Source organism: Marinobacter flavimaris (assembly GCF_002933295.1).
GTDB classification, from domain to species: Bacteria; Pseudomonadota; Gammaproteobacteria; order Pseudomonadales; family Oleiphilaceae; genus Marinobacter; species Marinobacter flavimaris.
In genome coordinates this window covers 225,331-282,530 of record NZ_PSSW01000001.1, presented here as the reverse complement: position 1 = coordinate 282,530, position 57,200 = coordinate 225,331, and the positions used below count along the sequence as shown (strand labels likewise).

Sequence of the window (57,200 nt, the reverse complement as noted above, 5' to 3'; positions counted from 1 at the left end):
AGTCTACGCCGCCATCAACGTTGACCACATCGGTGTGCTTTTTGACGAGCTCAATAGCGGGCAAGAACCGGGCGCGCTGGAGACCATCCTTGTAGAGACCATCCGGGACGATGTTGGAGGTACACACCAGGGTTACGCCGCGACTGAATAAACCGTCCATTAGTGTGGCGAGGATCATTGCATCGCCAATGTCGGACACGAAAAACTCGTCGAAGCAGATAACGCGAGTTTCATCGGCAAACTTCTTGGACACCAGCTCCAAAGGGTTTTTCTCGCCCTTGAGCGATTTGAGTTCGCTGTGGACACGCTGCATGAAACGGTGGAAGTGAACCCGCATCTTGCGATCAAAAGGCAGCGACTCGTAGAAGGTGTCCATCAGGTAGGTTTTACCGCGGCCTACCCCACCCCAGAAATACAGGCCCTTGACCGGCTCTTCCTTGCCTTTTTTGAGCTTGCGGAAAAGTTTGGCCTTGGGCTTGCTGCGATCCCTTTCGGCTTCCACCAGTTTGTCGTACAGTGACTGAAGGCGCTTGACCGCATCTTCCTGGGCCGAGTCCTTCTGGAAATCCGGGCGTTCAAGATCCTTCTGGTAACGTTGCCAAGGGGTCATGGTCGCACTGGTTTCGGAGGACATCGCAGCTGTCATCAAGGTATTCCCGGAAGTTGATCGTAAATTTGGGCGCCATATTGTCTCGCATTTGGCGATTTTTCGCCACGTTGGCCGCCTGGGCAGCAATACGACGATTGGCGCAGGCCACAATCATGGGATGATGGAGCCTGGGGCGTTATACTCGTCGAACAGGGGCTTGGCTCACTTCTAGGTAAAAGGACGACACAGCATATGACAAACCTGATTCTGGCAGCGATTGCCGCATTGGTTGTTGGCATTGTCATCGGGGTATTTGTTGGCCGTTCCGGGCAGGGAACGTCGCTTCGGCAGCGCCGGGCGGAACAGCAGATTGAGGAACTGAGAAGCGAATATACCCGCTACCAGGCCCAGGTGAACGAGCATTTCATGGAGTCGGCCCATTTGCTGCGCCGCTTCAACGATGCCTACCGCGATGTGAACCAGCATATGGCACGCGGAGCCAACCGTCTTTGCAATGACGAAGACTGGATGGAGGAGTTGGCGCAGGAGACTTCCAAGAAGCGCCTGGAAGAGGTTCGCGAGGACGCTTCCGAGCCGCCGCGGGATTATGCGCCCAAGACAGATCCTAAGGATTCCGGCACGCTTGCTGAGGACTTTGGGCTCAAGAAGGGTGATAAGGCTCAGCAGGCCTGATTCGTTCAAGGCCTGACCTTAATTCGGCGGTCGGGCCATTGTAAGACTTCTAATTTCAGTGAGTGGGCGGGTCGGACCCCCCTGTCCGGGAACCGCTACGAGCACCCGCACGCGGGTCCGGCCAGCAATCACAGATTGCTGGCGTTCGGCTGTCGCATGAAGCTTCGCTTCATAAACGCTCGGCCTCACCCATCTGCGCTTGACGTCGGCCATCCTTGGCCGCCGACATTCCCGGACAGGGGTGTCCGCCCCGCCCAGTCAGATTCTGTGCAATTCGCCTCGAGAATGAATCACCGCTCAGATGAAGACTTCAATCTCAGTCCGCACTAACCTTTAAACTGGGTTGTCACAGTCAATAAACTTGTGGGTTATCCCAAACTCCTTCACTAGTGCTTTCCCGAGAGCCTGAACGCCGTAACGTTCAGTCGCGTGGTGTCCGGCAGCGTAATAATGAATGCCGCACTCCCTTGCCGTGTGCGTCGTCGGCTCGGAGATTTCACCGCTGATGTAGGCATCCAGGCCAGCGTCCAGAGCAGTGTTAATAAACCCCTGTGCAGCACCGGTACACCACCCTACCCGCTTGATCGCAGCCGGACCTTCGCCAACCCAGAGCGGCTCGCGATGTAGCTGTCTGGCGATGTGAAGACCGAATTTCTCTGGAGACATCGCTTCTTCCAGCTCACCCTCCCAGACCAGACCGCCGAGCGGGCGTGGATTCTTGATATTGAGAACGTCCGCCAGCTGACGGTTGTTGCCGAATTCGGGATGGTCATCCAGCGGGAGATGGTAGGCGACCAGATTGATATCGTTGTCGAGAAGCTGCTTCAAGCGTTCACGTTTCATGCCCTGGATTCGCTGGTCCTCACCTTTCCAGAAGTAACCGTGGTGGACGAGGATCATATCTGCGTTTGCTTCAATAGCGGCTTCGATGAGAGCTTTTGAGGCAGTTACGCCAGAAATGACAGTATTAATTTCGGACGTGCCTTCAACCTGCAGGCCATTCGGACAGTAATCCTGGAAATTCTCTGGCTGCAGCCATTCGCCGATTTTCTTAAGGATGTCGTTTCGTTCAGCCATCAGTAATCGCTCCGGACTATTTCTGAGAAGTTCGACGAGCGAGGCAGGCACCCCTTTCCGGGAAAGTCGGCGGCCAAGGATGGCCGACGTCAAGCGCACATGGATGTGCTCGTAGCGTTTCCCGGAAAGGGGTGTCTGCCTTGCGCTGCCCGCTAGCCCAAAGGCTAGAGTGATTCGAGCCCAGCAATCAAAGCATCGTTCTGCTCAACAGTGCCGATGGTGATGCGCAGGAACTCGCTGATTCGGGGCTTGTTGAAGTGCCGAACGATGATGCCCTGCTCACGAAGGCCTTTCGCCAAAACCTCACCCGGCTGCTCTTTATGACGGGCAAAGATAAAGTTTGCCTTCGAGGGTAACACCTCAAAACCCAGCCCCTCGAGAGCAGACGTTACCCGCTCTCGCTCGGAGATCACGTCATCGCAGCACTTCCGGAACCAGGCCTCATCCTCGTAGGCTGCTTTCGCACCGGCGAGGGCCAGGCGGTCCAGCGGGTAGCTGTTGAAGCTGTTCTTGACCCGGTTCAGGGCTTCGATCAGGTCCGGATGGCCAACTGCGAAGCCTACGCGCAATCCCGCCAGTGAACGCGCCTTGGAGAGCGTTTGGGAGACCAGCAGGTTCGGGTATTTGTCGACCAGGGTGATTGCCGACTCGCCGCCGAAATCAATGTAGGCCTCATCCACCACCACGACGCGGTCGGGGTTGGCCACCAGGATCTCTTCAACATGCTGCAACTCGAGATACCGACCGGTTGGCGCATTCGGATTCGGGAAAATCACGCCGCCGTTGGGTTGCTTGAAGTCCTCCGGGTTGATTTCAAAGCTTTCTGTCAGCGGTACTTTTTTGCTCTCGATGTTATAGAGGCCACAGTAGACCGGATAGAAGCTGTAGGTGATGTCCGGGAACAGGATCGGTTCGCCGTGCTGGAACAAACCGAAGAAGATGTGGGCCAGGACTTCATCGGAGCCGTTGCCGAGGAAGATCTGTTCCGGCGTTATCTTGTGGTAAGCCGCAATGGTCTCGCGCAGGCTTTCGCCTTCCGGATCGGGATAGAGGCGCAAGCCGTCGTTCAGTTCGGCCTGGATGGCTTCGATGACTTTTGGTGAGGGGCCGAAGGGATTTTCGTTGGTGTTCAACTTCACCAGGTTGGCCATTTTTGGCTGTTCGCCTGGGACGTATGGAACCAGGTCGTTTACCAGGGGGCTCCAGAATTTGCTCATCGATTATGCACTCCATTTGGTGCAGACGGGCGACAGGCAGGTCACTCTCCGAGAACCGCTACGAGCACATCCATGTGCGCTTGGCGTCGGCCATCCATGGCCGCCGACATTCTCGGAGAGTGACCTGCCCGCCGCCCTGCATACATAGGGGGTGAAGTCTTTTAATCTTTAATACGATATTCCGCCGACCGGGCGTGTGCCGTTAAGCCCTCGCCACGGGCCAGAACCGACGCCACTCGACCCATGCGGTCTGCACCTGCAGCGCTGAAGCCAATGATGGAGGACCGTTTCTGGAAGTCGTAGACGCCCAGGGGTGAGGAGAACCGTGCGGTGCCGCTGGTGGGCAGCACATGGTTGGGGCCGGCACAGTAGTCACCCAGGGCTTCCGCGGTGTAACGACCCATGAAGATGGCGCCGGCGTGGCGAATGTCATCGAGCATGGCCTCGGGGTCTTCAACCGACAGCTCCAGGTGTTCCGGGGCAATGCGGTTGGACACTTCGGCGGCTTGTTTCAGGTCGGCAACTTGGATCAACGCGGCGCGGTCGGTCATGGAGGTGCGGATGATGTCGGCACGTTCCATGGTTGGAAGCAGTTTGTTGATACTGGCTTCAACAGCGTCGAGGAATTCAGCATCCGGGCTGACCAGGATGGACTGGGCCTGTTCGTCGTGTTCTGCCTGGGAGAAGAGGTCCATGGCGATCCAGTCGGGATCGGTCTTTCCGTCACTGATCACGAGAATTTCCGACGGGCCGGCAATCATGTCGATGCCGACGACGCCAAACACTTCACGCTTGGCGGTGGCAACAAAGATATTACCGGGGCCGACGATTTTATCGACTGCCGGAATGGTTTCTGTACCGTAGGCCAGCGCGCCAACAGCCTGGGCGCCCCCAACGGTGAACACGCGGTCAACGCCGGCAATCGCTGCCGAGGCCAACACCATGTCATTCACCACACCATCAGGCGTTGGAACGACCATCACCACTTCGCTGACACCGGCAACTTTCGCGGGAATCGCGTTCATGAGCACGGATGACGGGTAAGCAGCCTTGCCGCCAGGCACGTACAAGCCCGCGCGGTCCAGAGGCGTTACCTTCTGGCCAAGCACGGTTCCGTCTTCGTCCTCATACTGCCAGGACTTCTGGTTCTGGCGTTCGTGGTAGTCGCGAATTCGCTCAGCCGCTTTTTCAAGGGCAACCCGCTGGTCTTGGGGAATCGCCTCCAGGGCCTGCTGCAAACGGCTTTGGTCCATTTCCAACTCGGCGACGGACCCAACCTTCAGGCGATCGAATTTCTCGGTAAATTCCAGAACCGCCTGGTCACCCCGGGTTTTCACCTCATGCAGGATATGGCGCACCGACTCGTTCACCTGATGATCAACGCTGTCGTCCCAGGCCAAAAGTTTGGCCAACGCATCATTAAAGTCACTTTGGGAAGCGTTCAATCGGGTGATCTTGGCGGTCATAACTCAAATCCTGTATGGGATTAACGACTAACTGACTCTGGCCGGCCCTGACATCAGGTCCGGCGTTTATCCACAGCTGCGGACATCTTTTCGATTATGGGGTTAATACGCTCGTGTTTCATCTTCATGGAGGCACGATTGACAACCAGCCGGCTGCTGATGTGCTCAATCAGTTCCCGGGCCTCGAGGCCGTTCGCCTTCAGCGTGTTGCCGGTGTCGACAATGTCGACGATCTCGTCGGCCAGCCCGAGAATTGGAGCCAGCTCCATGGCGCCGTATAACTTGATGATGTCTGCCTGACGCCCCTGGGCCGAGTAATATCGGCGGGCCAGGTTTACAAATTTTGTTGCCACTTTGATACGACCGGATGGCGGAGTCTGATCTTTTGGGCCGGCGGTCATAAGGCGACACCGGGAAATGTTCAGATCCAGTGGCTCATACAGCCCTTCCCCACCATGCTCCATCAGCACGTCCTTGCCGGTCACACCAAGGTCCGCCCCGCCGTACTGAACATAAGTCGGCACGTCTGTGGCCCGGATAATCAGAACCCGAACATTGGGGTCCGTTGTCGGGAACACCAGTTTGCGCGACTTTTTGACGTCGTCGATCAGTTCGATTCCTGCTTCCGCCAGCAGCGGCAGGGTTTCTTCCAGGATTCGTCCCTTCGACAAGGCGATGGTTATGGAATCTGTCATGGATTCTTCCGGTTTCCCGTAGTGTCTGGATAGATGTCTTTCACGCTGGCAGGCGGCGGATGGTGGCACCCAGCAACTGCAGTTTCTCTTCAATACACTCGTACCCGCGGTCTATGTGATAGATGCGATCTACGATGGTATCGCCGTCGGCCATGAGGCCGGCGATGACAAGGCTTGCCGAGGCCCTGAGGTCCGTGGCCATAACCGGCGCGCCGGTGAGGTGGTCCACACCCTTGATGATCGCGGCATTGCCCTCTAGCGTGATATCCGCACCCATGCGGATCAGTTCCTGAAGGTGCATGAACCGGTTCTCGAACACGGTTTCCACAATGGTACCGGTGCCTTCGGCCACGGCGTTCATTGCAGCGAACTGCGCCTGCATGTCGGTCGGGAAGGCCGGATATGGCGCTGTACGCAGGCTAACCGCTTTCGGGCGGTTACCCTTCATGTCCAGTTCAATCCAGTCCGGGCCGGTTTTGATGTGGGCGCCGGCCTCTTGGAGCTTGAGGACAACAGCTTCCAGCAGGTCTTCCCGGGTATCCTTCAGTTTTACCCTACCGCCGGTTGCAGCCGCAGCGACGAGATAGGTACCGGTTTCAACACGGTCTGGCAGCACGTTGTAATGGCAACCGTGCAGGCGCTCAACACCGTTGATTTCGATGGTGGCGGTGCCGTGACCTTTGATGTCCGCTCCCATGGCGATCAGACACTCGGCGAGGTCAACAACCTCCGGCTCGCGGGCCGCGTTTTCCAGGATGGTTTTTCCGTCGGCCAGGGCAGCCGCCATCATAAGATTCTCGGTACCGGTTACGGTGACCGTATCCAGGAAAATGTGCGCGCCTTTCAGACGACCGTTGGTCTTGGCCTTGATGTAGCCATTCTCGACCTTGATGTCCGCGCCCATCATTTCCAGGCCATGGATGTGCAGGTTCACCGGGCGACTACCGATCGCACAACCGCCGGGCAGGGATACTTCTGCTTCGCCGAAGTGAGCGACCAGAGGACCCAGCACCAGAATGGAGGCCCGCATGGTTTTCACCAGCTCGTAAGGGGCATGGAAGTGTTTGATGGTGTTGGCGTGGATTTCCACGCTCATCTTCTCATCAATGATCACTTCAACACCCATGCGACCCAGAAGCTCGATCATGGTGGTTACGTCGTGCAGGTGCGGTAGATTGCCTACGGTTACCGGCTCATCCGCCAGCAGAGTTGCTGCGAGGATCGGCAGTGCGGCGTTCTTGGCACCGGAAATCCGGATTTCACCATCCAGAGGCTTGCGCCCTCTGATCAGAAGTTTATCCACAATAAATATCCTGTTTTGTCCGGACCGTTCAGCCCTGGCGCTCAGCCCATTCGGCCGGAGTAAATGCTTTTGGATGAAGGGCGTGAATCGAGCCATCCATGATCTGCTGGAACAGCGCCTTGTTGATCAACTGCTGGCGCTTGATAGTCGGCAGGCCTTCGAATACGTCACCCACCACGACGACCAGGTAATGGGTACCATCAACCTGTACCTGAACTTCACAGCCGGGCAACGCTTCTTTGACCAGCTCGGTGACTTGGGCGGCATCCATAGAAAATCCTCGGGTGTTTTGAAATCAGGGGCGAGATTGTAACCAATTCCGGCGCTCGGGTCAGCTTTAGCGTCCGGTCAACAAAGGGAGCTAAACCGGAATAATCAGTGGGCGGGATGGACGGCTTCCGGGCCAAACCCCTCAAGCTGATCATCAAGATTGCTCAGGGCTGCCAGCGAGGCCAGACGGCCGCTGACGCCACGAAACGAAAGGGCAACGCCCGCCTGATGCGCCAGGCGCTGCCAGCAGAGCAGCATTGAGAGAACAGCACTGTGGGCCGTCACCAGTCCATCGAGATCGACGACAAGATCGGCAGAAGCCAAACGGATCAGCTTCTCACCCTGCTTTCTCAAGCCGACCACGGTGTCTGTGTTCACTTCACCGGTAACGACGAGCACGCCGTCCAGGAGCTGAACCACAGGCGAGCCGCTGGTCATGATTGGTTGACTTCCTGATCGAGGTTCAGACTTTCAACAGCGTCGCTCCACCCATCAATCACCGCCTGGATCTGGCCGCGGTTTTCTTCCATCTCCTGGCCGAATCGATCCCGGAAAGCCAGGCCTATGTTGACGCCCTCAACAATGACATTTTCCATCAGCCACTTGCCTTCCGCCGTCTTGTACATTGAATAGGTCACCGGGTAGCGATTACCGGAGGCACTGATCACTTCCATCTGCACAGAGGCTCGATCGTCACTCTGGGGGTTGATGGTCGCCTCCTTGACCTGGATCTCGAAATTCTCGGCATTAACCAGCGCCTGGGCGTAGCTGTCAAACAGACTGCGCTTGAACTTGGCCACGAACTCGTCTCGTTGCTCAGGCGTCGTTTGGCGTGCGTAACGGCCCATCACCCTGGCAGCGATGCGGCGGAAGTCGACAAAATCGGTCAGAGCCTCATCCATGCTTTTATAAAAAGCCTCTGGATCCCGCTCGTAGAGTCCGCGCTCCTCGTTCAGCTTGTCCACGAGCCGCTGGGTGTTGGCATCCACATACTTGCGAAGCTCCTCCGCTTCACTCGCCTGGGTCGGCGCGACCAGAGCCAGGGCCATGAAGAGGCCGATCAGAATGTGGTGTCTCAGTGCAAACATCAGGATCTCCTGTTTGATCTTTCCGGCCCGAATCAACGGCCCGATGCAAAGTTGCTGATCAGCCGTTCCAGGTTCATGGCCGACTGTGTCGAATAGAAGGTATCGCCCTCTTTCAGCGAATCCATCTCGGCGCCAATCGATATATCAATGTACTGCTCGCCGAGCAGGCCGGATGTACGTATAACTGCGGAACTGTCCGACGGGATATTGTCCACATCCGAATGAATCGACATCTCGACCCGAGCCTGGAAGGTTTCCGTGTTCAGGCTGATGGATTCGATGGTGCCAACCGTTACCCCGGCCATCGAGACCCGACCGCGGGGCGTGAGCCCGCCCGTATCGTTGAAATTGGCGTAAATGGTATAGGTGCTCTCGGCCGATTTCGGCGACAGCCCGCTCACCTGAAGCGCCAGGACCAGCAAAGCTGCACAGCCTGCGATCATGAACAGGCCAACGATGATTTCAGTGGTTCTCTGCGCCATTTCCGGCTCCGGTATTATCTCGTTAATCGTTGATTCAGAAATCGCCAAACATGACAGCGGTCAGCACGAAATCCAGCCCCAGCACCGCCAGCGATGAGTACACCACGGTCTTGGTGGTCGCCGAGCTGATCCCTGCCGATGTCGGCACACAGTCATACCCCTGGTAGACCGCAATCCAGGCGCAGACAAAGCCGAAAACAACGCTCTTGATGACACCGTTCAGGACATCATCAACAAAATCCACCGACGACTGCATATTGCCCCAGAAGGAGCCTTCGAACACGCCCAGCCAGTCTACACCCACCAGCATACCGCCCCAGATGCCGACCACCGAGAAAATGACCGCAAGCACAGGCATGGCGATAAACCCGGCCCAGAGGCGGGGCGCAATGACGCGCCGAAGCGGGTCCACACCCATCATTTCCATGCTAGACAGCTGCTCGGTGGCTTTCATCAGGCCTATTTCCGCTGTCAGCGCCGAACCGGCCCGGCCCGCGAAGAGCAACGCGGTTACCACCGGCCCGAGTTCGCGCACCAGGGTCAGGGCAATCATCTGGCCGATAGCGGCCTCGGAACCGTAATCACTCAGAATTGTATACCCCTGCAGCCCCAGCACCATGCCAATAAACAGGCCAGAAACCACGATAATGGCCAGGGACAGAACGCCAACGGCGTACAGCTGCTTCACCAGAAGGGGGAAACCGGTCGCCGGCCTGGGCACACCGCCCAGAACGCCTGCAAGGAAACGGCCTGAACGGCCGAATGACGAGACGATATCAAGACCGAGCCGCCCGAATGCCGCAATTCTGCCAATCAAGACACACCCCCGGACAACCCAAAGTCCTGGGCGGCGCCCTCGGCCGGATAGTGAAACGGCACCGGGCCATCCGGCTGCCCCTGGAGAAACTGCTGGACCTTCCCGGAAGGATGCGCCCGGAGCTCTTCAGGCGTGCCCTCCCCGATCACCTTGCCGTCCGAGATGATGCAGGCGTAATGGCAAATGCTCAGGGATTCGGGCACATCGTGGGAAACCAGAACGCTGGTCAGCCCCATGGAGCTGTTCAGATCGCGGATCAGCTTTACCAGAACGCCCATGGCAATCGGGTCCTGGCCGGCGAACGGCTCGTCGTACATGATCAGCTCGGGATCCAGGGCAATACTTCGGGCAAGAGCAACCCGGCGGGTCATACCTCCGGACAGTTCCGACGGCATCAGTTGGCGTGCGCCTCGCAATCCGACGGCTTCAAGCTTCATTAGCACGACATCACGAATCATGTCTTCCGGCAGCTTTGTGTGCACCCGCAACGGGAAGGCCACGTTCTCGAACACGCTCAGATCGGTGAACAGCGCCCCACTCTGGAACAGCATGCCCATCTTTTCCCGAAGGCTGTAGAGGGCTTTGCGCTTGAGCTTCGGCACTTCATGGCCGTCCACCACAACACTGCCCGAATCCGGCCTGAGCTGGCCGCCAATAAGGCGAAGCAGCGTGGTTTTCCCGGTTCCGCTGGGCCCCATGATGGCGGTGATTTTTCCGCGGGGGATGTCCAGGCTGACACCGTCGAAGATACGGCGCCCTGAGCGGGAGAACACGACGTCCTTGAGCGATATGTAAGCCGGTGAATTCATAGTCCTTACCTTTCAAAGAGGGGCTACATTATGCCAAGGAGCGCGCAAGCTCAATCCAAAGTGCCCAAAATGTACTGATAGCAATGATCAGTTTGACTGAACTTTCGGTAACCGGGCATCGTTGCCGGGTGAAAATGGTATACTCTGCCCAACATTTACAACGTCCCGACAGCCAGGCCCAAAGCCCGATGACCGAACAGACTCCCAGCGATTTCCGATCTTCTGCCATCCGCGCCATCCGCATTGAGCGCGACGCCATTGATGCCCTTGAAGGCCGAATCGACGACCAGTTCACGCGGGCCTGCGAAGTTATCATGAACTGCAAGGGCCGCGTGGTTGTGACCGGCATGGGAAAATCCGGCCACATTGGCAACAAAATTGCCGCCACCCTGGCCAGCACTGGAACGCCATCGTTTTTCGTGCACCCGGGCGAGGCAAGCCACGGTGACATGGGTATGATCACCTCCCAGGATGTGGTCATCGCCATTTCCAACAGCGGCAACACCAGCGAGGTGGTCACCATTCTGCCGTTGATCAAACGCATGGGCGCTCCGCTGATCAGCATGACCGGCAATGCCAGCTCCACACTGGCCCGGGAAGCCGTCGCCAATCTGGACGTCAGCGTTATGGTGGAAGCCTGCCCACTGGGTTTGGCGCCCACCTCCTCCACAACGGCCACCCTGGTGATGGGCGATGCCCTCGCCGTTGCACTCCTTGAGGCCCGGGGCTTCAGTGCCGAGGATTTCGCTATCTCTCACCCCGGCGGCAGCCTCGGGCGTCGGCTGCTGCTCAGGGTCTCCGACATCATGCACAGCGGTGATCAGATTCCAGTCGTCAACGAGGATACCCCCTTGAGCGGTGCTCTTCTTGAGATGTCCCGAAAGGGTCTCGGTATGACCACCGTCGTCAATGATAAAGGCACTCTTACCGGAATATTTACGGACGGTGACCTTCGACGGACTCTGGATCGATCGGTGGACATTCACAATACGCCCATCAACGAGGTCATGACCCGGCATGGTAAAACGATCCAGGCCGATCATCTGGCGGCGGAAGCGCTGAACATAATGGAGGAGATGAAGATCAACGCCCTCCCCGTTACCGACGACCAGGGTGGTCTGATTGGCGCCATCAATATGCACGACCTGCTGCGTGCCGGCGTTATCTAGGGGCTATGAGGAGCTGTTTGATATGAAGCACCAATGGCCGGATTCGCTGTTGGCAAAGGCCGTAAAGATCCGCCTGATCGCACTGGATGTCGACGGCATCATGAGCGACGGTAAACTTTATTTCAGCGCCACTGGTGATGAGCTCAAGGCTTTTAACATTCTGGATGGCCTGGGTTTGAAACAACTGATGGCAGCCGGGATTACCGTGGCCGTGATCACCGGACGAAAGTCCCCCCTGACCGAGAAGCGCATGCGGGATCTTGGCATTCCCCACCTGATGCAGGGGCGAGAGGACAAGAAGGTAGCCCTTCAGGAACTGGTCAGCACCATGGATATCAGCCCCGAGGCCATCGCATACATGGGGGACGATCTGCCAGATCTCCCGGCACTGAGGTTCGCCGGACTGGGCATCACCGTGCCCAACGGTTACTGGCTGGTGCAGCAGCATGCCGACTACTGCACCATTGCCCGGGGCGGCGAAGGGGCGGTCCGCGAAGCCTGCGACTTGCTGCTGACGGCCCATGGCAGGCTTGACGCAGCACTTGCCCCCTATCTGGAGCCCGAGGCATGAACTGGCTGCTGGACAGACCCTGGCTGCGAGCACTGGCACTGGCTGCTACCGTGGTGGCAGCCGTATTCCTGCTCTGGCGCAGCGATGAACCCCCTGTGATTGATGACGAGGCAGCGGCCCTACGGGGAGACGCCGAACCAGACGGTTTCGTGGTGAATGGTCAGTACACCTCCTTCGATGAAGCGGGCAATCTCAAGATCCGGTTTTCCAGCCCCCGAATTGAGCAGTTCGAGGAAGGCAACCTGGCCACCATGGAATCTCCCCGGGCCGAGCTGTACGGGGACCAGGAGGCCCTGCCGTGGATTGTCGAGGCCGACAATGGCAGCTTGCTGCAAAACCAGAATCTGGTGTACCTGACGGACAATGTCCGGGTTCAGCGCACGATTGGCGAACGGGACGCCGTCCTGACAACATCAAGCCTGACCCTGGATAACGACCGGGGCATGGTATATACAGACGCGCCCGTAGAAATACGTGATGTTACCGGCATAACCCGGGCCACGGGCATGAAAGCGTGGATAGACGAACGAATTCTGGAACTGAACTCCCAGGTGGAAGGACTCTATGAAACCGGAAACTAACCGATACCGGCGCCTGATGGCTGCCCTGCTAACGGTCGTGATGATCGGCCCGGCGGCTGCATTTGACCTTGATTCTGACACTCCTATCAAGGTCACCGCAGATACCGCCCGCCTGGATGACGGCCAGGGCATTGCCACCTACACCGGCGCTGTGGAACTTGAGCAGGGCAATACCCGCCTGACTGCCGAGCGGGTCGTCCTGTACCGGACCGAGGACGGCCTGAGCCGGATCGAAGCCTCTGGTACGCCCGCTATATACCGTCAACCGGCGCGCGAGGGGGAAGGCGAAACCGATGCCCGTGCCCTGAACATTACCTGGTCTGCCACCGACAGCCAGCTGACCTTTGAACGGGAAGCAGTCATCGAGCAGAATGGCAACCTGTTCCGGGGTGATGTCATTCATTATGATACCGTCGGCCGGGTTGTCACCGCTGAGGGCGGCGCAGACACCGGCGAGGGCAGCGGCCGGGTAGAGATGGTGATTCAGCCACGCAGTACAGACAGACAGGGATCCGATGGCAGTTCTGAGAGCCAGTAACCTGGCAAAGAGTTACAAACAGAAAAAAGTGGTGATCGACGTTTCCCTGGAAATCCGCAGTGGGGAAATTGTCGGGCTGCTTGGTCCCAACGGTGCCGGGAAAACCACCTGCTTCTATATGATCGTTGGGCTCGTCCCCGCTGATCGCGGGCGGATCACGATCGACAGCCGGGATATCACCCCCCTGCCCATGCATGGTCGGGCCCGCCAGGGCATCGGTTACCTGCCCCAGGAAGCCTCGGTCTTCCGCAAACTGTCCGTACGCGACAACATCATGGCCATCCTCGAAACCCGGCCGGGGCTGGGCAAGGCAGAGCGGGAGAAGAAGCTCGAGGGGTTATTGGAAGAATTCCACATCACCCATATCCGGGACAGTGTTGGCATGGCATTGTCCGGCGGTGAACGCCGACGGGTGGAGATTGCCCGGGCACTGGCCATGGAGCCGGCTTTTATCCTGCTGGATGAACCCTTCGCCGGTGTGGACCCCATATCCGTCAGTGACATCAAACACATCATCCGGCACCTTCGGGACAAAGGCATTGGCGTTTTGATCACCGACCACAACGTGCGTGAGACCCTGGACATCTGCGAGAATGCCTACATTGTTTCCGGCGGCCACATCATCGCCTCCGGCAATGCCGACGCCATCCTGGCCAACCAGCAGGTCAAGGAAGTCTATCTCGGCGACGAATTCAGACTCTGACACCCAATGGCTGATTGTTTTGATGATCTGTAGCAAGTAAACTCGGCAAAGAACTTGCTAGGGTAAATTAAAATCACGGCAAGTAACCGGCATATAAAGATTTTTTCACGACTTATGACACAACGCGCTGATGAGTGACGGATCCTGAACCATGGTTATGAAAGCCTCCTTACAGTTAAAGCTGGGTCAAAGCCTGACCATGACGCCCCAGCTGCAACAGGCGATCCGGCTTCTCCAGCTCTCCACTCTCGACCTCCAGCAGGAAATCCAGCAGGCACTGGAATCCAACCCCATGCTGGAGACCTCCGAGGACGATGACCAGACCGACGCAGCCAGCGAAAACGACGAGCGCGAGGCCAACGCCACCGAGTCCGCCGCTGAAGCTGCCCCGGAACCGGCCAGCGACTGGGATGAATCCGAGAACGGCCCGGACTGGTCCTCGGAGAACGAGATTCCTGACAACATTCCGGACGATCTGCCGGTTGATACCGCCTGGGACGACATCTACCAGTCCGCACCAGCGCCGGCAGCCCGCAACGACGACGAAAACGATCACGATTTCGAAACCCGTAATTCCCCGACCGAAACGCTTCAGGATCACCTGGAATGGCAGCTCAATCTGACGCCCCTCAGTGAACGGGACCAGGCCATTGCCCATGCCCTGATGGATGCAGTGGACGAACGGGGCTATATCACCAGCCCGCTGGAGGAAATCCACGCCGGACTGCTGGATGAGAACGATGAAGACCCCCTTGAACTGGATGAAGTGGAAGCCGTGCTTCACCGCCTGCAACACTTTGATCCGCCCGGCGTGTTTGCCCGGGACCTACAGGAATGCCTGCTGATCCAGCTCAACCAGCTGCCGCCGGAAACACCCTGGCTGGCCCAGGCACGCCTTGTAATTACCCATTACATCAACCTGCTGGGCAACCGCGATTACGCCCAGTTGCTGCGCCGCAGCCGCCTGAAAGAAGACCAGTTGCGGGATGTCCTGGCGCTGATCACCGGCCTGAATCCGCGGCCGGGCGATGTCATTGACCGGGCCGAACCCGATTATGTGATTCCGGACGTGATCGTTCGCAAACACAATGGCCGCTGGCGTGTTGAGCTGAATCCTGAAATTGCACCGCGCATCCGGGTCAATGCCAGCTATGCTTCACTTATAAGGCGTGCGGACAGCAGCGCAGACAACACCTACCTGCGCGACCAGTTGCAGGAGGCCAAGTGGTTCATCAAGAGCCTGCAGAGCCGCAATGAGACCTTGCTGAAAGTCGCGACCCGTATTGTCGAGCACCAGCAGGGATTCCTGGATCACGGTGAAGAAGCCATGAAACCGTTGATTCTTTCAGACATCGCCCAGGCGGTAGAGATGCATGAATCGACCATTTCACGGGTAACCACCCAGAAATACATGCATACCCCCCGTGGCATTTTCGAGCTGAAGTACTTCTTCTCCAGCCATGTCAGCACTGACGAGGGTGGAGAATGCTCCTCCACGGCCATACGCGCGATGATCAAGAAGCTGATTGCGGCGGAAACGCCCAAAAAGCCGTTGAGCGACAGCAAAATTGCAGCCATGCTAGGGGAACAGGGTATCAAGGTTGCGCGACGCACCGTTGCCAAGTACCGGGAGGCCATGCACATTCCGCCGTCCAACGAGCGCAAGCGGCTGGTCTGAATACCCGGGGGCCGGGACGCAACACCGTATTCGCCGGCGCATAATGCGCCAGCACCCAGACCGGCTCCCGGGAGCCGGCACGATGACAACAGGAGACGCCTATGCAACTCAATATTTCAGGCCATCACGTAGAACTGACTCCCGCACTGAAGGATTATGTTTCAGAGAAGTTCGAGAAGCTCGAGCGTCACTTTGACCACATCAGTAACTGCCAGGTGACCCTGGAAGTGGAAAAGGTGCGCCAGATTGCGGAAGCCACGTTGCATGTGGTTGGTGGTGAGATTCACGCAAAGGCAGAAAATGAGGATATGTACGCAGCCATCGATGCCCTGATCGACAAGCTTGACCGTCAGATCCTCAAGCACAAGGAAAAGAATGTAGACCGGATGCACGGAAACGGCTCTCGCTAACTGACTGTTTTCATGCACTTCATCTAATCGAGCTGCGACATGAGTAACGTGTCGCAGCCTTTTTTTTAACGGAAATGCAGTCGATCCATGAGCGACACATCCCTGACCATAGACAACATTCTTGCGCCGGAGCTCACCCTCTGCAGGGTAGCTGCGTCCAGCAAGAAACGGGCCCTGGAGTTTATTGCCGAGCAAATAAACCATCAGGACAACACGCTCAGCGAGACCCAGCTCTTCAACAACCTGATTTCCCGTGAGCGCCTGGGCAGCACCGGCATTGGCCAGGGAATTGCCATTCCCCACTGCCGCCTGGAAGGACTGGACCACGTGGTGGGTGTGCTGATGACGCTTGAAGAAAGCGTGGAGTTCGATGCTATCGACAATCAGCCAGTCGATCTGATCTTTGCCCTGATTGTGCCAAAAGAGGCGACGAGCGAGCACCTTGAGCTGCTGAGCCAACTGGCGGAGAAGTTCAACGAGCGGTCATTCTGTGATCGCCTCCGGCAATGCGAGGACGCCAGCACGCTGTACCAGCGCATGACCGCCTCAGGCGGCTGATATTCACTGCAGTGGAGGTAAGGTGGTCATGAAGCTGATTATCGTCAGTGGCAGGTCCGGTTCGGGCAAGAGTACCGCACTTCATGTGCTGGAGGACCTCGGGTTTTATTGCATCGACAATCTTCCTATTGGCCTGCTCTTCCCCCTCACACGGGAAGCCGCCAGCCAGACCAGGCCTGGTCGACTGGGCAAGATGGCCGTCAGTATCGATGCGCGGAACCTTTCCGGCGAGCTGGCCAATTTCGAGGAGATCTACCGGCGCCTCCAGGAAACCGGGGTTACCGTTGAAATCATCTTTCTGGACGCCGACGAGCAGTCGCTTCTGCAGCGTTTTCACGCCACCCGCAGAAAGCATCCGTTGAGTGACGACAGGACCTCTCTCCGGGAAGCCATTACCAGCGAGAAGAAACTGCTGGAGCCCCTTTCCAAGCTTTCCGATCTTTACGTAAATACCACCGGGATGTCCATGTACGAGCTGCGGGACATGGTCAAGCAGCGCGTGGTCGGTCGAAAAGATCAGGAACTGGCTCTCCTGTTTCAGTCATTCGGCTTCAAACACGGCGTGCCGCTGGATTCCGACTACGTTTTCGATGTCCGCTGTCTGCCCAACCCCTACTGGGATACCAGTCTCCGCAAGTATGTCGGTACGGATCAGCCGGTTATCGAGTTTCTGGAAAAAGAACCGGCAAGCCGGAAGATGATCGAGGACCTGAAATCATTTCTGGATACCTGGCTGCCCTCTTTTGCAGACAGCAACCGCAGCTACATGACCATTTCCATTGGTTGTACCGGCGGCCAGCACCGGTCGGTGTATGTGTGCGAGCAGTTGGGTGAGTACTTCCGGCAACGGTACAGCAATGTGCAAGTGCGGCACACCGAGCTGCCACACCTGCAGACCCGGGAAGAGATCTGATCAAGCCATGATTCGCCGCCCCATTACCATCATCAACAAACTGGGCCTGCATGCGCGCGCCACTGCGAAGCTGGTCAACACGGCATCGGAATACGACAGCAGCGTGCGTATCAGCGGCAAAGGCCGGGATGTGGACGCGAAGAACATCATGCAGGTGATGATGCTGGCCGCCAGCAAAGGAACCGATGTGGAGCTCATTGCCGACGGACCGGATGAGGAACAGGCCATCGAAGCATTGGTGGAACTGATTAACGACTATTTCGGTGAGGGTGAGTAAAATAAACACATGACCGATATTCTGGAAAAAAGCCAGGCCCGCCAGCGTCTTCGCTCCCTGAGCGAAGCGCTGGACAGTGGCGCACTGAAGCAGGTTGCCCGCATCCTGAACGGTGGCCTGAGCCCCAGTGATATTGCCCATTTGCTGGAATCTTCACCGCCCCGGCAGCGGGCCCTGCTGTGGAACCTGGTGGACAAAGACCTCGAAGGCGAGGTTCTCCAGTATCTCAGTGATGATATCCGAGGCTACTTCCTGAGCCAGCTTAATGCTCAGGAACTGGCGGACATCATCGAGGATTTCGAGTCAGACGACCTGGCCGACCTGCTGCAGCAGCTGCCGGATACGGTCATCCAGGAAGTCCTGGAGACCATGGACGAGCAGGACCGGCAACGGGTGGAGGAAGTTCTCTCCTATCCGGAGGACACCGCCGGCGGTCTGATGAACACCGACACCATCACGGTGCGCCCGGACATCAGTATCGATGTTGTGCTCCGCTACCTGCGCAGGCACCGCACCCTGCCACCCATGACCGACAGCCTGATCGTGGTCAGCCGGCGGGACGATTTCATTGGCATGCTGCCCATCACGAAAATGCTGGTCTCCAACCCCGCCTCCACCGTGCGGGAAGTCATGGATACCGACATCGAGCCCATTCCCGTGAGCCTCTCCGACACCAAGGTAGCGACATTGTTTGAACGCTACGACCTGATCTCGGCGCCGGTGGTAAACGAGGAGGGCCGCCTGCTGGGTCGGATCACCATCGATGATGTGGTTGACGTTATCCGGGAGGATGCGGACCACTCACTGATGAGTATGGCGGGTCTGGACGAAGACGAGGACACCTTTGCGCCGGTGTGGAAAACCACCCGTCGCCGTGCCGTCTGGCTGGGCATCAACCTGATTACGGCACTGACCGCCTCCGCCGTCATCGGGCTATTTGAAGACACGATCGCCAAAGTGGTGGCGCTCGCAGTGCTGATGCCAATTGTTGCCAGTATGGGCGGCATTGCTGGTAGTCAGACGCTTACACTGGTGATTCGCGGTATGGCCGTGGGGCAGATCAGCGGCGCCAACGTAGGCTGGCTGCTGAACCGGGAATTTCTGTCAGGGATACTGAACGGCCTGCTCTGGGCCGCCGTGGTGGCGGGTGCCGCCATGCTCTGGTTCCAGGATGTGATGATCGGAGCGATCATTGCTGCCGCGCTGGTGATCAATCTTGTCGCCGCAGCGCTGGTTGGCACGGTTCTGCCACTGTTTCTCAAATCTCGCAATATTGACCCGGCCCTGGCAGGCAGCGTGATTCTCACGACTGTGACCGATGTAGTCGGGTTCATGGCCTTTCTTGGCCTCGCGACGATTTTCTACGCTTAAGCGGATCTCGGATTTATGAAAGACCATCAAGACAACGACGCGCCGGAATACGACGGCCCTAGCAAATCTCAGCTGAAACGGGAAATGCACGCCCTGCAGGACCTGGGCAAGCGGATGCTGGACCTGAGCAACGATCAGTTGGAGACCCTGCCAATCAGCGACACCCTCCGCGCCGCGATTGAGGAATCCCGCCGTATCCGCCAGAACGAGGCCAAACGACGGCACCTGCAATACATCGGCAAGGTCATCCGACAGGAAGATGATCCCGAAGCCCTCGCGAAAGCCATCGACGCCTTCGATGCCGGTAGCGAAGAACACACCCGCAGACATCACCTGGCGGAACGCTGGCGGGACCGGATGATTGCCGAGGGCGATTCCGTTGTTGGCGAATTCTTCAGCTACTGCCCCAGTGCCGATATGCAGCACCTGCGAAACCTTGCTCGAAACGCCCGAAAAGACGTCGAAAAACAGAAGAACACCGGCCAGGCCCGGAAACTGTTCCGTTATCTCAGGGAGTGCATCGACGACGCCGAGGCCATGTGAGCCGTTGGCTCAACCTTTGAGCCGGCGGTGCTCCCACACCGGCATCCGGGCGCGCAGATTGGCTACCTGATCGGCGTCCAGTTCGGCGGTGACCAGGCCCGGGCCTTCTCCCATTTCCGTCACGATCCGCCCCCAGGGATCACAGATCAGGCTGTGGCCATAGGTGCGACGGCGCTCGCTGTTCTGGCCACCCTGGCCAGGCGCCACTAACCATACCTGGTTCTCGATCGCGCGCGCCCGGATCAGGGGGTACCAGTGGGCATCACCGGTCTGCCAGGTGAAAGCGCTCGGAAGGCAAATCCAGTCCACCTCCTGCTCACGCAGCAGCCTGAACAGCTCCGGAAAGCGAAGATCGTAACAGATCGCCAACCCCAGCTTGCCCGCGGGCGTATCCACGGTCACTATCTGTTCGCCGGGCTCGAAGGTGTCCGATTCACGGTATTGACCATGGGCGTCTTCCACCATGGCATCGAACAGGTGAATCTTGTCGTAACGGGCAACTTCCTTACCCTGGTCATCAAAGACAATGCAGGTTGCACTGACCCGATCCTCCAGATCTGAGCCGTCCGGTCGTTTGGCCACGGGCATCGACCCGCCAACGATCCAGAGCCCCAGTTTCCGGGCCTGTTCGGCCAGGAAAGTCCTTATGACAGGCTCGGACCCCGCCTCCTGGCGACCACGATCAATCATCTGACTGGTGGCCAGAACCGCAAAATTCTCGGGCAGTACGGCGACCGAGGCGCCCTGCTCGGCAGCCCGGGCCAGCAGCTGTTCCGCTTCGCGCAGATTGGCGTCGATGTCATGACCGCTGACCATCTGGATGGCTGCGACCCGATTGGAAACACGCTTGTTCATGACTGCCTCCGATATTGCCAAACAGAAAGGTTATTCGCCGGTGTCAAAAACCCGTTGCAGATTCACTTCCGGCTCGTCCCATGAGCCGGTCACGCTGTAGGTTGCGCTTGTCAGCCTGCTCAAAGGATCGCCCAGAATCTTGTCCAGCACAAACAAGGCGCCGCCGATCGGCGCACCGGCACCCATGAGCAGCGCCGCCAATGGCAGATTCTGAGTCAGGGGCAACACAACTACAAGCCGCATATCCAGCTCCTCGCTGGCCATATTGGTCGTACCACTGAGTTTGAAGGCGCCGGATGGGCCCACTATCTGCAGCTCCGGATCCATGGTCAGCAAGCCATTGATGATCTGCGCCTTGCCCGAGATCGCGTCGAATGCCACCCCACGCTCATACAGATCGGAAAAGTCGAGCTTCAACCGGCGCCATAGAGTGTCAGAGTTCAGCAGATTGAACACCCGGAACAGTTGCGCCGTGTTGTTTCGCTCCAGGATCACACCCTCATCCAGCCTGAGACTGACCGAGCCACTGAGCTCCGATATGGAAAGCTCATCCGGACGGCCGGGCCAGTCCAGATCCAGCTCTATGTTGGTCCCCTCGTTGGTGACCGGCATTTCAGTGTCGAGGAGCTCGTTCAGATCCGCGAGCGCACCCCCGCTGATGGACCCTGTAAACCGGCTGGTTTCCCGGTCTCCGACGATGCTCCAGCTCATATCGCCCAGCAGTGTCAGGGAATTCAGGCGCCCCTCGATGTCATTTACCTGCAATCGGAAGGGTTCGGGGCGGAGCCGAAAGGCCCACTGTCCCAACGATTCGTCGTTCAGTTGCAGTTCCGCAATCGAGACGTCAATATCCGGCCAGTTTCCCATATCCAGCGCGCGGAAAGCCTCAAGCTGCTCTTCGAGGGTCAGTAATTCCGGCGAATCCTCAGGGGGTGTTTCACTGCGCACGAGCCGTAACACCTGAAAATCGGCCTTCACCGTGTCGCCATTTTGCGGAATTGTCAGTCGGCCTTCGGCGCGTTGCGAGCTGGTGGTCGCCACCCACCGGCCACCAAGATCGAGGGCATTGATATCAATATCGTTCAACACCTGCGGGCCAAGGTGCAGGCGGCCAAGACGCAAATCAAACCCGGTCTCTTTCCATAACAGATCGAACGTTGCGCGGTTTTCCCAGTCGCCCGTAATTCCAAGCCCGCCGGCGGCCGAGGGATTGATGGTTGCCCGCAGCGGTGCGGCCTCATCCGCGGTTTTTGACAGTGGCTCCGGCCAGTCAACCGCCAGCCCCTCAAGAGTGGACCGCACGCGGATGCCCGACGTTGAATCCGATCCCACGTCCAGGTCCGCGGTATAGGTAACATTGCCCTGCAAACCAAAACCCGAACTGGTCTCAAGTCCCGCCTGCTCAAACACCCCGGGCACCGGTAGCGTTCCCGACTGCCGGATGGTAAGGGCATTGCCCGCCCGGGACTTGCTGAAGGCAATGGTTACCGGTTCATCGAAAAATTCGGCAGTCAAAGGACCACCGGAGAAGCCGTTTTCGCTGTGATAGGTCAGTTCACCCTGAACCGACCGCCAGGCCAACCCTGCCGAGGGGTAGGAGACGGTGCCTTCCTGTGCGGCAATCTTTGCCTCAACCACGGGGGGCTGCTCCGCCCCCAATGGCAAGTCGATACCAAGATCCAGCTGATACTCACCACCATATTCAAGCTTCTGGGCCTCTGTGCCTGCCATATCACCCAGGGGGCTATTTTCCATCCAGAACCCGACCGATTCGCCGGGCACCCGTGCCGAGGTATCCACCCTTATCCGTGTGCCTTGATCGGAGGGCACCACGCGAACCGTCCCTGGATCGAGATCCAGGCCACCGGTCTGACCTGCTTCGAGTCGGACCAGCGTGTCGCCATTGTGAACCCTGACACTTCCCCGGGCACCCGTGACCTCCGGCCAGGCGTCATCGTAGCGGACAGATGCCTGTTCGAATTCATAGATCATTGAGGTGACGAAGGAGCCCCGGGGTGCACCAGAACCTACCTGACCATGGCCGAAAAACGTCCCGGAGGTAATATCGGCCTCGAGAATGGCGGTCGTGAGCCAATCGTACAAACCGGGGTTTACCGCCTTAACAGGAACGAAATCCGCCAGCATGTCGGCGTTGCCGTTTTTCACCGACACTTTCAGCCCCAGATTGTCCTCACCCTCTCGATCCATCCTGAGGTCAAAAGCCCCGTCCAGTTCGGTGGCCTCGCCGTAACGCATCCGTACGCCATCCGAAAACACACGGGTAATAGCGCCATCCAGCAGCCAGGCCACTTCGCCCTCAAGTACGGGGAATGACCAGGCGCCCCCGAAAAGCTGGGGAAAATCCAGAGAAACGGGCGACTCGCCGGCGGCAATCCGGACATAGCCTCGTTGCCGGTCCAGAGCGATGTCTCCGTTGACAGAGGTAACGCCGGGCGCGCCGCCGTGGGCCCGAACACTAACGTCACGCAACCGGCCGGAAAGCTGAAAGTCTTCCGGGGCGCCCTCGGGAAAGAAGATTCTCAACTGGTCCAGAAAGCCACCGGGCCGATAGTCCTGAAGGGCCCGGAGTGCACGCTCCGGCAATAACGGAAGCCGCGCAGCGAGGCGACGTGTGGGCGCAAGCGGAAGGGCGTCGGCAATGACGGACATGCCTCCCTCCGACGGCGCCAGCCTCAGACTGAAAGGTGAAACAACATCGCCGTCCCAGGTCCACTGGAGCTGCTTCAGATGCCACTCGCCAAGGGCGAAGGCCCCGGATTCGACCACAGTCTCGTCGGTCATCACCGTATCGTGGCGACGCCAGCCAAATCTCGCGCGGATGTCTTCCAGTGGCGCCAGGGATTGAGAGCCAACACCCAACTGCAGATAGGGGGTCCGTACCGTACCGGTCACCTGTTGCAGCAAACCATTGCGGAACGTAAGCCAGGCTTCCCCGCCAAGATCGAAGCCTTCCACCCGGAGGGATCGCCACTGGTACTCGTCAACCAATCCGTCGAATAGCCGGCCGGAATCGACGCCAAGGTACAACTGGCCGGTAAAGTCGCCCCGGAAAAAATGCTGGCCCACGAGGGCAAAACTGGCCAGCTGCTGGGTGGTACCAGACTGCATGGCACGGCCGGATGCGTGGAACAATCCACGGCGGTAGTCGAGATCCAGCTGGGGAATATCCAGGTGGCGCAGGTTGCCCTGGTTATCCCGGATACCAAGATTGACGCGGGTAATCTTGACGTAAGGATCAGAGAGCCAGTCACCGGCAAGCTCCAGCCACTCCTGCAACTGATTGCTGACCGGTTCCGGTATTTCTGCGCCTCTCACCGCGACATCACCGCCGCGCTCCTGATTCACGGTCAGTTCCAGACCGTCTGCCTGGAAGTCCTCAAAGACAATCCTCAGACGCATCAGCGAGGCCAGCGCAGCAAAGCGGATATTCAGATGCTGGAGGTTGGCAACGACAATTCCGGTTTCAGGGTGAGTGACCTGAATGTCGCTGGCCGTAAAGGCGGGGTCGAGCCAGTACCACTGGGATGAAAGGCCACCGATGCTGACATCATGGCCCAATCGGTCTGACAGCTCACGAGCCAGATCATCGCGAAAGCTGTCCACATTCTGGGTCAGTTGGCGGCCAAGACCGGCGTATAGGGCCAGCAGCACCAGAAGTGCCAGCAGCATCCACCAGATCAGGCTGGCGAGCCGCGCCAAAAGCCGAACCGGAGGGCTCTCGGGCAGGTTCTCCGGAAGCGGCGGTTCGTGGTCAGCGGAGGACATTCAGCCCCCTTAACCCGGTAACCGGCGCAGTTTCCCGGCATCAGAGCAGAACAACATCGTACTGCTCCTGGCTGTAGAAGGGCTCCACCTGGAAGCGAATGGTCTTGCTGATGAAGGTTTCAAGATCGGCCACGTTATCGGATTCCTCATCCAGCAGGCGATCCACCACGCTCTGGGAGGCCATCACCAGATAGCTCTCGGCATCATAGGCGCGATTTACCCGGAGAATTTCCCGGAAAACCTCATAGCAAACGGTCTCGGTGGTTTTCAGAAAACCCCGTCCATCGCAGATGGGGCAAGGTTCGCAGAGCACCTGACCAAGACTCTCGGTGGTTCGTTTGCGGGTCATTTCCACCAGACCCAACTCGGAGACGCCGGTGATCTTGGTCTTGGCGTGATCCCGCTCCAGCATCTTCTCCAGCATCCGGTGGACCTGCCGCTGGTGCTCGGGATCTTCCATGTCGATAAAATCGATGATGATAATGCCGCCCAAGTTTCGCAGGCGCAGCTGCCGACTGATGGCCCGCGCCGCTTCCAGGTTGGTCTTGAAGATGGTTTCTTCCAGATTCCGGTGCCCGACGAACGCCCCGGTGTTGATATCAATCGTGGTCATGGCTTCGGTCTGGTCGATAATCACATAACCACCGGACTTGAGCTGGACCTTTCGGCTCAGGGCCTTCTGGATTTCGTCCTCGACCGAGTAGAGGTCAAATATAGGGCGCTCGCCCGGGTAGTACTCGACCTTGTCGGCAAATTCCGTGACAAACTCCTCGACAAACTCCATCACCCGCTGATGGCTCTCGCGGCTGTCGATACGCACCTTTTCGGTCTGGGGCCGGATCAGGTCACGGATGGTGCGAATGAACAACGGCAGATCCTGATACACAACCGCCGGCGCCTGAACCCGGGCAATGCGTTCGTGTATGGACTGGCTTAACCGGTGCAGGTAAGCCATGTCGCCAATCAGATCCTCAGGTGACGCCGCTTCCGCGGCCGTCCGGATGATATAGCCGCCCTGAACATCCTGATCCTCGGCGGCGGCCTCCTCAACGAGGGTTTTCAGCCGGGCCCGCTCGGTGTCGTCCTCAATTCGCTGCGAAATACCTACGTGGCTGACGCCTGGCATAAACACCAGATACCGCGACGGAATTGAAAGCTGGGTGGTCAGGCGGGCCCCCTTGGTACCGATCGGATCCTTGGTCACCTGGACGACCAGTGACTGCCCTTCCCGAAGCAGGCTTCGAATATCGGGAACGGTTTTCGGAGTATCGGCGGGCTCATCGCCATTGGACTGACTCGGAACCACATCGGACGCATGGATGAATGCGGCCCGTTCCAGACCAATATCGACGAACGCCGCTTCCATGCCCGGCAGAACGCGCACCACCTTGCCTTTGTAGATGTTGCCAACAATGCCTTTCCTGCTGGTGCGCTCTATGTAGGCTTCCTGCAGCATGCCGTTTTCAACCAGGGCCACCCTCGTTTCCACCGGGGTGACGTTGATCAGAATCTCTTCGCTCATAATGTTTGGCTCTCCAGACTGCGCGGCCAGTTTTTCCAGACCGGGTAACCGGCACCAGCCAGCAATGCGGCGGTTTCCTGCAGCGGCAGACCAACCACGGCACTGTAGCTACCCCGGAGCTCATTAACAAAAATACCACCAAGGCCCTGAATTCCATAACTCCCGGCCTTGTCCATGGGTTCGCCGCTGGCCACATAGGCGTCGATCTCTGCGGTGGAAAGCTGCCTGAAACAAACTTCGGTGATGACCAGAACAGACTGGCATTGCCCTTCTGAGGCCAACGCCACGGCAGTCATGACTTGATGAGTGGCGCCGGAGAGGCGGGCCAATGTTTCCCGGGCTTCGGTGAAGTCTGACGGCTTACCGAGTATCTCGCCATCGAGCACCACCGATGTATCCGACCCAAGTACCAGGCATTCCGGTGAGGACCCAGCCACAACCAGCGCCTTCTCCCGGGCCAAACGTTCCACATAGCGTTCCGGGGATTCATCGGGCTCCGGTGTTTCGTCGATGTCCGCCGGACGAACCGAAAAATTCAGGCCGATTTGCTGCAACAGCTCCGCCCGGCGCGGCGAAGCCGAGGCGAGAATGATTGATGGCATGGCTAACCCAGTTTGCGGTTAATGTTGTCCAGCAGGATACAGAATACCGGCCATACCAGGGCGCTGGTCAGGGCCGGCCAGAGGTAGCTGAAGCCAGCATCATCAGCCCCCAGCAATTGCTTTACAAAATGCACCAGCATCTGATTGATGCCCAACAACAGGAACACCATCAGGCACTGCTGGGGCATTGGATACATGCGCAAACGCTGATGAATGGTGAGTACCAGAAAGGCGATCAGTGCCATGGCCATGGCATTAACGCCAAGGGGGGTAGCTTCCAGCACATCTAGCAGCAGGCCCAGACACCAGGCCAGCACGATGCCGAACTGGGCGGGAGCGCGGAACGTCCAGTAGAAAACCACCAGCCCCAGCCACTCGGGGCGGAACTCGAACCACCCCACCGGGAACAGGGAAATACTGAACACCAGGGCAACGACCACAGAGAGTATAAAGACCGGATAACTGATTACCGATAACATCAGTCCTGCCCTCCCACGGTGTTTTCTTCGCCAGCGTTGGCAGCAGACTGACCCTCTTCGGTCTCGGCCTCTGCCAGAGAGGCGTTCTCAGGCGGGAAAACCACCAGCACCAGGCGGCTCTGGTTCAGTTGCGCCTTGGGCGTGGCTTCGATGGACACAAAGGGTTCGCCCGGCTCCTTGGAAATGCGGCTGACTTCGGCGACCGGATAGCCCCTTGGAAACCGGCCACCAAGGCCGGAACTGACCAGCAGATCGCCTTCACGGATATCGGCCGTGTCCGGTACATGAACGAGGTCGAGAGTATCGGTATCGCCGGTGCCCAGCAGAATTGCCCGCAATCCGTTGCGCACAACCTCCACCGGCACTGCGTGGCTGCTATCGGAGACCAGCAATACGCGCGACGTGATCTGGCTGCTCTGCACCACCTGCCCCATCAGACCGTGGGCATCGAGAATGGCCTGGCCTGGCGACAAGCCGTCGCTGCGACCCTTGTTGATGATAATTTCATGGGAAAACGGATCCGGGGAGACACCGACCACCTCGCCAACGATGACGCGGTCATCCAATACTTCTGATGAGTTCATCAGGCGGCGCAGCTCGTTGTTCTCGGAAGCAAGCGCGGCGTATTTCAGGGCGCGACGCTCGAGGATCAGCAAACGGGCCCGGAGATCTTCATTTTCTTCCTGAAGATCCTGTTTATTTTCAAACAGCCCGGCGAACCAGTCGGAAAATTCGTAGGGCGCATTCCCCAGCCAGTACACGGGTGCCAGACCGGTTGCAATGGTACTTCGCACCGTTGAGAGCTTGTCGAAACGCGCATCGGCAACCACCAGGGCTGCCGATACGAGAAGAACGATGAGGAGTCTGAAGCCGGGAGCAGGCCCCTGGACAAAGATGGTTTTAATGGCGAGCCCTCCCCACAGGATTATCCCTCCTGGGAGAACATTCCGATGCCACCCCGGTCAATCACTTCCAACGCCTTGCCGCCACCACGGGCCACACAGGTCAGCGGGTCTTCAGCGATAATCACCGGCAGGCCGGTTTCCTCGCTGATCAGTTTGTCCAGCCCGCGAAGCAGTGCGCCGCCGCCGGTCAGAACAATACCGCGCTCGGCGATGTCGGACGCTAGCTCGGGCGGAGACTGTTCGAGAGCACTCTTGACGGTCTGAACGATCTGCGCCAGGGATTCCTGCAGCGCGTCGAGAATTTCTTCGCTGTTGAGGGTAAATGCCCGGGGCACACCCTCGGCGAGGTTGCGACCGCGCACATCGATCTCGCGGATTTCGAGGCCTTCGTATGCGCAACCGATTTCGTGCTTGATACGCTCGGCGGTGGAGTCACCGATCAGGCTGCCGTAGTTGCGGCGCACGTAGGTAACGATGGCTTCATCGAATTTGTCACCGCCAACCCGCACAGACTCGGCGTAGACGATGCCGTTCAGGGAGATAATGGCGATTTCGGTGGTACCACCACCAATGTCCACGATCATGGAGCCGCTGGCTTCTTCAACCGGCAGACCGGCGCCGATAGCGGCTGCCATGGGTTCTTCAATAAGGAAGACTTCCCGGGCACCAGCACCGAGGGCGGATTCGCGAATGGCTTTGCGCTCTACCTGGGTGGACTTGCTGGGAACACACACCAGCACTCTCGGGCTCGGGGTAATGAAGCTGTTCTCATGCACCTTATGAATAAAGTGCTGGAGCATTTTTTCGGTTACCACAAAATCTGCAATCACGCCGTCTTTCATGGGGCGGATAGCGGTGATGTTGCCCGGTGTACGGCCGAGCATGCGCTTGGCTTCAGCGCCGACAGCGGCAACCATTTTCTGAGAGTTGTTGGTGCGAATGGCCACTACCGAGGGCTCGTTCAGCACGATTCCGCGCTCACGCACGTAGATCAGGGTGTTGGCGGTGCCCAGGTCGATGGACAGATCGCTGGAGAAGATGCCTCGGAGTCTTTTTATCAACATTCGTGTAGTTTCAACCTGAGAGTTGCAGTCGCAAAGAAAAGATGCGGCAACTTTAGCAGTGAGCACCCCTGCAGGCAAGGCGCGAACGGGCCTCACGCCTTACGGTTCACACATTTACCTTATGGGCTGGGGCCTCCCGCCATTGTTCGAATCTGTTACCATGGTCCACCTGATTTTCCGGCTTCGGTGTAGGGCCGCTCGGAGATCCCTTTTCAAAACACGCTACGAGCACGTCCATGTGCGCTTGTTTCGGGCCATCCTTGGCCCTCTACAGTTTTGAAAAGGGATCTCCGAACGTCCCCGCAGTTCAGAGCGGCCCTCTTTTTTCAAAACATTTATTAATGACATTTCATTTATCTGGGAGGCAATGCGTGACCATTTCCCGTGAGGACATTGAGAAAGTCGCTGTGCTCGCCCGCATTCGTGTGGATGACGAGCAGGTTTCGGCTCTGGAGAAGGATCTGGGCAACATCCTGGATCTGGTGGATCAGTTGGGTGCTGCCGACACCGATTCGGTTGAGCCCATGGCCCATCCGCTGAATGCAGTGCAGCGCCTGCGCGCTGACGAGGTAACCGAGACCAATCAGCGTGAGGCGTTCCAGGCGATTGCGCCGGCAACCGAGAACGGGCTTTATCTGGTTCCCCGAGTGATCGAGTGAAAGGACACGTCATGCATAACAAATCCGTAGCAGAGCTTTCCCGGGACCTGGATAGCGGCCAGGTCTCTAGCGTGGAGCTGACCCAGGAGTTCCTCGACCGCATCAAGCGGGAAGATTCGAAGTACAACAGTTTTATTACCGTGACCGAGGAGCAGGCGCTGGCTGATGCCCGCGTCGCGGACGAGCAGCGTGCGGCGGGGAATGCGACGCCCTGGACGGGGGTCCCGTTCGCGCACAAGGACATTTTCTGCACCAACGGCGTTCGGACCACTTGCGGTTCGAAGATGCTGGAGAACTTTGTTCCGCCCTACGACGCGACCGTTACGGCGAATTTCCGTGAGGCAGGGGCCGTGTGTCTGGGCAAGACCAACATGGATGAGTTCGCCATGGGGTCGTCCAACGAGAACAGTTATTTTGGCGCAGTGACCAACCCTTGGGGCCTGAGTCAAGGTAATAAGCGGGTGCCGGGCGGTTCATCGGGCGGGTCGGCTGCGGCGGTTGCCGCTCGACTGATTCCGGCAGCTACCGCCACGGATACTGGCGGCTCGATCCGTCAGCCGGCGGCACTGTGTGGTGTTACTGGCCTGAAGCCCACTTATGGCCGGGTGTCCCGGTACGGGATGATTGCCTTTGCCTCCAGTCTCGACCAGGGCGGCACCATGGCTCGCACAGCGGAAGACAATGCGCTGATGCTGAATGTGATGGCAGGTTTTGATCCGAAGGACTCGACGTCTATTGATCGCGAGGTGCCGGATTACACCGCCACGCTGAACGAGCCCCTTAAAGGTTTAAGAATCGGCCTGCCCAGGGAGTATTTCAGCGATCAGCTAAGCCCGGCGATGGAGCAGCAGGTTCGCAACGCAGTAAAGGAATACGAGAAGCTGGGCGCCACAGTTAAAGAGGTATCGCTGCCAAACGCGAAGCTCGCGATTGCTGCCTACTATGTAATTGCTCCAGCAGAGGCGTCCGCCAACCTGTCCCGTTTTGACGGGGTACGCTATGGCTACCGCTGCGAGGATCCCAAGGATCTGATGGATCTTTACACCCGCTCCCGCGCGGAGGGTTTTGGCGAAGAGGTGAAACGTCGGATTCTCGTGGGCACCTACGCTCTCTCCGCCGGCTATTTCGATGCCTATTATCTCAAGGCCCAGAAGGTTCGGCGGCTGATTCAGCAGGATTTCATCAATGCCTTCAAGGAAGTGGATGTGCTGATGAGCCCCACCACGCCCTCACCCGCGTTTATTCAGGGTGAAAAAACCAGCGATCCTGTGACCATGTACCTGGAAGACGTATTCACTATCGCTATCAATCTGGCGGGTGTTCCGGCCATGTCGGTACCGGCCGGTTTCGTGGACGGTCTCCCGGTGGGTCTTCAGATCATCGGGGATTATTTCTCCGAGGCCCGTTTGCTGAATGCCGCCCATCAGTTCCAGCAGGTGACCGACTGGCACCAGCGTGAACCGCAATAAGCCCGGGACAGGCCCCCTTACAGGAGATAGCAACTATGCAGTGGGACATTGTGATCGGGCTGGAAATTCACGTTCAGCTCGCCACCAAGACCAAGATTTTTTCAGGCTCCAGCACCGCTTACGGCGCCGAGCCTAACACGCAGGCCAACGCCGTTGACCTGGCCATGCCCGGCACGCTGCCGGTCCCCAACGAGCAGGCTTTCCGCTACGCGGTCATGTTTGGCCTGGCAGTGAATGCGGAGATTGAGCGCCGCTCCATGTTCGAGCGGAAAAACTACTTCTACCCGGATCTGCCCAAAGGCTATCAGACCACTCAGCTGGAGCGCCCGATTGTCGGCCCCGGCTTCGTGGATATTGATCTGCCAAACGGTGAAACCAAGCGCGTTCGCATCCATCACGCCCACCTGGAAGAAGATGCCGGCAAGTCCCTGCACGAGGATTTCCACGGCATGACCGGCGTCGATCTTAACCGTGCAGGCACTCCACTGATCGAAGTGGTCACCGAACCGGATATGAACAACGCGGAAGAAGCCGTTGCCTTTGCCAAGAAGCTGCACAGCATCGTGACGTCGCTGGGCATCTGCGACGGCGATATGTCCCAGGGCTCTATGCGTTTTGACGTCAACATTTCGTTGAAGCCGAGGGGCTCCGACACGCTGGGCACACGGACCGAGACCAAGAACCTGAACTCGTTCCGGTTCATGGAGCAGGCCATCGCCCACGAAGTCGAGCGGCAGATGGACATTCTGGAAGACGGCGGCACCATTGTGCAGGAAACACGCCTGTACAACGGCGACCGCGACGAGTCGCGGTCGATGCGCACCAAGGAAGAAGCCAACGACTACCGCTACTTCCCCTGCCCGGACCTGCTGCCAGTGGAAATCGATGATTCCTTTATTGAGGAAGCTCGCAACAGCCTGCCGGAACTGCCGGACGCTCGCAAAGCCCGCTTTATGGAGCAGTACGGTCTGAATGACTACGACGCCGGCCTGCTAAGCGGCGACTCGAAACTGGCCACTTTCTTTGAAGAAGCTGCCAGCCAGGGCAAAGACGCAAAACTGGTCGCCAACTGGATCCAGGGCGAATTCTCTGCGCGCCTGAATGCGGAGGAGAAATCGGTTGCCGATTCGCCCATCAGCGGCGCTCAGCTGGGGGACCTGGTGGTACGGATTGCCGACAATACGATTTCATCCGCCGGCGCGAAGAAGGTGTTCGAGGCGCTGTGGTCCGGTGAGAACGACAGCGTTGACGCCATCATCGATGCCAAGGGGCTGAAGCAGGTGTCTGACACCGGCGCCCTGGAAGCCATGGTAGACGAGGTTCTAGCGGGCATGCCGGATCAGGTGGCGCAGTATCAGAACGAGGAAGACCCCAAGAAGCGAAAGAAGATGCTTGGTGGCTTTATGGGGCCGCTGATGAAGGCCTCCAAAGGTCAGGGGAATCCCAAGCTGTTTAATGAGATTCTTGTTCGCAAGCTTGGGGGGTGACCCCTTTGGCTTGGGTCGTGGTTTCTGACTGCGGCCCTAGCCTGCTAGCTTGGGGGGACTGCCATGGTGGGTAGAGCCTCCCAAAAAACGCCCGTGAATACATCCCTGTAGGGCTTCGTCGCGCCATCCCTGGCGCTCCAGATTTTTGGGAGGCTCTACCCACCACGGCACTCGAGCTGGCGGCGTGCCCTCGCGAAGACAGGCCATCAAAACAAAATGATAGGTCGGATTACGGCTTCACCTGATCCGACCTACTGACCTTGTTTATCCGGCCCGATTGCTCCCTATCCCTGAAGATTCTGAGGCCTTGGCGGGGTGTGACTCCCAAAAATGTCGGCGGCCATGGATGGCCGACGCCAAGCGCACATGGATGTGCTCGTAGCGGTTTTTGGGAGGCACACCCCGCCGAGGCCTACCCCCAAATTCGGCAGGCTAGGTGCCCAAGCCGGAAGCCATCAAAGAAGCCGAGCCCAAAGATCATGCTCATCGGCATGCTCAACAACCGCCTGAACAATCTCACCCGGAACAAGGTCGGTCTCGTCGTTAAGGTAAACCATACCGTCAATCTCCGGCGCATCGGCCTTTGAGCGCCCAATGGCGCCTTCCTCGTCGACCTCATCAATCAACACATCGATCGTCTGGCCAATTTTGGCCTGTAGGCGGGCAGCGGAGATCTTTGCCTGTTTTTCCATGAAACGGGCCAGGCGCTCTTCTTTGACTTCCTCGGGAACCGCACCTTCCAGTTCGTTGGCTTTGGCACCCTCCACCGGGCTGTATTTGAACGCGCCAACACGATCCAGTTGAGCCTCGTCGAGCCAGTCCAGCAGGTACTGGAAGTCTTCCTCGGTTTCACCGGGGAAGCCGACGATGAAGGTGGAGCGGATGGTGAGCTCGGGGCAGATTTCCCGCCATTTGCGGATGCGCTCCAGGGTTTTGCTGTCGTGGGCCGGGCGCTTCATGGCCTTGAGTACTTTCGGGCTGGCGTGCTGGAACGGGATGTCCAGGTACGGCAGGATTTTCCCCTCGGCCATAAGCGGAATGATGTCGTCGACATGGGGATAGGGATAAACGTAGTGCAGGCGTACCCACACGCCCATTTCGCCGAGCGCTTCGCACAGTGACTGCATCTTGGTCTTGAGCGGCCGCCCTTGCCAGAAGCCGGTGCGGTATTTGGTGTCGACGCCGTAGGCGGAGGTATCCTGGGAGATGACCAGCAGCTCTTTTACACCGGCATCCACCAGGCGCTGGGCTTCGTCCATCACATCGCCAATGGGCCGACTGACCAGATCACCGCGCATGGAGGGGATGATGCAGAAGGTGCAGCGATGGTTACAACCTTCGGAGATCTTGAGGTAGGCGTAGTGCCGCGGGGTCAGTTTGATTCCCTGCGGCGGAACCAGGTCGGTGAACGGATCGTGCTGCTTTTTCTGCGGAACGAACTGGTGAACCGCGCCGACCACTTCTTCATAGGCGTGGGGGCCGGAAACCGCCAGCACACCCGGGTGAGTATCGCGAATCTTGTCGGCCTCTACACCCATACAACCGGTGACAATCACCTTGCCGTTTTCGCTGATGGCCTCACCGATCGCGTCCAGCGACTCCTGTTTGGCGGCATCGATAAATCCGCAGGTGTTGACCACAACAATGTCGGCGTCGTCATAGGTCGGGACAACATCGTAGCCGTCCAGCCTGAGCTGCGTAAGAATGCGCTCGGAGTCGACGAGAGCCTTGGGACAACCGAGGCTGATGAAACCGACTTTGCCGTTGCCGGACGAGGCGGGGGTCTGGGTGTTATCTGTCATAGAAGGCTTGGAATTCCCGGAGCTCAGCGCGAGCCCACAAATGAATGAAGGGCGATATTTTACACCAGCTCAGGGACCGCCTGCAGCAAAAGTCCGACGAGTATTGGAACGGATGGAAACTGACGGACGTCAAAATTTGTGACGTCTTGTTCAGAAAGATTTAACAAATCTGCCACTATAGGCGGCAGGCTTCTTGCTGATCACAAAGTAAACAACTACACTTTCATTCGCTTATCATGCGTTTAAGTGTTTTTCTGGAAGGGATTTATGGGAAAGGCAGCATCATTCGCAACCAGACACGCCAGAAGAGTCAACATGAAACCTGTCGCCGCCAAATTGAATTTGCGCAACCAACAGCGAGTGGACGTAGCCACCGACATTACTATTGAGAAATCGGACGGCTGCTGCCTGACCTGTTCGGTATCCAATCTCTCCCGCACGGGCGTTATGATTTCCTGTAATCAGGAAACGGTGAAACAACTCATTCCCGAGCAAAAGGCCCCGGCTCCAGGACACTGGATTGCCGTGAAGACCCGATTCTCCGTGCCGGTGGTTGCAACGCAACCGGTTTCCATTATTGCCGACGGCAACATCGTTCACATGCGACGCATCGCAAGGGACGAATTTCAGCTGGGCATCCAGTTCGCTGAGTTTGAAGGTAACGGCTTCGATTACGTCGATCGATACGTTGCCAAACTGTTGGCTGACTCCCGCAATCCGGCCTGACCTCGACCTGCCTGCTGACGAACGACCAGGTCCCACCACTGCTATATTGTTATAACGCCAATGTCTAGTTGGCCGTCTTCTTATGCCCTTATCCCCTCTGGTATAGTTGCCGTATTCATTCGCACAGCCAACACGGCCCGCACGGCGGCAACGGATTATCATGACCACATACAACCTCACGCACCTGAAACAGCTGGAAGCGGAAAGCATCCACATCATCCGGGAAGTGGCAGCCGAGTTCGACAATCCGGTAATGCTGTATTCCATCGGCAAGGACTCCGCGGTAATGCTTCACCTGGCCCTGAAGGCCTTTTACCCGGGTAAGCCGCCCTTTCCGTTGATGCACATTGATACGACCTGGAAATTCCGGGACATGATCAAGTTCAGGGACAACGTCGCTGAGAAGTTCGGCCTCGACCTGATTGTGCACACCAACCAGGAAGGCGTGGATCAGGGAATCGGGCCGTTTACTCACGGCAGCGCGAAACATACCGATGTCATGAAGACCCAGGCCCTGAAACAGGCGCTCGACAAGTACAAGTTTGATGCAGCCTTCGGCGGTGCCCGCCGAGACGAGGAAAAATCCCGGGCCAAGGAACGCGTGTATTCGTTTCGGGATGAGTACCATCGCTGGGATCCCAAGAACCAGCGTCCCGAGTTGTGGAATATCTACAACGGCAAGATCAACAAGGGCGAGAGTATCCGGGTGTTTCCGCTGTCCAACTGGACGGAACTGGATATCTGGCAATACATCTACCTTGAGAACATCGACATCGTTCCGCTCTACTATGCTGCCGAACGCCCGGTCGTTGAGCGCGATGGCACCCTGATCATGGTGGACGACGACCGTATGCCATTGAAGGAAGGCGAGAAACCAATGATGAAATCGGTCCGCTTCCGGACCCTGGGCTGCTACCCGCTGACAGGCGCCATCGAATCCGAAGCCAACACGCTTCCTGACATTATCCAGGAAATGTTGCTGGCCAAGAGCTCCGAGCGCCAGGGTCGGGTAATCGACCACGATTCAGCCGGCTCCATGGAACAGAAAAAGCGGGAAGGGTATTTCTAAGATGTCACACCAGTCTGATCTGATTGCAGAAGATATTCAGGCCTACCTGAAACAGCACGAAAACAAGGAGCTCCTGCGCCTGCTCACCTGCGGCAGCGTGGATGACGGCAAGAGCACCCTGATCGGCCGCCTGCTTCATGACACCAAGATGATCTACGAAGATCACATGGCCAGCCTGAAAACCGACAGCGCCAAGATGGGAACGACGGGCGAGAAACTCGACCTTGCCCTCTTGGTCGACGGCCTGCAGGCCGAGCGCGAACAGGGCATCACAATCGATGTGGCCTACCGGTACTTCTCCACCGACAAGCGCAAGTTCATCATCGCTGACACCCCGGGCCATGAACAGTACACCCGTAACATGGCCACCGGCGCGTCTACCGCCCAGGTCGCGATCCTGATGATCGACGCCCGCCACGGTGTTCTCACCCAAACCCGGCGCCATTCCTACATCGCGTCTCTTTTGGGTATTCGGCACATCGTAGTGGCCGTGAACAAGATGGATCTGGTGGATTTCAGCGAAGAGCGCTTCAACGAAATCAAAGACGATTACCTGGCGTTTGCCGCCAAGCTGGGCCTGAAAGATATCCGTTTTGTGCCGCTGTCCGCCCTGGAAGGCGACAACGTGGTAAACAAAAGCGAGAACACACCCTGGTTCACCGGCCAGCCCCTGATGGAGATTCTGGAAACCGTGGAAGTGGGCCGGGACAAGAATCTGGAGCATTTCCGCTTCCCGGTTCAGTACGTTACCCGACCGAACCTCAATTTCCGGGGCTTCTGCGGCACCATCGCCTCCGGCGTGATCCGCCCCGGCGAACAAGTGATGGCCCTGCCCTCGCGGCGCACCAGCACGGTCAAGGAAGTTGTCACCTTCGATGGCAATCTTGAAGAGGCCTATATCGACCAGGCGGTTACCCTCACCCTGACCGATGAAATCGACATCAGTCGCGGCGATATGCTGGTAAAGGTCGAAGACGAGCCGGAAGTGGGCAACCGCTTCAACGCCAACATCGTGTGGATGACCGACGCACCCCTGGAAACCGGCCGCCTTTACGACATCAAGCTGGGACCGACCTTTACCTCCGGCACGGTGAAAAAGATCCACCACCAGACCGACGTAAACACCCTGGAACAGCAGGCCAACCCAAGCCAGCTCCAGCTGAACGAAATCGGCCTGTGCGAGCTGACCCTGAACCAGCCGATCGCCTTCGATGCGTACCAGCGCAACCACGCCACCGGCAGCTTCATCGTGATCGACCGGCTCTCCAACGTCACCATCGGTGCAGGCATGGTGGCCGGCCTGGCAGATTCCGGCGAATCGCTCGATCCAGTTTCGGTAGAAGAACGCGAGCGCCGACTGGCGCAGAAACCGGCCATCATTGCCTGTAATGGTCGCCAGGCGCCGGCACTGGCCCTCGCCGTTGAGCGCGCGCTGTTCGACCAGGGCAAAACCGCCGTGGTGGTCACCGAAGAAAACGCAGGCGATGCCGACGAACGCCGCCGCGTTGCCCAGCTTCTGACTTCCCATGGATTGGTTGCCATTGCCGTTAACCTCGGCACTGACGTAGCCAACGCGGGGGCAACCGCAGACAGCGAACAGGAGATTCCTGAGGCTGTGAACAAACTTGTTCAGGAGTTGATTCGCAGCAAGCGGGTCTGAAATTTGAATTGAGGGGAGATACCCCTGCTTCTGTGACTGGCTACTTTGGTGGCTGGCGCCGGGGTGGGGGTATCTTTTTCTTTGGAAAAACAACTCGCTTCGCTCAGACATCTTTTTCCGGCAGGAAAAGATACCCCCACCGCGTCGCCGGCATACTCTGGAGTTAATTCCCAAAGCAAAAGTACGGAAAACACTCATTCTTCTTTTGGCGGACCGCTGAAAGGCCCGTGGACGTGGGGTGGGTGCGTATTTTTCTCTAGAAAAAAGATGTCTGAGCGAAGCGAGTTGTTTTTTCGTAAGAAAAATACGCACCTGCCCTGCGGCCCACCCCCAGAACCAGCAGACTACCAATGAATCCAACGCCAATACGTGGCAGAATCCCGCCTCTCTGAGTTAACCGAAACAACGAACAGGAGCCAAAAAATGGCCATCAAACACCTCCGCACTGCCTTCGCCAGCCAGTACCAGCCGGGCCAGCCTGCCCGCCTTGTGACCGGTGAGGCCCTGCAGGAGCCCGGTGGCGATTACGAGGGCCTGCACAAGCAGATGAAGCGCCTGTTCAACAGCAAGCCCGGTAAGAAATACGGCCGGTTTTCCGAAGATCTGGGCGAGTGCCCGTTCAGCGCCTGGCTGAACGACTACCTGGAAGACAAGCAAACCTTCAGCGCCATGACCGACCGCCTGTTCGGACAATGGCAGGAGCTCCTGACCGGCAGTCAGGAGGAGTTCGATGGCCATCTGATGATCGTCCACGATGCCCTAGCGGACGCCGAGGTGGTTTACCTGTTTATCCTGGAAACCGACAGCGCCATGCGGTTCGATGGCAACCAGTCACTGGATGCGACCGACGTCCTGAGCCTCTCCCGTCTGAACCTGGCCGTTCGCATCGAGCTGGACGACTGGCGCGGCAACAACCCGGCGGAAAACTACCTGACACTGGTCCACGGCCGCGGCACCGGCGAGCCAGGAGAGCTGTTTATCCGTTTGTGCGGGTTTACCAATCAGGTGGATGTGGAAAAGGAAACCATGACCTTCCTGGATGCGGTGGAAGCTTTTGCCAAGTCCTCCGAGCCTGAGAAAGCCGGGGAGGTTCGCAACAAGGCCTATGAGTTCTGTAAGGAGCAGCATGCCCTGGGCGAGCCGGTCGAAATCGAGGCATTGTCCGGCTACCTGGACGAGAGTGAGCCGCAACGCTTCAAGGAGTTTGCCTCAAAAACCGCCGAACTGCCGGAAAGCGGCGTGCTGCACCCGGACCACCGGAAAGTGAAAAAACTGGTACGGATTGCAGGCTCCGGAGGCGGAATGAGCGTGTCCTTCTCCTCCGACCTGGTGAATCAGGCGGTTTACTATGACCGTGACAAAGATGCCCTGACGATTACCCGGCTTCCCAAGGCTTTGCGGGAGCAGCTTCAGCGGTATCTTGAGGCTCGCGAGGAGTGATGGGCTCTAGCTTTTGCTAAGTAGCCTGCTCGATTTGGGGGCTGGTCCAGAGGTGGGAGGCCTTTTCTTCTGGGAAAAGCAACTCGCTTCGCTCAGACATCTTTTCCCGACAGAAAAGACCTCCCACCCCCGGACCGATCTCACAGAAGAGTAATTTTCTTTTTATTGCTCATCTGCGGTGACTTTGGGTTCGTCATCCCACCGTGGGCGATTCGCCCTTAACTTTCTTACTTCCTGCATCCAGCCCACACCGTCGACCAACTCACCCGTTTCCGGGTCTATCGGCGGGTACGGCAAATTACGGTCGTCGCAGTAGCGTTTGACGGTGGGCTGACACCAACAGAATAAAAGGCGGTTGTACTCGTCATCCGGCATCCGGCGCTGATCGAACATGCCGGCCAGCTTCCGCTGCCTCTGGGCTTCGGACAGGACAATCGCACAGGCAGACGATACGTTCAGCGACTCCACCATCCCCATCATTGGGATAACGATGTGCTCGTCAGCCTGAGCTGCGGCATCAACGCTGACGCCATCCACTTCGTTACCCAGGATTATCGTGCACGGCAGGGTGTAATCCACATCCCGGAAATCAATGGCCCGGTCGGATAGCTGTGCGGCGTATAGCTTGTGGCCCTGCCCTTTCAGACTCTGGATCGCTTCGTCCATGCTCCGGTGGGTGTGGGTTGTTACCCAGTTGTAGCTGCCACCGGCGGTTTTGCGAAATGCCCGGAAGCCTTCTTTTGGCCAGACCACGTGCATGTTCGCCAAGCCAAACGCATCGCAGGAGCGGATGATGGCGGACAGATTCCGGGGCTTGTGGACCTGGTCGGTTAGGACGCTCAGGTCCGGCTGCCGGGTGTTCAGGGTTTGTTTGATTCGGGCGAGGCGTTCGGGGGTCATGATCGTGTTCGGGCTTGATTGTCGATTTAAAGAACCAAAAATAATACCACAAGCGGACTAGCAACTAGCCGAGACAAAGGTGGTTGAAGTTTAAGCACCCCGTTATAATACGCAGTTCCTTTTTGCTGGCGCCCCGTTTCAAAAACCAGTTCCCGGCGCAACATCCATCAGATTACGTGAGACCCATGGCCAAGAAGCTTTACATCAAAACCCACGGCTGTCAGATGAACGAGTATGACTCTGCCCGCATGGCAGACCTGCTCAAAACCGGTGAAACCGTCGAAATGACAGATTCACCCGATGACGCCGACATCCTGCTGCTGAACACCTGCTCCATTCGGGAAAAAGCCCAGGAGAAGGTGTTCCACCAGCTTGGCCGCTGGAAAAAGCTGAAAAGCAAAAAGCCGGAAATGATCATCGGCGTGGGTGGCTGTGTGGCTTCCCAGGAAGGCCAGGCGATCATTGACCGCGCACCTTACGTGGACATGGTCTTCGGCCCCCAGACCCTGCATCGCCTGCCGGACATGATTACGGAAGTGCGCGCCAAGGGTAACGGTGTTGGCGTGGTGGACGTCAGCTTCCCGGAAATCGAAAAATTCGACAACCTCCCCGAGCCCGGCGCAGACGGCCCTTCCGCGTTTGTTTCAATCATGGAAGGCTGCAGCAAGTACTGCACGTTCTGCGTGGTGCCCTATACCCGCGGGGAAGAAGTCAGCCGCCCGGCTGATGACGTCATCGCTGAAGTGGCCCACCTCGCCAGCCAGGGTGTTCGCGAGGTTAACCTGCTGGGCCAGAACGTGAATGCCTACCGTGGCGAAACCCACGACGGCGACAACATGGACCTGGCGGAGCTGATCGAGCTGATCGCAACCATTGATGGCATCGACCGGATCCGGTACACCACATCGCACCCGGTGGAGTTCTCTGATGCTCTCATTGAGGTCTATGAGCGCGTTCCGGAGCTGGTCAGCCATCTGCACCTGCCAGTTCAGAGCGGTTCCGACCGTATTCTGGCGGCCATGAAGCGCGGCCATACAGCCCTGGAGTACAAATCCAAACTCCGCCGCCTTCGCAAGATCCGCCCGGACATCAGCTTTTCGTCCGACTTCATCATCGGCTTCCCGGGCGAAACCGAGAAGGACTTTGAAGACACCATGAAGCTGATCAACGACATCGGCTTCGACATGTCCTTCAGCTTCGTTTACAGCGCACGGCCCGGCACGCCGGCATCCGATCTGCCGGACGATACGCCGATGGACATCAAGAAACAGCGGCTGAGCATCCTGCAGGATCGCCTGAACCAGAACGTGATGGACATCAGCCGCAAGATGGTGGGTTCTACTCAGCGGATTCTGGTGACTGGCTTGTCCAAGAAAGACCCTGGTGAGTATGCGGGGCGTACCGAGAACAACCGGATTGTGAATTTCCGGCATGAGAATCCGGAGGTTGTCGGGCACTTTATTGATGTCGATATTGTGGAGGCCTATCCCAACTCACTTCGCGGTGTGCCCGTGAACTCGGAGTTTTACTAAAGCTCGGATCCTATTCGTCTTGGGTTTGGAGTTTGGCGAGTGGTGGGGCTCCCCTCCCAAAAACCGCTACGAGCACATCCATGTGCGCTTGGCGCCGGCCATCCTTGGCCGCCGACATTTTTGGGAGGGGAGCCCCACCACTCTCCGTAGGCCCCAGAGCCGTCTGCCCAGTTTATGCTCCGCATTCGTAGGTTGGATTGGACGAATTCGTAATCGAGCAACATGCCTGTAACGAAGAAACCAGTCGGATTACGCCTCCAGCTACTCCGACCTACTTGTTTTTTAGCATTCGGGCCTGCACATAGAATGATCAGGGCGAGGGCCGGAAGGTGTTTCCAAAAACGTGGAGCGCCAGGGATGGCGCGACCGAGCCCTACAGGGACGTATTTACGGGCGCTTTTTGGAAACACCTTCCGGCCCTTGCCCGTTTCACCAACATCAGATACTCGTTCTCCCAAACCAAAACGGAGCACTTTTGAACGCCAACGATCACAGACAATTTGACCTGCACCCGGTGGACCAGCGTCGGCTGGCGACGCTTTGTGGCCAGTTTGATGAAAACCTGAAAATGATTGAAAAACGCCTGCACGTGAAAGTCGGCAGGCGCGGCCATCATTTCCGAGTTGAGGGTGAGACCGAGCATGTGGCGGCGGCCGTTGAGGTTATCCGGCATCTTTATCGGGAAACCGAGGCTACCGATGACCTTCCTCCGGATACCGTGCATCTGTTTATCCGGGAAACCGGTTTTGAACGCCTGCCCGAAGACGTGCCCTACGATGGCGCTGTGACGGTCATCAAGACCCCCAAGCTTCAGGCCAAGCCGAGGGGCGCGAATCAGCAGAAGTATGTGCACAATATCCGCACCCACGATATCAACTTCGGGATTGGGCCGGCGGGTACCGGCAAGACCTGGTTGGCAGTGGCCTGTGCCGTTGAGGCCCTGAAAGACGAGCAGGTGAAGCGGATTTTGCTGGTTCGGCCCGCGGTCGAGGCCGGCGAGAAGCTTGGTTTTCTTCCCGGCGATCTCGCACAAAAGGTCGACCCATACCTGCGTCCGCTGTATGACGCTCTCTATGAAATGCTTGGGTTTGACCAGGTTACCCGGCTGATTGAGAAAAGCGTGATCGAGATTGCGCCGCTGGCGTTCATGCGCGGCCGGACGCTGAACAACTCATTCATCATTCTGGACGAAAGCCAGAACACCACCCGGGAGCAGATGAAGATGTTTCTGACCCGGATCGGCTTTGGCTCCACGGCTGTGATTACCGGCGACACCACTCAGGTAGACCTGCCACGGGGTCAGAATTCGGGGCTTATTCACGCTGCCGGGGTTCTGAGCAAGGTATCAGGTATTGGGTTCACACGGTTCGAAGCAAAGGACGTTGTTCGGCACCCGCTGGTACAGCGGATTGTTGAAGCCTACGATTCCTTTGACGACGGGAGTGCGACGGGCCAGTGAATAAGCTGACTGTGGATTTTCAGCAGGTTTTTGAGGCGCCAGGAATACCTTCGGAGACGCAGGTTCAAAAATGGGCGCAACTTGCCTGGCAGGGCGAGGATCCGTCCGAGGTGACGGTCCGTATTGTCGGAACCGAAGAAAGCCAGGCCCTGAATCATCAGTACCGTGGGCGGGACTACGCGACCAACGTGTTGTCCTTCCCATTTGAGGCGCCAGCCGGTATAACGGTGCCATTGGCCGGAGATCTGGTGATTTGTGCACCGGTTGTCGAGAAAGAGGCCATGGAACAGGAAAAAACCCTGGTCGCCCACTGGGCGCACATGGTGGTGCACGGCATGTTGCATCTCCAGGGTTTTGATCATATTGAAGACGAAGATGCCGAGGTCATGGAAGCCCTCGAAGTCCGACTGCTTGCGCAGCTCGGATTCGGCAATCCCTACGAAGCAGAGGAAACGGAACAAGACTCATGAGCGACGATCAGTCGAGTCGCAGTCAGGGCGGCAAGTCCTGGCTGGAACGTATATCCCAGGCCTTCTCCAGCGGGCCTGAGTCCGTTGAGGACGTGCTGGAAATCCTTCGGGACGCCGAGTCCCAGAACATCATCGATGTTGATGCCATGAGCATCATCGAAGGTGCCATGCAGGTGATCGACATGCGGGTGGATGAGATCATGATTCCCCGCTCCCAGATGGTCACCGTAAAGGCATCCCAGGAGCCCAAGGAGTTCCTGGGCGAAATCATGGATTCTGCACACAGCCGGTTCCCGGTCATCGGGGACAGCCAGGACGACGTGATTGGCGTTCTTCTGGCCAAGGATCTGCTTCCCCTGGCTCTGAACAACGACCTCAACTGGAATCGTATCCGGGAAATTCTGCGCCCGCCCACTTTCGTACCCGAGAGCAAGCGTCTGAACCAGTTGCTCAAGGAATTCAAGGAAAACCGTAACCACATGGCGATTGTGGTCGATGAATACGGTGGTACGGCCGGCCTGATCACCATTGAAGACGTGCTGGAACAAATTGTGGGCGAAATCGAAGATGAGCATGATTTTGATGAAGAGACCCACATCAAGGCCCGGGGCGATGGCAGCTATGCCGTAAAAGCGGTAACACCCATTGATGATTTTAATGAGTTCTTCGAGACCGAACTGGACGAAGAGGAATTCGACACCATCGGTGGAGTGGTTCTCAAGGAATTCGGACACCTGCCCAGACGGGGCGAATCGGTTGAATTCGGCGGTTTGCGCTTTACCATTGCCAACGCCGATAACCGTGTAATCCGTCTGCTGCAGGTAACCCGAAGTGAACAGTGACGCGAAAAATACCAGAGCGCTGAAGACCCCGCTTTCCTCAAACGCATTACTTGGCGCAGCAGCCCTTCTGGTTGCCGGCGCCATGCAAACCCTGACCTTTTCACCGTTCAACCTCTGGTGGCTGGGACCGGTTTCAGTCCTTCTTATTCTCCTCGTGACGGTTCCGCTGGCTCCAGAGAAGCTCTTCCGGGCCGGTTGGCTTACTGGCCTGGGGCTGTTCGGCAGCGGCGCCAGCTGGGTCTACGTCAGTATCAGCGAACACGGTAATACCGCCATTCCGATTGCCGTTTTGTTGACGGTTCTCTTTGTTGCAGGGCTGGCGCTGTTCCACGGTCTGGCGTTCTGGTTCTGGGGCAAGCTTGCCAAGGAGAGTGCCGCCCGGCGTCTGATCCTGTTTCCCGCTATCTGGATACTTGGCGACTGGCTTCGGGGCTGGCTGCTTACCGGTTTTCCCTGGCTGTATCTGGGCACAGCACACACGGACGGCCCGCTCGCCGGGCTGGCACCTCTGACCGGCGTGCATGGCATCACTTTCTGGATAACGGCCACAGGGGCCGCACTCTACGGGAGTTGGTGGCTCCTGAAACACGCCAAGCCGGTTGCTGCGGGCGCCACTCTTGCGGTGGCGCTGATTCCCTGGCTGATTGCCCCGGCCATGAACCGTGTCGAGTGGACGGAGCTAAACGAGGAGCCTACCTCGTTTGCCGCCATGCAGGGCAATATTCCCCAGCAGATCAAATGGGATCCTGAGTTCCTGAAGGATCAGATCGTTACCTACCTCGGCATGACCGAGGATCACTGGGACACGGATCTGATCCTGTGGCCCGAGACCGCCATTCCGATCCCTCAGGACCAGGTTGGCAAGATCATTGATCACATCAGTGAACAGCTGGGCGACAACAGTACGCTGATTACCGGGATACCCTGGTACGGCTTCAGCGACCGTATTGAAGATTTCACGTTTCACAACAGCATCATGGCCATCGGCAATGGCGAAGGGATCTACCACAAGCAGAAACTCGTGCCTTTCGGCGAGTACGTGCCACTGCAAAGCGTGCTGCGAGGCCTGATCGGTTTCTTCGATTTGCCAATGAGCGATTTCAGCCGAGGACCGGCGTGGCAGGATCCACTCAAGGCCAATGGCGTCAATGTGATGCCGTTCATTTGCTACGAGGTCGCCTACCCGGATTTTGTCGCCTTCAATGCCCGGGGCGCGGGCCTGCTACTGACCATCAGCAACGATGGCTGGTTCGGCGACTCCATTGGCCCGTTGCAGCACCTGCAGATTGCCAGAATGCGGGCTCTGGAGACGGGTCGTTACATGCTCCGCGGCACCAACAATGGCGTCACCGCGATCATTAACAACCGCGGTCAGCTGACCGAAACCATCCCCCATTTCGAGCGCGCCACCCTGACTGGCGAGGTATTCACCGCCACCGGCAGCACGCCTTACATGCAGACCGGCTCCTGGCCCGTCCTGACCCTGGCGGTCATTCTGATTGTCTTTGTCCGGGAGCGGGTCATTCCTCCTGTTTCGGCCAGCGGCTCGTAACCCGCTCGTAGTAGTGGGAGCCGCAGGCTTCACAGGGTTCAAGGTGGCTGGTGGCTGTCAGGCAGCGCATATGCCCGCAGTTCAGGCACTGGAACATGCCAGCAGTGGCCACCTCGCCTGAAATGTACTGGCCCACTTCCTTGTTTTCCAGTTTCTGTCTGAGTTCCAGGAAGTCGACGACGGTTTTATCAGCAACCGAGAACAAACTGTCCGCCAACTGGTGTTCCAGCAGCGCGATATCAAGCTGCAACCATTCGCTCAGGCCTTCACCAGTCTCCTCGACAAAATGCAGCAGGTGTTCAAGATCCCGCTGCAGATAAGCCCCCAGGAGGTTTGCCTCATCCCGGGTCATTTCCTCGAGTTCGTACTCGAACTCCACCGCTTTCTGGACCTCTTCTTCGAGGTTCTGGAGCGATGTTTCTTCCAGGTCATGGAGACGCGTTTTTACCCGCTCCAGCATACGGTCGTAAACTTCCAGTGCCTTGCCTGAGAGATGACTTCTTTCTGGTTGTGTCATGTTGACTCCTTGATACCGCAAATCTGGGTGCAAGAGCCGGACTGCGCCCTCTCTTTCCGGGACACGCTGTGAATACATCCCTGTACGCTTGACTGCAGCATCCATGCTGCAGACAGTCCCGGAAAGAGAGGTCGAAGCCCGTCTCCCAAACCTTGGGAAAACACCTGCCGACTCCACTGCTTATGCCTGGGGCGCTGGCGGCGATGACTCCCCGGGACTGTGAGCAGCATGGATGCTGCGATCAAGCCTACACGGACGTATTCACGGCGTGTCCCGGGGAGTCATCGCCGCCAGCGCTACCCCCATATCAGCAAGTCTGGCACAAGAACAGAAAATTGGCAGACTACCTGTAAAGGCTAGTGTGCGTTAGAATGTCCGGCTCGCTCCAGACGTGATTTTTGATACAGGCTTTTATTTTTCCACACAAGGTAATTTCGGTAATGGCAGGAATGGACGAGCAATACAATCCCCGTGACGTAGAACAGAATGCCCGTAATTTCTGGGAAGAGAACAAGACCTTCACGGTGAAGGAAGAACCGGGCAAACCAAAGTACTACTGCCTGTCCATGTTCCCCTACCCCAGCGGCAAGCTACACATGGGGCATGTCCGTAACTACACCATCGGCGATGTGATTTCCCGCTACCAGCGCATGCAGGGCAAGAACGTAATGCAGCCCATGGGCTGGGATGCTTTCGGCCTGCCCGCTGAGAACGCCGCCATTGCCAACAAGACCGCGCCGGCCAAGTGGACCTACGCCAACATCGAATATATGAAGAACCAGCTCAAGCAGTTGGGCTTTGGTTACGACTGGGACCGGGAGCTGGCTACCTGCAAGCCGGATTATTACCGTTGGGAGCAGTGGTTCTTCGCCCGCCTGTACGAAAAGGGCCTGGTGTACAAGAAAATGTCCACGGTGAACTGGGATCCGGTGGATCAGACGGTTCTGGCCAACGAGCAGGTAGTCGACGGCCGGGGCTGGCGTTCCGGGGCCCTGGTGGAACAGAAGAAGATTCCCCAGTGGTTTATCCGCATTACCGATTACGCCGAAGAGCTGCTGAACGATCTGGACCAGCTGGAAGACTGGCCTGAGCAGGTCAAGACCATGCAGCGCAACTGGATCGGCAAGTCTGAAGGTACCGAGCTGACCTTCCCGCTGAAAGACCGGGACAGTGGCCTGACCGTTTACACCACGCGCCCCGACACCCTGATGGGGGTGAGCTACATGGCCGTGGCCGCAGAGCATCCGCTGGCGAAAGAGGCGGCGGAGCGCCATCGGGACGTGGCTGAGTTTGTCGAGGAGTGCCGAAACAGCAAGACCGCGGAGGCCGAGCTGGCCACCATGGAAAAGCGCGGCATCGACACCGGTTTCAAGGCGATTCACCCGCTGACTCAGGAAGAGATCCCGATCTGGGTCGCCAACTTCGTGCTGACTGACTACGGCACCGGTGCCCTGATGGCGGTTCCTGGCCACGACGAGCGGGACCATGAGTTTGCCCGCAAATACAAGCTGCCCATCAAGCAGGTTATTGCTGCCCGCGATGGCCGCGAGATTGATGTGCAGGAAGAAGCGTTTACCGAAAAAGGCACGCTGGTGTCTTCTGGCAAATACAGCGGCCTGACCAGCGAGGAAGCCTTCGACGAGATTGCCAGCTACCTGGAAGAACAGAATATCGGCAAGCGCACCGTCAACTACCGCCTGCGCGACTGGGGCGTATCCCGCCAGCGTTACTGGGGTGCACCGATCCCGATGATGACCCTGGAAGATGGCACAGAGATGCCGGTGCCCGATGACAAGCTGCCGGTACGTCTGCCGGAAGATGTGGAAATGGACGGTGTCCAGTCTCCCATCAAGGCCGACCCTGAGTGGTGCAAGACGGAGTTCAACGGCCAGCCGGCGACGCTGGAAACCGACACCTTTGATACGTTCATGGAGTCCTCCTGGTACTACGCACGGTTCTGCAGCCCCAATTACGACCAGGGCATGCTGGACCCGTCCGCGGCCAACTATTGGTTGCCAGTGGATCAGTACATCGGTGGCATTGAACACGCGATCCTGCACCTGCTCTACGCCCGCTTCTTCCACAAGCTCTTGCGGGATGTCGGGCTGGTAACCAGTTCAGAGCCATTCAACCGGCTGCTTTGCCAGGGCATGGTTCTGGCGGAGACCTATTACCGCGACGATGGCAAAGGCGGCAAGGTATGGATTTCGCCCGCCGACGTGACCGTCGAGCGTGACGAAAAGGGGCAGCCCGTTCGAGCAGTACACAGGGAAGATGGTGAGCCGGTGGTTTCCGGCGGTGTCACCAAGATGTCCAAGTCCAAGAACAACGGTATCGATCCCCAGGCTATTATTGATGAGCACGGCGCCGATACGGTTCGCCTGTTCATGATGTTTGCGGCCCCGCCAGAACAGTCCCTGGAGTGGTCGGACAGCGGTGTTGAAGGCGCACACAGGTTCCTCAAGCGGGTCTGGCGTCTGGTGAACGAACACGCCGCCGCTGGCCCGGCACCCGCTCTGGACGCGGCAAGCCTGAACGATGACCAGAAAAACCTGCGACGCAAGACTCACGAAACCATTGCCAAAGTCAGTGACGACATCAGCCGTCGGCTGACCTTCAACACGGCCATTGCCTCGGTGATGGAGCTGCTTAACGAGGTCGGCAAACTGCAAGGTGACGAACCCCAGACCCGGGCGGTACGCCAGGAAGCGCTGGACACCGCAGTGCTTGTGCTGTCGCCGATCGTCCCGCACATCTGCCACACCCTCTGGCAGGCGCTCGGCCACCAGGAGCCCGTGGTTGATGCACCCTGGCCAAAAGCCGATGAAGCCGCCATGGTTCGCAGCCAGATCCAGGTGGTACTGCAGGTGAATGGCAAGGTGCGGGCCAAAGAAGACGTGCCTGCAGACATCAGTAAGGCGGACCTCGAAAAGCTGGCCCTGGAAAACGAGAATGTCATGCGCTTTACCGAGGGAGCGACGGTGCGCAAGGTTATCGTGGTCCCCGGCAAACTGGTGAACGTGGTGGCCAACTGATATGTCCCGGCACTCCGCTCTGAAATCGTCAGCACGCCTGATGCTGACCGCTGTAATAGCGGCGCTGCTTGGTGGTTGCGGGTTCCAGTTACGGGGTGCCCCACCGGTTTCTTCGGCCCTCGAGCCTCTTGCCGTGGATTGCTCCTCACAGGTGCCCGACACGCTGTGCCGTTCCTTGCGTGAACAGCTGAACCTGGGCAAGGTCCGTGTGGCGCCAGCGGCGGAGGCCGACTACATTCTGCGGCTGAAGAACTTCGAGCGTGACCGTCGCGCAAGTGCCATCACCGCCCAGGCCGCAGCCGCGGAATACACGCTGCGTCACTCTGTTGATCTAGAAGTAATCAGCGCGGATCGGATTCCCATGGTGGGCACGACACGCCTGACCACCAGCGAGAGTTACCGCTACGACGAAACCAACGTGCTGGCAAGACAGCGGGAAGAAGAGACCCTCCGCCAGCAAATGGACGATCGTCTTGCGCAGCAGGTGATATTCCGGCTGGCACCATTGACCCCGCAACGCATCGACGCCATCCGGGCGGATTACCAGCGTGAACAGGAAGCCGACGCCCCAGCCACAGGCCAGCCATGAAGACCAATCCAGGCCAGTTATCCCAGCTGCTAAAAAAGGGCCTCTCTCCCGTCTATCTTATATCCGGGGACGAACCCCTGCTGGTTCAGGAATGTTGTGACCAGGTTCGTAAGGCCGCAAAAGACGCCGGTTTTCATGACCGCCTGACCTTTCACGCTGACCACCAACTGGACTGGAACGCCGTTGGCGAGGAATTCAGTGCCATGTCCCTGTTCGCGGAAAAACGGCGCATCGAGATTCACTTGCCAACCGGCAAGCTGGGCGACGGCCGCGCGGTACTGGAACGAGTCCTGGCCGACCCTCCCGACGATATCATCCTCGTGCTCATCAGTGCCCGTCTGGACGCGGCGGAAACCCGCCGCAAATGGTACAAGGAGCTTCAGGGAAAGGGCGTGCACGTACCGGTGTGGCCCGTCGACGCCGACAAGTTCCAGGGTTGGCTGCAGCAGAGGGCCAGCAACCGCGGCCTCAGCCTGACCCGGGGTGCCCTGGCCATCATGAGCGAACGCCTCGAGGGCAATCTGCTCGCCGCGAGCCAGGAGCTCGACAGACTGTCACTGCTCGCAAACGGCAATACCATTGATGAGGAAACCGTTGAACAGGCGGTCCAGGACAGTTCCCGATTCAATGGCTTTGAACTCGTGACCGAGCTGATCAGTGGCCGCGCGCCCCACGCCGGCAAGATGATCACTGTGCTTCAGCAAGAGGGAGAAAACCCGCTCGGTTTGCTATCCGTTCTCAGCCGGGATCTGAACCTGCTGCTTGAGTTGAAATCTGCGGCCGGCCAGTCGGAAAATCCCGCCGCATTCCTGAAAAAACGGGGCGTATTCCAGCCGCAACGTGCCCGCGCAATGGAACAGGCCGCTCGCCGGCTGAACCGGAACCAACTGAATGAGGCCATCACCCTGTGCAGCCAGATCGACCGCGCGGCGAAAGGCTTCGATTCCCTCTCCCCCTGGCACTATTTGCGGGATATGTCTGCCCTGCTCGCCGGCCGTTCCTGATCTGAATCAAACTCAGCCTTCGTTGTGCCCTGTTGGCCCTGCCGGCCCCTTGACAGTTTTTTACGATCGGGCGCATTGTAAGCACACCAACAATCCAAGGAGGTGCTTGATATGAGTCTTCAAGAAGAACTCAAGAAGCTGTCGGAAAAAGTGAAACAATACCGGGATGAGGCGCGCGTCCAGATGCATCTGGCCCGTGAAGACGTTAAGGACGAATGGGAGGATCTCGAACAGGATTGGGATCGTTTCAGAAGCAAGATCGATGAAGTTCTGCACGATGCCGAGAACGCGTCCCAGGAAGCTCGTCAGACCGCATCAAAACTTGGCGAAGACCTGAAAACCGGTTACCAGAACATCCGCAACAAACTGAAGTAATACTGTTAACCCGTTAACATTACGCCACAAATTTCTAGCCTGGAGGCTCCGTGGTTTGGAGCCTCTGTGCCATACTTCACAGTATCCGTGAACAAAGCGTCATAGTTTTGACCCGCTTGATCAGATCCTGACCAGTGAGGCCCGAATTGACAGGGTGCTTGAACACACTGCGAGGTATAAAAGGCGTATGAAACGATTCTTACTGATACCCACAGCACTTGGCCTATTGCTCACCACTACCCTCGTGATTGGCCAGAATACCCGGTTCAGTGATCCAAAAACCGTTGTTACCGATCACTTCTGGGGTGACCTTTACGCCAGTGGCGGCAATTCCTTCTTCTGCAACACCGCCTTTACAAGCAAAGGATTCGTTCTGACGGACGGTTATGTCTATCCATTGGCCGATGTCCGCAGCGCACTCGACTGTGGCACCTCGCGTCAATGTGAACAGGATAACCGCTACCGTCAGATCGCGTCTGACATGCACAACATGGTACCGGTGCGCAGCCGGACCGAGATGGGCCGGCGAAACGCTCGTTACGAGGACCTGGGCTCGTCAGTAAGCGAAGACGAATGCGGCATTCGCCAGAGCGCCCAGTTCTTTGAGCCCCCGGGGCGGGTAAAGGGAGATGTGGCGCGCACGGTGGCCTACATGGTGGACACCTATGATTTGCCCTGGCTTGGCTCCTCGGCGGTGTTCAAGGGCTGGAACAGGCTGGACCCGCCGGATGATAGCGAGCTGACCCGTCACGGGCGCATTGTCGAAATCCAGGGTAGTGCCAATCCCTTTATTACCAACCCGGAGAGAATGGAGCGACTCTGAGAGTCCGGGAAACTTGCCCTGCTGACCAATTAACCACAAAAAAACAGGCCCGAGGGCCTGTTTTTTTGTGCCTGAGTCTTGCTGGCTAATCAGAACTCTTCAGCCGTCAGCGCCATCATGGAGTCGCTGCCGCTGCGAATACCTTCAGCCAGTGAAACGGTCTTGGGCAGCAGGCGGTCAAAGTAGAAGCGCGCGGTCTTCAGTTTACCGCTGTAGAATCCGGAGGTATCTGAATCCGCCTGGGGCGCAGCCGCTTTGACGATCTTCGCCCACATATAACCCAGAGCGGTCAGGCCAAACAGATCCAGATAGTCCACAGACGCTGCCCCAATGGCATTCGGGTTATCGCCAGCCTGTTTGATCACGTGCTCGGTAACGTCATCAAGACGCTCAACCGCAGCAGCAAGCGGCTCAAGGAACGGGCGCAGATGATCGTTACCACTGTTCTCCTCCAGGAAGTTTGCGACGTCCTGGGCAAACAGCTCGTAAAGCTTGCCCTGGGTGCCGACCACTTTCCGGCCCATCAGATCCAGTGCCTGGATACCATTGGTTCCTTCGTAGATCTGGGTTATGCGGCAGTCACGAACCAGTTGCTCCTGCCCCCACTCGCGGATGAAACCATGACCACCAAAGACCTGCTGACCCATGATGCAGGTATCGAGGCCGCGATCCGTGAGAAATGCCTTGGCCACCGGTGTCAGCAACGCCACCATACCTTCAGCGTGTTTGCGACGCTCATCATCCTCGGCAAACTTGGCGATATCCAGCCACTGGGCCACGTAGGTTGAGAAAGTACGACCGCCCTCCACATAGCCTTTCATCGTGAGCAGCATGCGCCGGACATCCGGGTGCACGAGGATTGGGTCTGCCGCCTTCTCAGGCTGTTGGGCACCGGTCGGTGCACGGCTCTGGATACGATCAAGGGCGTATTCCCGAGCGCTTTGCAGAGAGGCTTCGGCAGCGCCAATGCCCTGGATACCAACGCCCAGGCGCTCGTAGTTCATCATGGTGAACATCGCCGCCAGACCCTTGTTTTCTTCGCCGACCAGCCAGCCTTTGGCGCCATCGAAGTTCATTACGCAGGTCGCAGAACCCTTGATGCCCATTTTCTTCTCGAGGGAACCACAACTGAAGCTGTTGCGCTCACCCAGGGAACCATCGTCATTCACCAGGAACTTGGGTACCAGGAACATGGAAATGCCCTTTGGACCTTTCGGCGCATCCGGCAGTTTGGCCAGCACCAGGTGGATGATGTTCTCCGCCATGTCGTGCTCGCCCCAGGTGATAAAGATCTTGGTACCTGTAACGTTGAAGGAGCCGTCATCGTTCGGTTCCGCCTTGGTGCGAATGATCCCGAGGTCTGTGCCGGCGTGGGGCTCGGTCAGATCCATGGCGCCGGACCAGACACCGGAATACATGTTAGGCAGGTACTTTTCTTTCAGCTCATCACTGCCGTGGGCGTCCAGCGCGAGGCAGGCGCCGGCCGTAAGCATGGGGGCCAGCCCGAATGCCATGTTGGCGCCCTGCATCATTTCCTCGAACTGCGCGACTAGGGTCTTGGGCATGCCCATGCCGCCAAAGTCCGGGTTGCCGCCAAGACCGTTCCAGCCGCCTTCAACGATGGTCTGGTACGCTTCCTTGAAGCCCTCCGGAGACGTCACCTCACCGTCGTTCCATTTGCAGCCCTGCTCATCACCCTCGCGATTGAGGGGCGCAAGTACACCACTGCTGATCTTGCCGGCTTCTTCAAGAATGGCGTCCGCCGTTTCCGGGTCCACATGCTCGGCAACCTTGGGCAGTGAGGCCCACAGTGCGGGGGCATCGAAAACCTCATTCAGAACAAAGCGCATGTCACGTAGGGGTGCCTGATAATCAGCCATCTAAAACTCTCCAAAAATTCAGTCAGTCTGTTCAGGTGGCAATAGGGCCTCAGTCTGGGCCAGTCACACCTGCTCGGGCTATGTGTCCGCTGAAGATTATTTTTATGGGCGCCTATTCTACCCTAAAAGCGGACCGCAACTCATGAAAAAAGCCCGCCTCCGGGGAGCGCGGGCTTTCTGTCCTCTGGAACCGTCCTTCGGTGCCCGCGCCTTAGATGGCGAAGGCTTCCTCCGGCATGTCCATCAGGCTGTCAGCGCCAGCCAGCATGCTTTCTGCGTGGCCCTTGGCCCTGGGCAGCATACGCTTAAAGTAGAAGCGCGCAGTCTGGATCTTGGCGTTGTAGAACATCTCTTCAGTGGTACCCTCAACCATCTTGTCCAGGGCAACCTTGGCCATACGGGCCCACAGGTAGGCAAACACTGCGTAACCGGAGTACATCAGGTAGTCCACAGAGGCTGCGCCCACTTCCTCACGGTTCTTCATGGCAGACATACCAATTTTGGTGGTCAGCTCGCCCCATTCCTTGTTCATCGCCGCCAGCGGCTCGATGAATTCCTTCAGCTGCTCGTCTTCCGCGTTTTCCTTGCAGAACAGATGCACCTGCTTGGTGAAGCCTTTCAGGGATTCGCCCTGGGTCATCAGAACCTTGCGGCCCAACAGATCCAGCGCCTGAATACCGGTGGTGCCTTCATAGATCATGCCGATACGGGCGTCACGAACGTTCTGCTCCATGCCCCACTCGGAGATAAAGCCGTGACCACCAAAGACCTGCATACCCAGGTTCGCTGCCTCGTAACCGATTTCGGTCAGGAACGCCTTGGCGATCGGTGTCAGGAAGCCCAGCGCCTCATCGGCTGCCTTGCGCTCTTCTTCGGTTTTGCCGCTGTGAACAACGTCTGCCTGCTGTGCCGTCAGGTAAATCAGGGCACGGGCGCCTTCGGCAACCGCTTTCTGTGTCAGCAGCATGCGACGAACGTCCGGGTGAACAATGATCGGATCAGCAATGCCTTCCGGGTTCTTCGGACCGCTCAGTGAACGCATGGCCAGACGCTCTTTGGCGTAGGCGAGTGAACCCTGGAAGCCCAGCTCGGCGGCACCCAGCCCCTGGATCGCAGTACCGATACGGGCGGTGTTCATGAAGGTGAACATGCAGTTCAGGCCCTTGTTCTCCGGCCCGATCAGCCAGCCCTTGGCGCCGTCGAAGTTCATCACGCAAGTGGCGTTGCCGTGGATACCCATCTTGTGCTCGATGGAACCGCAGGAAACGGCGTTGCGCTCACCAGCAGAGCCATCTTCGTTCGGCAGACACTTCGGCACGATAAACAGGGAGATGCCCTTGGTGCCTTCCGGTGCGCCCGGCAGACGCGCAAGAACGATATGGACGATGTTCTCGGCCATGTCGTGCTCACCGGCAGAGATAAAGATCTTGGTACCGGTGATGGCGTAGGTGCCATCAGCATTCGGCTCGGCCTTGGTGCGCAGGGTGCCGAGATCGGAACCGCAGTGCGGCTCGGTCAGACACATGGTGCCGGTCCACTCGCCGCTGATCAGCTTGGTGAGGTAAGTCTGTTTCTGCTCTTCGGTACCATGCTCTTCAATGGTGTTGGTTGCACCGTGGCTCAGGCCCGGGTACATGCCAAAGGACCAGTTGGCGGTGCCCACCATTTCACTCATGACCAGACCGAGAGAGTGCGGCAGTCCCTGGCCACCGTAGTTGGGATCGGCGGTCATGGACGGCCAGCCGCCTTCCACATACTGCTGGTAAGCTTCTTTGAAGCCAGTCGGTGTCTTCACACCGTCTTCGCTCCAGATACAGCCTTCCTTGTCACCCACCTGGTTCAGCGGAGACAGAACCTGCTCACAGAACTTGGCACCTTCCCCGATAATGGCATCCACCATATCCGGAGTAGCGTCTTCGGCACCTTCCAGGTTGGCGTAGTGCTGCTCGCTGTTCAGCAGCTCGGTCATTACGAATTTGATGTCACGCAGGGGCGCTTTGTACTCAGGCATGGAATCCACCTCGGTTCTCGGGCTCAGCTGAATCAGGTTTGACAGCTTCTGGCCTTGGGTTTGCTCAGACACCGCAACGCGATGCGCTGCAGCCTTAATTAAACACTTGTTTGAAACATACGTTTACAGGCGCAGAATTGTCAATAGCCGGATGCAAAATTTGTGTTGCGAACTGTCACCGGATCACGCGCCACAGCAGCGCATGGAGCCGGATCGCACCTTAAGTGCCGGATATCTATGAAAGGACCCGGATGTTGGAAATTAAACGGTCAGGCAGACACCGGTTGGAAAGAAGAAACGCGGTTTTCGTCACCACTCTGATCAGACTCTCCCATGGCGGAGACCTCACGATAAGCATCGCTCGCGGTTCTTGACGAAGCGCCCGTTTCGGCGGCCAGCTCCGACTGGGCCTGGAGCATGATCTGCATCGCCTGGGCAGCCACCGCTCGATCCTGGCCGGACGGCTCCGCCGGCGCCATGGCCGCCGCCCGGACAATTCGCATTTTCTCGATAGTGGCCTGGGGATCACCCTGCACCGGGGACAGATCAATGGAGACTTCACCTCCCACCGCATACTGGGCACCGTCCGGCCCCCGCTGGTAGGTGAACGACATGGCGCCGGCGTACTGGCCGCCAACCGCCTGGTGCGCGGCTTCGTGGGCACGAACTTCACGATCCCGCGCTTTCAGCTCGGTCAGTTGTTTCAGCTCTTGCTCTGTGAGTCCCTGAGGATTGTCGGATTCCCCGCTCCGGGGCCCGGAGTCGGGATTTTCCCGCGCAGATTCGGCTTTGCCTGCAGCCTCAGTAGATCTGGCGCCGGCGGTCGGCGCCTCCGGCTTTGCCGATACTGGGCCCGTGGCCTGGACTC

The 57,200-nt window shown here is 58.0% G+C and carries 55 protein-coding genes (2 of these 55 only partly in view); 30 read left to right on the top strand and 25 right to left on the bottom strand.

Annotated elements, in window-relative coordinates:
* Positions 1-610 carry the 5' portion of a cell division protein ZapE gene (gene zapE / locus MDHKLMBL_RS01340; protein ID WP_169702221.1) on the bottom strand. Its footprint begins 488 nt before the window's first position, so 610 of the gene's 1,098 nt are visible here — the first part of the coding sequence; the start codon lies at positions 608-610; the stop codon falls past the left edge of the window.
* Positions 611-841: 231 nt separating this feature from the next.
* Here zapE and MDHKLMBL_RS01335 point away from each other — a divergent pair, with 231 nt between their 5' ends.
* The gene (locus MDHKLMBL_RS01335; protein WP_008170195.1) at positions 842-1,282 is read left to right on the top strand and encodes a Z-ring associated ZapG family protein; all 441 of its coding nucleotides are present in this window, start codon (positions 842-844) and stop codon (positions 1,280-1,282) included.
* A 333-nt stretch (positions 1,283-1,615) separates the two neighbouring features.
* On the opposite strand, the gene MDHKLMBL_RS01330 is transcribed toward MDHKLMBL_RS01335, so the two are convergent.
* The 11 genes from MDHKLMBL_RS01330 to MDHKLMBL_RS01280 all read right to left on the bottom strand — a co-directional run bounded on the left by MDHKLMBL_RS01330 (position 1,616) and on the right by MDHKLMBL_RS01280 (position 10,506).
* On the bottom strand, positions 1,616-2,359 hold the full coding sequence (locus MDHKLMBL_RS01330) for a Nif3-like dinuclear metal center hexameric protein (protein WP_104269934.1): 744 nt from the start codon (positions 2,357-2,359) through the stop codon (positions 1,616-1,618).
* A 164-nt stretch (positions 2,360-2,523) separates the two neighbouring features.
* Positions 2,524-3,576, bottom strand: a complete 1,053-nt coding sequence (gene hisC / locus MDHKLMBL_RS01325; RefSeq protein ID WP_104269933.1) for a histidinol-phosphate transaminase — start codon at positions 3,574-3,576, stop codon at positions 2,524-2,526.
* Between the two features lie 161 nt (positions 3,577-3,737).
* On the bottom strand, positions 3,738-5,042 hold the full coding sequence (gene hisD, locus MDHKLMBL_RS01320; protein WP_104269932.1) for a histidinol dehydrogenase: 1,305 nt from the start codon (positions 5,040-5,042) through the stop codon (positions 3,738-3,740).
* Positions 5,043-5,095: 53 nt separating this feature from the next.
* Positions 5,096-5,737: an ATP phosphoribosyltransferase gene (hisG, locus tag MDHKLMBL_RS01315; protein WP_014577730.1), complete on the bottom strand. Its 642-nt coding sequence runs from the start codon at positions 5,735-5,737 to the stop codon at positions 5,096-5,098.
* A 40-nt stretch (positions 5,738-5,777) separates the two neighbouring features.
* Positions 5,778-7,040 (bottom strand): UDP-N-acetylglucosamine 1-carboxyvinyltransferase, encoded by a 1,263-nt coding sequence (gene murA, locus MDHKLMBL_RS01310; RefSeq protein WP_104269931.1) that lies wholly within the window; start codon positions 7,038-7,040, stop codon positions 5,778-5,780.
* A gap of 28 nt (positions 7,041-7,068) precedes the next feature.
* Entirely contained in the window at positions 7,069-7,311 is a 243-nt protein-coding gene (locus MDHKLMBL_RS01305; protein WP_008170179.1) for a BolA family protein, read from the bottom strand.
* 104 nt (positions 7,312-7,415) lie between these two features.
* Entirely contained in the window at positions 7,416-7,748 is a 333-nt protein-coding gene (locus tag MDHKLMBL_RS01300) for an STAS domain-containing protein (protein WP_104269930.1), read from the bottom strand.
* Entirely contained in the window at positions 7,745-8,398 is a 654-nt protein-coding gene (locus MDHKLMBL_RS01295; RefSeq protein WP_008170176.1) for an MlaC/ttg2D family ABC transporter substrate-binding protein, read from the bottom strand. The genes MDHKLMBL_RS01300 and MDHKLMBL_RS01295 overlap by 4 nt, the downstream gene beginning before the upstream one ends.
* A 32-nt stretch (positions 8,399-8,430) precedes the next feature.
* Positions 8,431-8,880: an outer membrane lipid asymmetry maintenance protein MlaD gene (mlaD, locus tag MDHKLMBL_RS01290; RefSeq protein ID WP_053112673.1), complete on the bottom strand. Its 450-nt coding sequence runs from the start codon at positions 8,878-8,880 to the stop codon at positions 8,431-8,433.
* A gap of 34 nt (positions 8,881-8,914) precedes the next feature.
* A complete protein-coding gene (gene mlaE, locus MDHKLMBL_RS01285; RefSeq protein ID WP_053112674.1) occupies positions 8,915-9,697 on the bottom strand; it encodes a lipid asymmetry maintenance ABC transporter permease subunit MlaE in 783 nt (260 codons plus the stop codon).
* Positions 9,694-10,506 (bottom strand): ATP-binding cassette domain-containing protein, encoded by an 813-nt coding sequence (locus MDHKLMBL_RS01280; RefSeq protein WP_053112675.1) that lies wholly within the window; start codon positions 10,504-10,506, stop codon positions 9,694-9,696. The genes mlaE and MDHKLMBL_RS01280 overlap by 4 nt, the downstream gene beginning before the upstream one ends.
* A gap of 188 nt (positions 10,507-10,694) precedes the next feature.
* Here MDHKLMBL_RS01280 and MDHKLMBL_RS01275 point away from each other — a divergent pair, with 188 nt between their 5' ends.
* From MDHKLMBL_RS01275 to yjgA, 12 genes are all read left to right on the top strand, one after another.
* A complete protein-coding gene (locus MDHKLMBL_RS01275; protein WP_008170168.1) occupies positions 10,695-11,675 on the top strand; it encodes a KpsF/GutQ family sugar-phosphate isomerase in 981 nt (326 codons plus the stop codon).
* 22 nt (positions 11,676-11,697) lie between these two features.
* Positions 11,698-12,246 (top strand): KdsC family phosphatase, encoded by a 549-nt coding sequence (locus MDHKLMBL_RS01270; RefSeq protein ID WP_008170166.1) that lies wholly within the window; start codon positions 11,698-11,700, stop codon positions 12,244-12,246.
* Positions 12,243-12,827 carry an LPS export ABC transporter periplasmic protein LptC gene (lptC, locus tag MDHKLMBL_RS01265; protein WP_008170163.1) on the top strand — a complete coding sequence of 195 codons (585 nt, stop codon included), beginning with the start codon at positions 12,243-12,245 and terminating at the stop codon, positions 12,825-12,827. Before MDHKLMBL_RS01270 ends, lptC begins: the two co-directional genes overlap by 4 nt.
* Positions 12,811-13,365 carry a lipopolysaccharide transport periplasmic protein LptA gene (gene lptA / locus MDHKLMBL_RS01260; RefSeq protein ID WP_008170160.1) on the top strand — a complete coding sequence of 185 codons (555 nt, stop codon included), beginning with the start codon at positions 12,811-12,813 and terminating at the stop codon, positions 13,363-13,365. The genes lptC and lptA overlap by 17 nt, the downstream gene beginning before the upstream one ends.
* Positions 13,343-14,068 carry an LPS export ABC transporter ATP-binding protein gene (gene lptB, locus MDHKLMBL_RS01255; protein ID WP_008170158.1) on the top strand — a complete coding sequence of 242 codons (726 nt, stop codon included), beginning with the start codon at positions 13,343-13,345 and terminating at the stop codon, positions 14,066-14,068. Before lptA ends, lptB begins: the two co-directional genes overlap by 23 nt.
* Before the next feature lie 151 nt (positions 14,069-14,219).
* Entirely contained in the window at positions 14,220-15,746 is a 1,527-nt protein-coding gene (locus tag MDHKLMBL_RS01250; protein ID WP_176443020.1) for an RNA polymerase factor sigma-54, read from the top strand.
* 101 nt (positions 15,747-15,847) lie between these two features.
* Positions 15,848-16,156, top strand: a complete 309-nt coding sequence (hpf, locus tag MDHKLMBL_RS01245) for a ribosome hibernation promoting factor (protein WP_008170154.1) — start codon at positions 15,848-15,850, stop codon at positions 16,154-16,156.
* A gap of 87 nt (positions 16,157-16,243) precedes the next feature.
* A complete protein-coding gene (gene ptsN / locus MDHKLMBL_RS01240) occupies positions 16,244-16,714 on the top strand; it encodes a PTS IIA-like nitrogen regulatory protein PtsN (RefSeq protein WP_014577742.1) in 471 nt (156 codons plus the stop codon).
* Between the two features lie 28 nt (positions 16,715-16,742).
* The gene (gene rapZ, locus MDHKLMBL_RS01235) at positions 16,743-17,627 is read left to right on the top strand and encodes an RNase adapter RapZ (protein ID WP_008170152.1); all 885 of its coding nucleotides are present in this window, start codon (positions 16,743-16,745) and stop codon (positions 17,625-17,627) included.
* A 7-nt stretch (positions 17,628-17,634) separates the two neighbouring features.
* Entirely contained in the window at positions 17,635-17,904 is a 270-nt protein-coding gene (locus MDHKLMBL_RS01230; protein WP_008170151.1) for an HPr family phosphocarrier protein, read from the top strand.
* Positions 17,905-17,913: 9 nt separating this feature from the next.
* Positions 17,914-19,275, top strand: coding sequence for a magnesium transporter (gene mgtE, locus MDHKLMBL_RS01225; RefSeq protein ID WP_008170150.1), 1,362 nt, complete (start codon positions 17,914-17,916; stop codon positions 19,273-19,275).
* Between the two features lie 15 nt (positions 19,276-19,290).
* Positions 19,291-19,818 carry a ribosome biogenesis factor YjgA gene (yjgA, locus tag MDHKLMBL_RS01220; RefSeq protein WP_062781911.1) on the top strand — a complete coding sequence of 176 codons (528 nt, stop codon included), beginning with the start codon at positions 19,291-19,293 and terminating at the stop codon, positions 19,816-19,818.
* 9 nt (positions 19,819-19,827) lie between these two features.
* On the opposite strand, the gene MDHKLMBL_RS01215 is transcribed toward yjgA, so the two are convergent.
* The 7 genes from MDHKLMBL_RS01215 to MDHKLMBL_RS01185 all read right to left on the bottom strand — a co-directional run bounded on the left by MDHKLMBL_RS01215 (position 19,828) and on the right by MDHKLMBL_RS01185 (position 29,028).
* The gene (locus MDHKLMBL_RS01215) at positions 19,828-20,673 is read right to left on the bottom strand and encodes a carbon-nitrogen hydrolase family protein (protein ID WP_104269929.1); all 846 of its coding nucleotides are present in this window, start codon (positions 20,671-20,673) and stop codon (positions 19,828-19,830) included.
* A gap of 30 nt (positions 20,674-20,703) precedes the next feature.
* Positions 20,704-24,459, bottom strand: coding sequence for a YhdP family phospholipid transporter (locus MDHKLMBL_RS01210; RefSeq protein ID WP_104269928.1), 3,756 nt, complete (start codon positions 24,457-24,459; stop codon positions 20,704-20,706).
* A gap of 40 nt (positions 24,460-24,499) precedes the next feature.
* Entirely contained in the window at positions 24,500-25,981 is a 1,482-nt protein-coding gene (gene rng / locus MDHKLMBL_RS01205) for a ribonuclease G (protein WP_014577748.1), read from the bottom strand.
* A complete protein-coding gene (locus MDHKLMBL_RS01200) occupies positions 25,978-26,583 on the bottom strand; it encodes a Maf family protein (RefSeq protein WP_104269927.1) in 606 nt (201 codons plus the stop codon). Before MDHKLMBL_RS01200 ends, rng begins: the two co-directional genes overlap by 4 nt.
* 2 nt (positions 26,584-26,585) lie before the next feature.
* On the bottom strand, positions 26,586-27,062 hold the full coding sequence (gene mreD, locus MDHKLMBL_RS01195; protein WP_104269926.1) for a rod shape-determining protein MreD: 477 nt from the start codon (positions 27,060-27,062) through the stop codon (positions 26,586-26,588).
* Positions 27,062-27,895, bottom strand: coding sequence for a rod shape-determining protein MreC (gene mreC / locus MDHKLMBL_RS01190; protein ID WP_241956165.1), 834 nt, complete (start codon positions 27,893-27,895; stop codon positions 27,062-27,064). Before mreC ends, mreD begins: the two co-directional genes overlap by 1 nt.
* Before the next feature lie 92 nt (positions 27,896-27,987).
* Positions 27,988-29,028: a rod shape-determining protein gene (locus tag MDHKLMBL_RS01185; protein WP_008170134.1), complete on the bottom strand. Its 1,041-nt coding sequence runs from the start codon at positions 29,026-29,028 to the stop codon at positions 27,988-27,990.
* 374 nt (positions 29,029-29,402) lie between these two features.
* Between MDHKLMBL_RS01185 and gatC the strand changes: the two genes are divergently transcribed.
* Genes gatC through gatB form a run of 3 tightly spaced genes read left to right on the top strand, consistent with a single transcriptional unit; the run spans position 29,403 to position 32,646 of the window.
* A complete protein-coding gene (gene gatC, locus MDHKLMBL_RS01180) occupies positions 29,403-29,690 on the top strand; it encodes an Asp-tRNA(Asn)/Glu-tRNA(Gln) amidotransferase subunit GatC (RefSeq protein WP_008170132.1) in 288 nt (95 codons plus the stop codon).
* A gap of 11 nt (positions 29,691-29,701) precedes the next feature.
* Positions 29,702-31,159: an Asp-tRNA(Asn)/Glu-tRNA(Gln) amidotransferase subunit GatA gene (gene gatA, locus MDHKLMBL_RS01175; RefSeq protein WP_104269924.1), complete on the top strand. Its 1,458-nt coding sequence runs from the start codon at positions 29,702-29,704 to the stop codon at positions 31,157-31,159.
* 35 nt (positions 31,160-31,194) lie between these two features.
* Positions 31,195-32,646 (top strand): Asp-tRNA(Asn)/Glu-tRNA(Gln) amidotransferase subunit GatB, encoded by a 1,452-nt coding sequence (gene gatB, locus MDHKLMBL_RS01170; protein ID WP_104269923.1) that lies wholly within the window; start codon positions 31,195-31,197, stop codon positions 32,644-32,646.
* A gap of 455 nt (positions 32,647-33,101) precedes the next feature.
* On the opposite strand, the gene rimO is transcribed toward gatB, so the two are convergent.
* Positions 33,102-34,448, bottom strand: coding sequence for a 30S ribosomal protein S12 methylthiotransferase RimO (gene rimO / locus MDHKLMBL_RS01165; RefSeq protein WP_104269922.1), 1,347 nt, complete (start codon positions 34,446-34,448; stop codon positions 33,102-33,104).
* A gap of 315 nt (positions 34,449-34,763) precedes the next feature.
* Here rimO and MDHKLMBL_RS01160 point away from each other — a divergent pair, with 315 nt between their 5' ends.
* From MDHKLMBL_RS01160 to MDHKLMBL_RS01145, 4 genes are all read left to right on the top strand, one after another.
* A complete protein-coding gene (locus MDHKLMBL_RS01160) occupies positions 34,764-35,174 on the top strand; it encodes a PilZ domain-containing protein (RefSeq protein ID WP_008170127.1) in 411 nt (136 codons plus the stop codon).
* Between the two features lie 160 nt (positions 35,175-35,334).
* On the top strand, positions 35,335-36,243 hold the full coding sequence (cysD, locus tag MDHKLMBL_RS01155) for a sulfate adenylyltransferase subunit CysD (RefSeq protein WP_014577758.1): 909 nt from the start codon (positions 35,335-35,337) through the stop codon (positions 36,241-36,243).
* Between the two features lies 1 nt (position 36,244).
* Positions 36,245-37,903 (top strand): sulfate adenylyltransferase subunit CysN, encoded by a 1,659-nt coding sequence (gene cysN / locus MDHKLMBL_RS01150; RefSeq protein ID WP_104269921.1) that lies wholly within the window; start codon positions 36,245-36,247, stop codon positions 37,901-37,903.
* 423 nt (positions 37,904-38,326) lie between these two features.
* On the top strand, positions 38,327-39,343 hold the full coding sequence (locus MDHKLMBL_RS01145; protein ID WP_104269920.1) for a nucleoid-associated protein: 1,017 nt from the start codon (positions 38,327-38,329) through the stop codon (positions 39,341-39,343).
* A gap of 162 nt (positions 39,344-39,505) precedes the next feature.
* Here MDHKLMBL_RS01145 and trmH read toward each other — a convergent pair whose 3' ends face one another.
* Complete coding sequence (gene trmH / locus MDHKLMBL_RS01140) at positions 39,506-40,243, bottom strand: tRNA (guanosine(18)-2'-O)-methyltransferase TrmH (protein WP_104269919.1); 738 nt, start codon at positions 40,241-40,243, stop codon at positions 39,506-39,508.
* A 185-nt stretch (positions 40,244-40,428) separates the two neighbouring features.
* Here trmH and miaB point away from each other — a divergent pair, with 185 nt between their 5' ends.
* The 5 genes from miaB to lnt all read left to right on the top strand — a co-directional run bounded on the left by miaB (position 40,429) and on the right by lnt (position 46,098).
* Positions 40,429-41,775: a tRNA (N6-isopentenyl adenosine(37)-C2)-methylthiotransferase MiaB gene (miaB, locus tag MDHKLMBL_RS01135; RefSeq protein ID WP_008170114.1), complete on the top strand. Its 1,347-nt coding sequence runs from the start codon at positions 40,429-40,431 to the stop codon at positions 41,773-41,775.
* 475 nt (positions 41,776-42,250) lie between these two features.
* A complete protein-coding gene (locus tag MDHKLMBL_RS01130) occupies positions 42,251-43,234 on the top strand; it encodes a PhoH family protein (RefSeq protein ID WP_008170111.1) in 984 nt (327 codons plus the stop codon).
* A complete protein-coding gene (ybeY, locus tag MDHKLMBL_RS01125; protein WP_008170109.1) occupies positions 43,231-43,704 on the top strand; it encodes an rRNA maturation RNase YbeY in 474 nt (157 codons plus the stop codon). Before MDHKLMBL_RS01130 ends, ybeY begins: the two co-directional genes overlap by 4 nt.
* Complete coding sequence (locus MDHKLMBL_RS01120) at positions 43,701-44,546, top strand: CorC family transporter (protein ID WP_008170107.1); 846 nt, start codon at positions 43,701-43,703, stop codon at positions 44,544-44,546. Before ybeY ends, MDHKLMBL_RS01120 begins: the two co-directional genes overlap by 4 nt.
* Complete coding sequence (gene lnt / locus MDHKLMBL_RS01115) at positions 44,536-46,098, top strand: apolipoprotein N-acyltransferase (RefSeq protein WP_104269918.1); 1,563 nt, start codon at positions 44,536-44,538, stop codon at positions 46,096-46,098. The genes MDHKLMBL_RS01120 and lnt overlap by 11 nt, the downstream gene beginning before the upstream one ends.
* On the opposite strand, the gene MDHKLMBL_RS01110 is transcribed toward lnt, so the two are convergent.
* On the bottom strand, positions 46,067-46,615 hold the full coding sequence (locus tag MDHKLMBL_RS01110) for a zinc ribbon-containing protein (protein WP_041645366.1): 549 nt from the start codon (positions 46,613-46,615) through the stop codon (positions 46,067-46,069). The genes lnt and MDHKLMBL_RS01110 overlap by 32 nt on opposite strands.
* A 449-nt stretch (positions 46,616-47,064) precedes the next feature.
* Between MDHKLMBL_RS01110 and leuS the strand changes: the two genes are divergently transcribed.
* From leuS to MDHKLMBL_RS01085, 5 genes are all read left to right on the top strand, one after another.
* Entirely contained in the window at positions 47,065-49,650 is a 2,586-nt protein-coding gene (gene leuS / locus MDHKLMBL_RS01105; RefSeq protein ID WP_104270131.1) for a leucine--tRNA ligase, read from the top strand.
* A gap of 1 nt (position 49,651) precedes the next feature.
* On the top strand, positions 49,652-50,239 hold the full coding sequence (locus tag MDHKLMBL_RS01100) for an LPS-assembly lipoprotein LptE (RefSeq protein WP_008170103.1): 588 nt from the start codon (positions 49,652-49,654) through the stop codon (positions 50,237-50,239).
* Complete coding sequence (gene holA, locus MDHKLMBL_RS01095; RefSeq protein WP_008170102.1) at positions 50,236-51,243, top strand: DNA polymerase III subunit delta; 1,008 nt, start codon at positions 50,236-50,238, stop codon at positions 51,241-51,243. The genes MDHKLMBL_RS01100 and holA overlap by 4 nt, the downstream gene beginning before the upstream one ends.
* Before the next feature lie 111 nt (positions 51,244-51,354).
* The gene (locus MDHKLMBL_RS01090; RefSeq protein ID WP_008170101.1) at positions 51,355-51,618 is read left to right on the top strand and encodes a hypothetical protein; all 264 of its coding nucleotides are present in this window, start codon (positions 51,355-51,357) and stop codon (positions 51,616-51,618) included.
* Between the two features lie 187 nt (positions 51,619-51,805).
* Positions 51,806-52,441, top strand: a complete 636-nt coding sequence (locus MDHKLMBL_RS01085) for an endonuclease (RefSeq protein WP_008170100.1) — start codon at positions 51,806-51,808, stop codon at positions 52,439-52,441.
* 89 nt (positions 52,442-52,530) lie between these two features.
* Here the strand turns inward: MDHKLMBL_RS01085 and MDHKLMBL_RS01080 are convergent, their stop codons facing one another.
* The 3 genes from MDHKLMBL_RS01080 to MDHKLMBL_RS01070 all read right to left on the bottom strand — a co-directional run.
* The gene (locus MDHKLMBL_RS01080; protein ID WP_008170099.1) at positions 52,531-54,321 is read right to left on the bottom strand and encodes an acyl-CoA dehydrogenase C-terminal domain-containing protein; all 1,791 of its coding nucleotides are present in this window, start codon (positions 54,319-54,321) and stop codon (positions 52,531-52,533) included.
* A gap of 211 nt (positions 54,322-54,532) precedes the next feature.
* Positions 54,533-56,332: an acyl-CoA dehydrogenase C-terminal domain-containing protein gene (locus MDHKLMBL_RS01075; RefSeq protein ID WP_008170097.1), complete on the bottom strand. Its 1,800-nt coding sequence runs from the start codon at positions 56,330-56,332 to the stop codon at positions 54,533-54,535.
* Between the two features lie 269 nt (positions 56,333-56,601).
* On the bottom strand, positions 56,602-57,200 hold the 3' portion of the coding sequence (locus MDHKLMBL_RS01070; protein ID WP_104269917.1) for a putative metalloprotease CJM1_0395 family protein. Its footprint extends 70 nt past the window's final position; the window shows 599 of its 669 coding nt (coding positions 71-669); its start codon lies off the right edge, out of view — the gene reads right to left on this strand; the stop codon is at positions 56,602-56,604.

Excerpts from the sequence above, each read along its gene's own strand:
- MDHKLMBL_RS01335 (WP_008170195.1), top strand. The coding sequence starts at position 842 with ATGACAAACCTGATTCTGGCAGCGATTGCCGCATTGGTTGTTGGCATT.
- MDHKLMBL_RS01330 (WP_104269934.1), bottom strand. The coding sequence starts at position 2,359 with ATGGCTGAACGAAACGACATCCTTAAGAAAATCGGCGAATGGCTGCAG.
- hisC (WP_104269933.1), bottom strand. The coding sequence starts at position 3,576 with ATGAGCAAATTCTGGAGCCCCCTGGTAAACGACCTGGTTCCATACGTC.
- hisD (WP_104269932.1), bottom strand. The coding sequence starts at position 5,042 with ATGACCGCCAAGATCACCCGATTGAACGCTTCCCAAAGTGACTTTAAT.
- hisG (WP_014577730.1), bottom strand. The coding sequence starts at position 5,737 with ATGACAGATTCCATAACCATCGCCTTGTCGAAGGGACGAATCCTGGAA.
- MDHKLMBL_RS01305 (WP_008170179.1), bottom strand. The coding sequence starts at position 7,311 with ATGGATGCCGCCCAAGTCACCGAGCTGGTCAAAGAAGCGTTGCCCGGC.
- MDHKLMBL_RS01300 (WP_104269930.1), bottom strand. The coding sequence starts at position 7,748 with ATGACCAGCGGCTCGCCTGTGGTTCAGCTCCTGGACGGCGTGCTCGTC.
- MDHKLMBL_RS01295 (WP_008170176.1), bottom strand. The coding sequence starts at position 8,398 with ATGTTTGCACTGAGACACCACATTCTGATCGGCCTCTTCATGGCCCTG.
- mlaD (WP_053112673.1), bottom strand. The coding sequence starts at position 8,880 with ATGGCGCAGAGAACCACTGAAATCATCGTTGGCCTGTTCATGATCGCA.
- MDHKLMBL_RS01280 (WP_053112675.1), bottom strand. The coding sequence starts at position 10,506 with ATGAATTCACCGGCTTACATATCGCTCAAGGACGTCGTGTTCTCCCGC.
- MDHKLMBL_RS01275 (WP_008170168.1), top strand. The coding sequence starts at position 10,695 with ATGACCGAACAGACTCCCAGCGATTTCCGATCTTCTGCCATCCGCGCC.
- MDHKLMBL_RS01270 (WP_008170166.1), top strand. The coding sequence starts at position 11,698 with ATGAAGCACCAATGGCCGGATTCGCTGTTGGCAAAGGCCGTAAAGATC.
- lptC (WP_008170163.1), top strand. The coding sequence starts at position 12,243 with ATGAACTGGCTGCTGGACAGACCCTGGCTGCGAGCACTGGCACTGGCT.
- lptA (WP_008170160.1), top strand. The coding sequence starts at position 12,811 with ATGAAACCGGAAACTAACCGATACCGGCGCCTGATGGCTGCCCTGCTA.
- lptB (WP_008170158.1), top strand. The coding sequence starts at position 13,343 with ATGGCAGTTCTGAGAGCCAGTAACCTGGCAAAGAGTTACAAACAGAAA.
- MDHKLMBL_RS01250 (WP_176443020.1), top strand. The coding sequence starts at position 14,220 with ATGGTTATGAAAGCCTCCTTACAGTTAAAGCTGGGTCAAAGCCTGACC.
- hpf (WP_008170154.1), top strand. The coding sequence starts at position 15,848 with ATGCAACTCAATATTTCAGGCCATCACGTAGAACTGACTCCCGCACTG.
- ptsN (WP_014577742.1), top strand. The coding sequence starts at position 16,244 with ATGAGCGACACATCCCTGACCATAGACAACATTCTTGCGCCGGAGCTC.
- rapZ (WP_008170152.1), top strand. The coding sequence starts at position 16,743 with ATGAAGCTGATTATCGTCAGTGGCAGGTCCGGTTCGGGCAAGAGTACC.
- MDHKLMBL_RS01230 (WP_008170151.1), top strand. The coding sequence starts at position 17,635 with ATGATTCGCCGCCCCATTACCATCATCAACAAACTGGGCCTGCATGCG.
- mgtE (WP_008170150.1), top strand. The coding sequence starts at position 17,914 with ATGACCGATATTCTGGAAAAAAGCCAGGCCCGCCAGCGTCTTCGCTCC.
- yjgA (WP_062781911.1), top strand. The coding sequence starts at position 19,291 with ATGAAAGACCATCAAGACAACGACGCGCCGGAATACGACGGCCCTAGC.
- MDHKLMBL_RS01215 (WP_104269929.1), bottom strand. The coding sequence starts at position 20,673 with ATGAACAAGCGTGTTTCCAATCGGGTCGCAGCCATCCAGATGGTCAGC.
- MDHKLMBL_RS01210 (WP_104269928.1), bottom strand. The coding sequence starts at position 24,459 with ATGTCCTCCGCTGACCACGAACCGCCGCTTCCGGAGAACCTGCCCGAG.
- rng (WP_014577748.1), bottom strand. The coding sequence starts at position 25,981 with ATGAGCGAAGAGATTCTGATCAACGTCACCCCGGTGGAAACGAGGGTG.
- MDHKLMBL_RS01200 (WP_104269927.1), bottom strand. The coding sequence starts at position 26,583 with ATGCCATCAATCATTCTCGCCTCGGCTTCGCCGCGCCGGGCGGAGCTG.
- mreD (WP_104269926.1), bottom strand. The coding sequence starts at position 27,062 with ATGTTATCGGTAATCAGTTATCCGGTCTTTATACTCTCTGTGGTCGTT.
- gatA (WP_104269924.1), top strand. The coding sequence starts at position 29,702 with ATGCATAACAAATCCGTAGCAGAGCTTTCCCGGGACCTGGATAGCGGC.
- gatB (WP_104269923.1), top strand. The coding sequence starts at position 31,195 with ATGCAGTGGGACATTGTGATCGGGCTGGAAATTCACGTTCAGCTCGCC.
- rimO (WP_104269922.1), bottom strand. The coding sequence starts at position 34,448 with ATGACAGATAACACCCAGACCCCCGCCTCGTCCGGCAACGGCAAAGTC.
- MDHKLMBL_RS01160 (WP_008170127.1), top strand. The coding sequence starts at position 34,764 with ATGAAACCTGTCGCCGCCAAATTGAATTTGCGCAACCAACAGCGAGTG.
- cysD (WP_014577758.1), top strand. The coding sequence starts at position 35,335 with ATGACCACATACAACCTCACGCACCTGAAACAGCTGGAAGCGGAAAGC.
- cysN (WP_104269921.1), top strand. The coding sequence starts at position 36,245 with ATGTCACACCAGTCTGATCTGATTGCAGAAGATATTCAGGCCTACCTG.
- MDHKLMBL_RS01145 (WP_104269920.1), top strand. The coding sequence starts at position 38,327 with ATGGCCATCAAACACCTCCGCACTGCCTTCGCCAGCCAGTACCAGCCG.
- trmH (WP_104269919.1), bottom strand. The coding sequence starts at position 40,243 with ATGACCCCCGAACGCCTCGCCCGAATCAAACAAACCCTGAACACCCGG.
- miaB (WP_008170114.1), top strand. The coding sequence starts at position 40,429 with ATGGCCAAGAAGCTTTACATCAAAACCCACGGCTGTCAGATGAACGAG.
- MDHKLMBL_RS01120 (WP_008170107.1), top strand. The coding sequence starts at position 43,701 with ATGAGCGACGATCAGTCGAGTCGCAGTCAGGGCGGCAAGTCCTGGCTG.
- MDHKLMBL_RS01110 (WP_041645366.1), bottom strand. The coding sequence starts at position 46,615 with ATGACACAACCAGAAAGAAGTCATCTCTCAGGCAAGGCACTGGAAGTT.
- leuS (WP_104270131.1), top strand. The coding sequence starts at position 47,065 with ATGGACGAGCAATACAATCCCCGTGACGTAGAACAGAATGCCCGTAAT.
- MDHKLMBL_RS01100 (WP_008170103.1), top strand. The coding sequence starts at position 49,652 with ATGTCCCGGCACTCCGCTCTGAAATCGTCAGCACGCCTGATGCTGACC.
- holA (WP_008170102.1), top strand. The coding sequence starts at position 50,236 with ATGAAGACCAATCCAGGCCAGTTATCCCAGCTGCTAAAAAAGGGCCTC.
- MDHKLMBL_RS01090 (WP_008170101.1), top strand. The coding sequence starts at position 51,355 with ATGAGTCTTCAAGAAGAACTCAAGAAGCTGTCGGAAAAAGTGAAACAA.
- MDHKLMBL_RS01085 (WP_008170100.1), top strand. The coding sequence starts at position 51,806 with ATGAAACGATTCTTACTGATACCCACAGCACTTGGCCTATTGCTCACC.
- MDHKLMBL_RS01080 (WP_008170099.1), bottom strand. The coding sequence starts at position 54,321 with ATGGCTGATTATCAGGCACCCCTACGTGACATGCGCTTTGTTCTGAAT.
- MDHKLMBL_RS01075 (WP_008170097.1), bottom strand. The coding sequence starts at position 56,332 with ATGCCTGAGTACAAAGCGCCCCTGCGTGACATCAAATTCGTAATGACC.